Raw genomic sequence first — 56,278 nt, 5'->3', positions numbered from 1 at the left:
TCGTGTTGCCCACCCCGCGCTTTTTCGACGGCTCGCCCAGCGCCGTGATGGCGTCGGCCACCGGACGGCCCTTCATGTTCTTGGCCACGTTCACGCTGGGCGAGAACGACAGCCCCGACGAGAAGATATTGGTCAGCGACGGCAGCGTCGAACTGCCGCCCGTGGGCATCGGCGCGCAGCCGGCCAGGGCGGCCAGGGCCAGCGACACCGGCAGGGCGCGGCCCAGCAACCAGGTCGAACGGAGTCGCGATTTATTCATGCTGAGCCCTAGCTCCCTCAAAGATCCGGCGTGCCGCAACATAATTCAGCGGTCGCAAGATTTTGTCTTGTTTTGGTTTCGGTTCGTGACGAGTCGTATCGTGGCGTCGGGCATCTTGAAGGGGCGACGGATGCGTCCGCGCGCCCGCATGACCCTGCGCCGTGAGGCGCCGATGTTACCGAAAAAATAGTGGCGCATCATCTTCGGGCCGCTGCAAAATTGGTTACGTTATGCCCGGAAACGCGTTCACACAGGGGATAGAAGACAAACTGTAACGTGCTACGATCCGCGCGTTCTGCGCCCGGGGCGCCTTGGCGATCAGGCATCGCGGGGCGCGCGGCGCTACAACTACTGGATATTGCACACCCATGATGCTCGCGCGATTGCTGGTTCAGTTCCGTTCCACCGTGGCCGCACTGGCCGGCGCAGGCGCGCTGGCCCTGGGCCTTGCCGCCGCGCCCGCGGCGCATGCCGACACGCTGTACGGCGCCGTGGCCACTGACGAAGCTCACGCCAAGCTGTATTGGGTCATGCCCGAAACCTCCACCAAGGAAGCGCAGGACGCCGCGCTGGCCAAGTGCAACAAGGCGGGCGGCAAGGGTTGCAAGAACGTCACCTCGTTTTCGGACAGCTGCGTGGCGTTCTCGCGCAATTCGCGTAGCGACCTGTTCTGGGGCACCAGCGTGTCGTCCGAGGTCGCCGCGAAGAAGGCCATCCGCACCTGCACCAACGACAGCGCCGACGGCAAGTGCAAGCTTGCCGTCATGCCCTTGTGCGTCGGTCCCGGCTACAGCGAGGCCGAACTGAAGGCGCCCGACACCGCCACGCCCGCCCAGCTCGAAGCCCTGTCGGCCAAGCTGGACTCGCGCGGCTACTGGGGCTCGGTGGCCGAGAAGGAGTCGGGCCAACTGACCTACGCCGACGGCTATCCGAGCGAGAAGGATGCGGTCGAGGCCTTGCTCAAGTGGGAAGACTGCGTCGGCTGCCGCACGGTGCTCACCTACACCGACACCTGCGTCGGCATGGCCTGGGGCAAGGGCAGCAAGGGCCGCGGCACCAGCTTTACCGCGAAGAACACCGATCCCGTGGCGGCGCGCGACGAGGCACGGGCCACCTGCGACGCCAAGAGCGGTGGCTTGACCTGCGTGGCCTTCGTGCGCTGCTCGGGACGGGCTTACATCAGCGGCTACAAGGGCGAGGACGAGAAGGCAAATTGATCGCGGCCTTCAGGCCACGATCCGCACGGGAACCTCCGCCGGCACCAGCGCACGGGTCAGCTTGACCCAGTCCTCGTGTGCCAGGTGGGGCCGCACTACGTCGAGCACGGCGGCGTAGACAGGGGCGGGAGCGGCCGCCTGTACGCCCGCCAGCAATTCGGCGCGTTCGGCGGGCGTCATGGCCGGAACCATCCAGCGCATGATGCAGAGGTTCTCGACCGGCGGCAGAGATGCCACGATGGCGCCCTCCAGCGCGCGCAGTTCCTCGTCGCTGTAACAGGACCACAGCACCTGGTTGTGCTGCGTTTCCTCGACGTGCATGTGGGCAAAGTTCTCGCCGACGAACAGCGCCAATTGCCGGTACAGCCGCAGCGCGGCCTGCGCCTGCGTGGCGCCGCAGCCGATGGCCAGCAGGGCGGATGCCGCGGCGCGCAACCCGGCGATTGCCGCGAGGTGTTCGACATGCTCCGCGGCGATGCGCTCGCTGGAACCGGGGCGGCGCGCTTCCATCGCCGTATGCACAAAATCGTTTTCATGCCCGAGATGGCTGGCGCAGATGTCGGCCAGCTCCTGCACGCGCTCGCATGCCGCCCGTGTTTCGGCGGGGTCGTCGACGTCGATGCGGCCCACGGCCTGCAAGGTATCCAGCATCATGGCGCGCAAGGCCTTGTGGATGCCGACATAGATGTCCATGCGCGGCGGCGTGCCGGCGCTGGACGAAGGGGAGTACTGGGCTTCGGTATTGCGGTTCATGGTGCTGGCCTTGAAAAGGGGAGTCGCGAGGCGTTTGCCGGCTTCCCGGCAATGGCCGGATTCGGTCCGGAAACCGGGCAAGGAAAGTGTAGGAACGTCGCGGCGCGCGCGTTGCTAAGAGTTTGTTAAGCAAGCGCTAAAAAATCGCTAAACGGCATGCGATCCGGGCGGGGGCCTTGGGCTATGATTTCTGGCACCGTCGAGCTTCAATAGCCCAGAGGTTTCCTGCCGTGCCGATACTGCCCGCCGAATGGAGCCTGTGCCTGCCCATGCTGCCTTCGCTGCGGCTGGGCAGTTGCGATCGGGACGGCAACCCCCACGTCTGCCGGGCCCTGGCCGCGGACATGCTGCCGGACGGCCGCATGCTGGTGCTGTTGGCCGAACATGCCGCGCCCCTGGTCGTGGCCGCCATCCGCGAGACCGCCCAGGTCGCCATGCTGGCCACCTCGCCGCGCACGAACCGCACGCTGCATCTGAAAGGCCGTGACGCTTGCGTTGAACCCGCCTTGCCCGTCCATGCTGAACTGGTGGCGTCGCGGCGCAACACGCTGACACGGGAACTGGCCGAAGTCGACGGCTTTGCCGGCGCCCCTTTCCTGGATCACTGGTACGGGGTAGCGGTGCATGAATTGGTGGCGGTGCGCTATACCGTGGCGGGAGCCTGGAACCAGACGCCGGGCCCGCATGCCGGTCAGGCCGTGGAACTGGAGCCAGGCCCATGAGCGTATTGACCCTGCTGGCAGTCCGCCGCGTCCTGGATGGCGGCATTCCGCCCACCTTGTGCAGCGTCTCGGCCGACGGCATCCCCCATGTCAACCTGCTGTCGCACGTGGAGTACGTGGATGGCGGCCATGTGGCCTTGACCTTCCAGTTCTTCAACCGCAGCCGGGAGAACATTCTCGCCACGGGGCGCGCCAGTCTGATGGTGGAAGACCCGTGCACCGGAGGCAGCCTGGCCTTGCAATTGCGCTACCTGCGCACCGAAACCGAAGGCCCGGTGTTCGAGCGCCTGCGCGCGAAGCTGGCCGGCATTGCCGCGCATACCGGCATGGAGCAGGTGTTCCGCCTGCGCGGCGCCGACATCTACGAGGTGCTGGATATCCGGCCCATGCACAGCGGCGCGCCGCTCTCCACGCTGCAGCCGCGCTGCGACCTGGCTACCGGCGCGCGGGCGGTGTCGGCGCGGCTTGCCGAGTGCGACGAGCTGAGCCTATTGCCTCAGGTCGCCATGGACGGCTTGCGCCGCGACCTGGTCGTGAACCACGCCATCCTCTGGCTGCTGGATGAGCAGCGCCAGACCCTGTATGCCCTGGCCAGCATGGGTTATGCCCAGCAGGGCGTGGGTGCCGAAGTGCCGCTGGCCGAAGCCGGCCTGGCGGGCGTGGCCGCGCGCGAAGGCGTGGCGCTGCGCATAGGCCATATGGCGCGCATGTACCGGTATGGCCGCACCCTGCATCAGATGGCCAGCGGCCAGGGCCCGATCGAAGGCGAGCCCATCGTGCTGCCTGGCTTGGCCACGCCTTGCAGCCAGTTGGCCGTGCCGCTGCGCGCGCGCGGGCGCACCGTGGGCGCGCTGCTGGTCGAAAGCGAGAGCGACCAGTTCTTCGGGTATGACGACGAGGACGCATTGGCGGTGTTGTGCGCACAGCTGGCGCAGGCGCTGTTGACGCTGCAAGGCGCGGAACTGGACGTGGGGGCGCCGTCGCCGGACGAGGCTCGGAGCGGCCCGGCCGCGCAGGGGGCGCCTCTCAAGCTGCGCTACTTCCCACGCGATGGCTCGGTCTTCATCGACGGGCAGTACTTGATCAAGGGCGTGGCGGGAGCAATCTTGTGGAAGCTCGCGCGCGACGCGCAGTGCCATGGGCGTTGGGGTTTTTCCACACGGGAGCTGCGGCTTGCCGGCAGCTCCCTGGGCTTGCCCGACGTGCAGGACAACCTAGGCGTGCGCCTGCTGCTGTTGCAGCGTCGCCTGGCTGACTGGGGCGGGCCCTTGCAGATCCGCAAGCTGCGCCGGGGCTGTTATGAACTGGTGCCGGGCAGGGCGCTGTTGCTGGAGTCCGCGGGCGGACTTGCGGCTTGACTCCCGGCGGGGAGGCATCAGCCTTTTGGCTGGGAATCACAGGTGATCGGGGCCCGGAATGCGGCGCTACACTGAAAGATCCAGGGTTCCTCGACATCAATGGAGTTTTTCATGAAAAAGTCCATACGCCCCTGTACCGCGACGCTTCTTTCCCTGTTCTGCCTGTGCGCCACCGCACAGATGGTAACGCCGCTCAAAGGGCAGTCGCCCCAAACCACCCAGCAAGACATCAGCGCATGCCAGGCTCTGGCAGGCAGCGGCGCTAGCGCCAGCACCAGCACGGACGATCCTAAGTCCGGCGGGCGCGTCCGTGGCGCCGCTGCGGGCGCGGCAGCGGGTGCGGCAGTAGCCGGCGCGCGCGGCAATCAGCACGAGGAGGTCTACGACCGGATGAGCGATGACGCCAAACAGCAGTACCGGCAGAACCAGGCGAAAGACGCGGCGGCGGCAGGGATGGTCGTGGGCGGTTCGCGGCAACGCCAGGACCGCCGCCAGGATCGCGCCGAGGCGTCGCAGCAAAATGCCGCAGCCACCTCCGCTTACAGCACTTGCATGCAGCAGCGCGGGTATCAAGTGGCGCCGTGAGCCGCGAGGGTTGCATGATTGATTGTTGAACGGCGCGGTCCTGCTTTGGATTGCGAGTGAGAATAAATCTCAGTACAATCCGGCGACTTTCAAACGACCCGCGCCGCATGAGCCGCAACCCTTTGCTGGCGTCCAACACGACGCCCGCATCCGCCGACGACACGAACGGAAATTCCAGCGCGATCGCCAAAGCCTACGCGCGCTGGCGTTTGCCGCTCATGCGCGGCCTGGCCAGGTTCAAAGGCAGCATCGGCAGCGCCGAAGACGCGCTGCATGATGGGGTCGTCAAATGGGTAGCGGCCAACCCGGCGCTGGATTCCCCTGACGAGCAGGGCGCCTACTTGCGCAGGACGGTGTTGAACGGCGTGGCCGACGAGTTCCGCGAACGCAAGGCGGGCCGGCGGCTGCAGACGGTGTCGTTCAATGAGGCCGAAGAGGGCGTGCAGGCCCTGGCGGCGGGCGATGCGTCGTGTCCCATGCGCGCGGCGGCGCATCAACAGCGTCTGGAGCGGCTGGGCGCTGCCTTGCAGGAACTCCCCGAGCGCCAGCGCGAAGCTTTTGTGCTGTGCCGTTTCGACGGGCTGACACAGGACGAAGTCGCCGCCCGCATGCAGATATCGCGGCGCATGGTCGTCAAGCATCTGGCGCGCGCCATCGCCTACTGCGAGGTCCGGGTGCACTATGCTACGGTTGCGCAGATGCAGCAATTGCATCGGCCCGCCGGCGATGACGCCGGCCTGGACAATAACAACAATAGCGACTCCGCCTCGCCATGACCGACCCGTCTTCCTCAGCTTCGCCGGATACGCTCGCCTTGCACGAGGCCGCGGCCGAATGGCTGGTGCGCCGCCAGGATGCCAGCTGGTCGTCCGCGGACGAACAGGAACTGCATGCCTGGCTGGCTGCCCGTCCCGCGCACCGGCAAGCGTACTCGCGGGTGGCGCGCACCTGGGAGGACCTGTCGCAGGCGCCCCGGCCCGCGCTGGCTTCCGACGGGCAGGCGGCCAGCCGTCCATCCCGGCCCTTGCCGCGACGCGCCTCGCGGGAAGCATCTGGCCGCCGCGCGGTCCAGCCCGGTTTCTGGGGGGTGCTGCTGGGGCAACCCGTCTTTTCAAAGACCTTCGCCGCCGCCTGTGCGGCGCTGGTCGTGGGCGGCGGTTTTGGCTGGTATCGCTGGGACAATACGCCCGGCTATGTGTTGAGCGTGAGAACTGCGGCGGCAGAGGTACGTCAGCTGGACCTGCCCGACGGCTCGCATGTCGCGTTGAATTTCGGCAGTACGCTGGAGGTGCGTTACTACCCGCGGCGCCGCGAGCTGGTGCTGAACCAGGGCGAAGGATTTTTCGACGTGGCGCCGGATACCGGCCGTCCGTTCACCGTTGATGCGCAACAAAGCCGGATCACCGTGGTGGGCACGGCCTTCAATGTGCGAAACACGCCGGATGACGTCATCGTCAAGGTGTCGCATGGCCGCGTGCGTGTGCAGCCCGACCGCGACAAGGCCAGGCCGGAGCTGTCTCTGGGCGCCGAGCAAGGCGTGACCGTGGATGCGCGAAACTCCACCTATCAGGCGGTGGCGGCGGTCCCGGACGGCGTGGGCGGATGGCGCAACGGCCGTCTGGTGTACCGGCGCACGCCGCTGGGCGAGGTGGCCCAGGAAGTCGCGCAGTACCTGGGCAAGCCGGTGGCGCTGGGCAGCCCGGGCCTGAAGTCGCTGCCGGTCTCGGGCTTTGCCGCGACCAATGCGCCCGCCGCGTTCCTGGAAGCCTTGCCGGATCTGCTGCCGGTGCAGGTCAAGCGCGCGCCCGACGGCGGCTATCTCATCCTGGACCGCTGAGCGTCCAGGAGGCCTGCCTGAAAATTATTTTTGTTCGCATGCGGTACGCGGGTTCCCAATCCCGTCCTGGAATCCGTTTACTCCTGCAAGGCCGGTAGCGGCCAACAACGATGGAGTGGGAATGGGACGGGGATTGTTGAAGGACGCGCTTGCTGGCGGCGCGTTGACGGCGGGCATGCAGCTCAGGGCCATGCCGGGAATGGTGGCGTGCGCGCTGGCCGCCCTGGCGTCGCCCGCCGCGGTGCAGGCGCAGCAGCAGGCGGCGCAGGTCGATTTCAGCATTCCGGCTCAGCCGCTGGAACATGCCCTGAGGCTGTTCTCCGAGCAGTCCCGGCATCAGGTGCTGTTCGATGAAAGCGTGGTGGCGGGCAAGCGCGCGCCGGCGGTCAATGGCCGCTATGCGCCGCGCGAAGCGCTGGATCAGTTGCTGGCCGGCGCCAACGTGCGCGTGAACAGCGCCAGGCCGAACGTGTACACCTTGACGGCCATCGGGCAATCCTCGGGCGATGCGGTGACGCTGCAGTCGGTGACGGTCAGCGGCAGCGGCGTGGGCAATCCGACCACCGAAGGAACCGGCTCGTACACGAGCGATGCCATCACGATCAGCAAGATGACGCAGTCGGTCAGGGAAACGCCGCAGTCGGTCAGCGTGCTCACGCGTCAGCTGCTGGACGACAAGAACCTGACCACGCTGGACGAGGCGCTGGCGCAGACCACGGGCGTGACGAAGACGGCAAGAAACTTCGGCAATCACAAGTTCTCGATACGTGGCTTCACGGTAGACGACAACAACTATCTGGTCGACGGCGTGGCTGGCGTGGTCTATGCCCCGGTGGGCTGGCTGCCCATCGACACCGCCGTGTTTGACCGGGTCGAAGTGCTGCGCGGCGCGGCGGGCTTGATGCTGGGCTCGGCGGATCCCAGCGGCGCGATCAACATGGTGCGCAAGCGTCCGCGCGGCGAAGGCCATTTCGAGGGCTCCACGACGGTGGGATCCTGGGACAACTACCGCATGGAGCTCGACGGCGGCGGCCCGCTCAACGAGTCCGGCACGGTGCGCGGCCGCCTGGTAACCGCTTATCAGGACCGCCATTACTTCTACGATGGCACGAAGTCGAAATCGCCCCTGGTCTACGGCGTGATCGACGCCGATCTCGGGCGCGACACGACGTTGACCTTCGGCGCGCGCCACCAAGCCACCAATACGGACGGCTACTGGATTTTCGGCCTGCCGCGTTATACCGACGGCGGCGCGCTGGACGTTTCGCGCTCGACCTCCTTGCTTCAGGACTGGAACCGGCAGAAGGGCCAGGTGAACGAAGTGTTCGCCGAGGCCGAGCACCGGTTCAACCAGGACTGGAAGGCGCGCCTGTCGCTCAACCATACCGAGGTCGACCTGGACCAGCGCGTGGCCATTCCGATCGGCGGCGTGGATCGGGCGACCGGCGTGGGCTCGCGCTTCTACACCATCTATTTCAACAATGCGCACGTGAAGAGCGACGGCGTCGACCTGAACACCACCGGCAGTTTCCAGGCGCTGGGCGGCACGCACCAGGTCCTGCTCGGCACCAGCTGGTCGCGCCAGCGCGTCAACCAGAAATGGGCGAATCTGGACACCGACACGCCCATCAACGTGTATGACCCTGACCATTCCTCCATCCCGGAACCGGCGCGTCCGGCCTGGGACAGCGGGGAAACGTCGCGGCTGGAGCAGACCAGCGTCTACGGCAGCATGCGGCTGCAACTGGCGGACCCGCTGCACTTGCTGCTGGGCGGTAAGTTCAGCTGGCTGAAGTACCGGTCCAACGATGGGCTGACGGGCAGGATGACCCGGGACTATGAACAGAAGCATGAATTCACGCCCTACGCCGGACTGGTCTACGACCTGGACCAGCAATGGTCCGTCTACACCAGCTATGCGGACACCTACCAGCCGCAGAGCACCTACGTAACGTCTTCGGGCAAGCCGCTGGACCCGTCCATCGGCGCCAACTACGAGGCGGGCGTGAAGGGCGAACTCTACGACGGACGCCTGAACGTATCCGCGGCGGTGTTCGCAGTGAAGAAGTCCGGCATCGCAGTAGAGGACATGGCGGCCACGGGAAGCTGCCCGGGCTCGCTGGCTTCGCCCAATTGCTATCGCAACGGCGGCACCCTGCGCAGCAAGGGCTTTGAACTGGAAGCCAGCGGCGAACTGTCGCCGGGCTGGCAGGTGATGGCCGGCTACACCTACGTCACCAGCCGCGACGACGAAGGCGAAACCATCAGCGCGGAGACCCCGCGCCATCTGTTCCGCCTGTCCACCACGTACCAGTTGCCGGGCCGCTGGAATGCCTTCAGCGTCGGCGGCGGCGTGTCGGCGCAAAGCGGCTACTCGTACAAGGCCTACGACGACATGTCGGTGCGGATGGGCGCGCCCGGCCGCGCGGTGTGGGATCTGCGCGCGGGCTATCGCATCAACAAGCACTGGTCCGCCAGCCTGAACGTGGCGAACGCGTTCGACAAGGACTATTACGGCATGGTCAGCCAGATCCGGCGCGGCAACCACTATGGCGAGCCTCGCAACGTGATGCTGACCTTGCGGGGAACGCTGTGACCGGCCTTGCTGGCGGCGGGGCTGGCGGCCGCGCGCGGACGCGGTCGTGAAGGGGGGATTCCGCCAGAGCATGTCCTGGCTGCACACCTGGTGCGGCCTGACCTGCGGCTGGCTGCTGTGCGCCATCTTCCTGACCGGCACGCTCAGCGTCTTCCGGGAGCCCATTACGCGCTGGATGGAAGCGGGGCCGCCGGCCAGTTCAGCCGCCGACGCCGCGGATGCCCGGCAGTGGCTGTCGCGCGCCACGCAGGAGCTGTCGTCCCGCGCGGCGGCAGCGTCCGCTTGGGACATTTCCTTGCCGGCCCGGCCCGGCTGGCCCGCGCAACTGTCGTGGCGCACCGACGACGGCACACGCCATGAGGTCTGGCTGGACTCGCGCACAGGTGCGGTGCAGCCGCCGCCCCAGATACGCGAGACAGAGGGCGGCCGGCATTTCATGTCCTTCCACTACACCTTGCACGGCGGCCTGCCGGGCTACTGGCTGGTGGGCTGGATATCCATGTGCATGCTGGTCGCGCTGGTGTCGGGCGTGGTGGTGCACAAGCGCATCTTCAAGGACTTCTTCACTTTTCGCCCGGGCAAGGGACTGCGCAGCTGGCTGGACGCGCACAATGCCACGGCGGTGCTGACGCTGCCGTTCCTGTTCATGATCGGCTACACCGGCCTGGCGTTCTTCTACACCAGCTACATGCCGTGGCCGCTGCACGCGGCGTATGGCGACGACACAGGCGCCTACCGCCGCTATCAGGCCGAGCTTGCGCCTGCGCTGTCTGTGCCTCGCATCGCCGAGCCGGGTTTGGGCGGAGTCCCGGATCTGTACCCCTTGCTGTCGCGGGCGCGCGAGCTGACCGGGCAGGAAGCGGCGCGCATCACGATCGAACGTCCGGGCGACGCGCGCAGCATCGTCCTGGTGTCCGGCCGCAAGCCGTTGGCCGGCGCGGCCCCGCAGCTGCTCACCGAAGCCAGCCACGTTGCGTTCGATGCGGCAAGCGCAGCGGTCTTGCAGGTTGTGCCCGCCCAGCACGACGGGTTTGAACCAAAGCAGGTCCACGAGACGATCGAAGCCCTGCACAAGGCGGACTTCGGCGGATGGACCATCAAGTGGCTGTACTTCTTCAGCGGCCTGATGGGCACCGCCATGATCGCCATCGGCACGCTGCTGTTCTCCCTCAAGCGGCGCAAGAAGAGCGAGCATGAGTTCGGCGCGGCCACCGCGCGGGTCTATCGCTGCGTCGAAGCCTTGAACGTGGCGGCGCTGGCGGGCATCGCCGTGGCAAGCGTCGCCTACTTTTATGGCAACCGGCTGATCCCGGCTGCCTGGCCGGACCGCAACGCCTGGGAGATCCGCTTTTTCTTCGCCGTGTGGGCCGCGACTCTGGCCCATGCATTGTGGCGCCCGCCACGCAGCGCATGGATCGAGCAATTGGCTGCGGCAGCGGTGCTCTGCCTCGGGCTGCCGATGTTGAACTGGGCGACGACGGGCCGGCACGCGTGGGCCTATGCCGCCCGCGGAGAATGGCTGCAGGCGGCAGTGGAAATCACCGCGCTGGCATTTGGCCTGCTGCTGGCCTGCATGGTCCATGCGCTGCGGCGCCACTGGAAGGCTGCGCCGACGGTCGCCGCGCCGCCGTCGCGCAAGGCGCCGCCCGCCAGCCACGACGCCGCAGCGCATTGTTGGGGGATCGCCAGCCGCTTGATCGCCGCGGCTGCGGGCGGCTACCTGCTCTCCGCTTTGGCGATGTCGGCCCTGGCGCTGGCGTGGCCTGTCTTGGCCGGCGCATCGCCGGCAGTCGGCGTGCTGGCCGGAACGCTTTTGAGCTTTGTCGTGTACACGGCGATCGGCTTGGCCGTGTTCGGCGTCCGCAGCGCGGAACGGGCTTGGGCGCTGATCGCGCTGGCTAGCCTGGCGTCTGGCGTGGTGGTGCTCGGCCTGCGCGCATAGCGGCAAGTCGCTCTAGCGGCCGCCGACGGGAAACGTCAGGAACGCTCGCCCATTGCTCCCAGCCGCGCCTGCATCAACTCCAGCAAGGCCCGAACCCGCGCCGTGACCGAATGCCGATGGCTGTATGCCCCCAACAATTGCAGCGGCGCGGGCCGCAGATCCAGCGGCACCTCCACCAGGCGGCCGGCTGCCAGGTCTTCCTGGCAGCCAAAGGCCGCCAGTATCGCGAAACCTATGCCTTGCCGCGCGCCCGCGCCTGCCAGTTCGCCACTGTTGACGCGGTAGCGGCTGCGGACCGGCACCTTGACGATTTCGCCGGCGGCATCGATGAATTGCCAGGGTTGGCCTTTCAGCGCGCTCAAGGTGGTGATGCAGGGCAGGGACCTGAGCTCCCGCACGTGACGGGGCGTTCCGGTCTGGGCCAGCAAGCTGGGCGCCGCGACCACGATGCTGGGCAGGGTGGCCAGTTCACGCGTGATGAAGGCGCTGTCGTCCTGGCGGCCGCGATGGAAGACGATGGCCAGGTCCATGTCCTCTTCGCGCAGTGATTCAAGCCCGGTCATGCGCGTGTCGCATTCCAGTTCCACGCCGGGATGCAGGCTGCAGAACTCGGCAAGAATGGGCGCCAGCAGTCTTGGGGCTTCGCCGGGCATGCACATTCGCAGCGGGCCGCGCAGCTCGCGTTGCACCGCGCCCAGTTCTTCCTCGGTGGCGAGCAAGGTGTCGAGCAGGGGTTTGGCGCGTTCGTACAAGAGCCTGCCGGCTTCCGTCATGCGCAGATGGCGGGTGCTGCGCTCCAGCAGGCGCACGCCCAGCCTGCGTTCCAGCGAGGCGACGTGGCGGCTGACATTGGATGAGGGCAGGGCCAGCAGGCGGGCGGCGCCGGCGAAGCTCTGTTCATCGACGACCGCCACGTAGACGCGGACGGTATTCAGGTCCAGCACATCTCGCATGATTATCCCGATTAAGGTATTAAACCAACCTATTTTTACATGCTAGTTCTCATCATTGGCGGAATCTAAGATGCCGTCATCGTCCGATGAACCGCCGCCGGCGAGGCGTCAGGACGGTTCTTACAGGAGAGTTTCAGCGTGGAAATTGGAATACTGGGCGGCGGTATTGCGGGGTTGAGCGTGACGCTGGCCTTGCGTAAGCAGGGGCATATGCCTCGGGTGTACGAGCGCCGGGCGGGGCCGGCGACCATGGGGGCCGGCGTGACGCTCTGGCCCAATGCCGGCTTCGTGCTGGAGGAACTGGGATTGCTGCAAGACATCGCGGCAGTGGGTGGCCGGCCAGTGGCGATGCAGCGTCAGGATGCAGCGGGCAATCCGCTGGGAGGCCTGGATATCGCGCTGCTGGACCGGATGATGGGATATCCGACCCACACGATATTGCGCCGGGATCTGCTGGCGGTGCTACTGGAAGCCGCGGCGGTGGCCGGAATCCCAGTGGAGTACGGACATCGGGCAGTGGCGATCGATCCGGATGGAGACGGCCGGGCCGTGGCGCGGTTCGAGAACGGGCTGCGCATCCGCCCGGACCTGCTCATCGGCGCCGACGGCCGCATGGATTCGGTGGCGCGCCGTTACGTCGCGGGCGATAACGCGCCGGTCTATCAGGGCTTCGTGAACTGGATAGGCGTAGCGCAGGCGGATGACGCGCTGGTCGATGAAATCACCATCCGGGACTATTGGGGCGCGGGCGAGCGCTTTGGCGCCGTGGCGCTGCGGCCGGGGCTGGTCTATTGGGCGGGGGCGCAGGCGCGGCCCTTGCGCGCGGCGGCGCCTGCCGCGGACCTGCGCAACGAGGTCGAGACCTTGTTCGGAGGGTGGCCCGAGCCTGTCGCCCGCATCATCCGCGCGACGCCGACCCATGCGATCCATCTGATCGCCGTGCATGACCTCGAGCCCCTGACAACCTGGAACCGGGGCAACGTGCTGTTGGTGGGCGACGCGGCGCACGCGCCCTTGCCGACCTCGGGGCAGGGCGCGTGTCAGGCCATGGAGGATGCCTGGCATCTGGCCCGATGCCTGGACGGCGCGGACGAGGGGCTGGACGCGGCCTTGCTGCGCTTCGCGCAGATCCGCGCGCCCAAGACCGGGCAGTTCATCGAGCAGGCACGTGTGTTCGCGCGCGGCCTGTTTGCCACCGATCCCGCCACCTGCCGCATGCGGGACGAACGCGCCAAGGCCGCCGATCCCGTGCGTGACGCGCAGGTCTTGGCGGCAGGGTGGGCGCAGGGCTTGCCAATGGCGGGCGATACACAGGAGGTTGCCGCTGACGGAGTCGGTTTCGGCAGCTTGTACCGGGTCTGAATAAACCGCAGTAGCATGAAGGCAGGAAACGACAGGAGGCCCTATGGAACACGCCAGATGGGATTTCCAGCTCGAGCGTCCGATCGAGGACCAGGGCAGTTGGAGCATAGGATACGTGCTGGTTCCGCCGGTCGCGGGGGAGCCCGAGGAACGCATCGCCATCGAGGAACGCTTCTCCTCGGCCCAGGTCGCGATCGACGAGGCAACGCGGCTGGCCCAGATCCACGTGGCGGACCTGAACGGCGATACGGCATCGTTCGAGAAACCGTCGGATGCGGAAGTGCCGTTCGGCAAGAATCCGCGCTTCTGAGGCCTCTTGCACTGGCTTGCGGGCATGGCGCTTGCTGATACCAGGCTGCGGCGGATTTCGCCGTGCTTCCTGATAGGTGCCGCGATGCTCCAGATCCAATTTGAATTGGCCTTGCATCCGATAGCGATGGCGTCCGCGCCGCCGCCCGGCACGGCGGCCCATCGCCCGCCGCCGGTGAACCCGGACGATGCCAGCGACAGCGCCCAAGGCGACGAGGTGCCCGACGAGGACATCGAGCCCGCCGACACGACGGCTGAGGACAACGCCGCCGAGGGTCCGGCTGACAGATAGCCTCGAAGCCTGGATTGCGCGCGGCGTGCCGGCGGGCAGGGCGGGTGTCAGCGCCTGGGCGCATGCCCGGGTCAGGGCTTCGAGGCATCGACAGGCGCCGCCGCGTCTAAAATGACGCTCCGATCATTTCACGGCGCCCGTTGCGCCGCCTGTCCAGGTTCCCTCCATGCAAGCAAACACGCCCGCCGCGCAACCGGCATCCGGAAAGCCACAACGCCAGAGATTCGAGTCGCTAGTGGGAACGCTGCAAGCGCAGCGCGCCCGCCTGCGCGGCTGGCACGCCGTGCTGCCGGAATATCAGAAGAAATACGAGGACGTGCTGGCGCCGCAGGAGACCGTCGAGGTCGAGCTGAAGGCCAAGCTGGTGGCCTGCTTCGACCACGCCTGCAAGCAGAAGGAGCTGACCAAGGCGGAACGCGCCCTGGCGTCCGAGATCGCCGCGCAGCTGGCGCAGGAGACGCTGGACGCCATCGTGCTGGACGGCACGCCGGCCGAGTGCGACACGGACAGGTTGAAGGCCCTGTATCTCAAGCATGCCGGCTCGGACTACGACGGCGGCCCGGAAGACGAACAGGACGAGGACGGCGCCGCAGCGCCGCTGGCCAAGCCGGCGGACGGCGGGGCCGCGCCGGCTCCCGAGGTTCTGGCGGAAATCGAAGCCTTGGCTGCTGCCGGTCCCGATCAGTGGGCAGGCGTCGATGAGCAACGCTACGCGCAGTACAACCAGGCGCTGGACGCGCAGCTCGCCATTCTGGCCGGCGAAATCACGGCCGAGGAAGACGGCTTCAAGGCCAAGTACCACTTCGACCCCGCGCAATCCATAGATCCTTCCGAGCTGATCGAAGACCTGGACGCGGAGATTGCCGACGCCGAGGAATACATAGGCGAACTCGAATTCGAGCTCTCGCAGTTCGCCGACATTCAGCAGGTCAGGGCGTGGCTCAAGGCCATGAAGCAGCAGCTGGCGGCCACGCGCCGGCGCGAAGGGCGGGGCTGAGGCTCAGGCGGCCGGACGCCGCGCGACCGGCACCACCTTCATCACCGGCGCGGCCGTCTTGCCCGCATCGGCTCGCGGCCTGATCATCATCGGGAAGAAGCGCCACAGGTACAGCGCGAAGGCCAGCGCCCAGGCGGTCGCCGAGGCGTGCAGAAAACCAATGGTGGCGGCGGTCGGGAGTAGGGCGGCCAGGCGCAGCAGGGCCGCCAGGATCATCAGCGCATAGCTCAGCACCATGCTGCGGTCGGTCTGCAGCGGCCGGCCCAGGTGGCCGAGCGCGGTGCGCGTGACCATGCCCAGGATCAGCACCGAGAATCCGGCCACGCCGATCACGTGGGCGGGCCAGGCTGGCCGCAGCACATAGCCGGCCAGTTGTGCCGCGCCCACCAGCAGGCCTATGCCCAGGCCGCCGTAGCCCGCGTACAGAATCCATAGCAGCGGCACCTTGCGGACCGCCCAGGGCTTCCAAGATATCCATTGCGCCAGGGCGATCAGCCCGGTCGCGGCCAAGGCCAGCGCGGCAGCCTGCGGCTGGCCGGCAAGCAGGCAGGCGATGGCGACGATGCCCGTGCCCAGCTGCCAGTGGCCGCTGCGGGTGTGCGGCGGGATGTCCAGCCCCGCCACGGCGCGCTTGGCGAAGAAGGGGATGACGCGGCGCGCGATCAGCAGGGTCAGCACCGCCATGCACAACAGGCCCGCGTTGAAGTAGCGCATCAGCGCAAAGTAGTCGCCCTGGACCGAGGCCCAGAGGTAGAGCGCGTTGGTGGCGGCCAGGCCCAGCAGCAGGAAGGGAATGCCGTAATTGCGCTGGTTGCGCGTGACGGCGACGGCGCGGCCCAGCGCGCCCGCGGCCCAGACGAAAAATAGCAAGTCCGCCGCGGCGGCCATTACGAAGGCCGGCCGTCCGGGCAGCAGATAGCCCACGCGCGCCACGATCCATACCGCGCACAGGACCGCCAGGGGCGTGCCGCGCAAGGGGTTCTTGCCGGTCCAATTGGCGCCCGCCGTCAGCAGGAAACCCACGGCGATGGTGGCGACGAAGCCCCACAGCATCTCGTGCGCGTGCCAGGGCATGCCGTTCAACACGCCCGTCAGGCGGGCAGGGGCATGCACCCACAGCAGCACGGACGCCAGCGCCCAGAAGCAGCCGGCCAGGTACAGCGGCCGGAAGCCCATTTCCGTGAAGGCGCTCCATTGGGGCCGCGGACGGGGCGGGGCAGCGGCGGGTTCTTCGATGCTAAGCAGCGTGCTCATGAGGGTAGCCGCGGCGCCGTTTCGGCTTCGCGTTTAAAGGTGTATTTGAAATGCATATTAATGCGTCCCGCGCTTTGCCGCCAGCGCGGCCGCTTGATCCAGCGCAAGCCGGGCCGGCAAGAAGGGGGTGACTAGTCACATCGGCAAGGGGCTTCTGGTCGGCTGGCGAATGGTCCTGGAGGCGCGCCGTCCCTAGGCTAGCCACATGTCTTCGTGAGTAAAGCGAGAGTAACCATGGCAGCAAGTCATTCCTCGGCCGGCGCGCCGATGCGGGTCCTGATTTCAAGCACGTTCGCCTTCACCATCTGTTTCGCGGTGTGGATGATCTTCGCGGTGCTGGGCATTCCCATCAAGGCGCAGCTAGGTCTGTCCGAAACCGAGTTTGGCCTGTTGGCCGCCATGCCGGTGCTGACCGGTTCGCTGGTGCGGGTGCCGCTGGGCATCTGGACGGACCGCTACGGTGGCCGGCCGGTGTTCTTCATCCTGATGCTGCTGGCGGTGGTGCCGATCTGGCTGCTGTCCTATGCCACCGAATATTGGCAGTTCCTGGTGCTGGCGCTGTTCGTCGGCCTGACGGGCGGCTCGTTCTCGGTGGGCACGCCCTATGTGGCGCGCTGGTTCCCGCGCAACAAGCAGGGCCTGGCGATGGGCGTGTTCGGGGCCGGTAACTCAGGTTCCGCCATCACCAAGTTCGTGGCCCCCGCCCTGATCGCGGCGGCGGGCGGCGCCTGGGTCATCGTGCCCCAGGTCTACGCCGTGGCGCTCCTGGTCACCGCCATCCTGTTCTGGATGTTCTCTTCTTCCGATCCAGCGCACCGTGTGAAGAGCGGCGCCAGCCTGTCGGCCCAGATGGCCATGCTGAAGGATCCCCGCGTCTGGCGGTATTGCCAGTACTACTCGGTGGTGTTCGGCGGCTACGTGGCACTGGCGCTGTGGATGACCAAGTACTACATCGGCGAATACGGCTTCGACATGAAGCTGGCGGCGCTGCTGGCCGCGTGCTTCTCCCTGCCCGGCGGTGTGCTGCGCGCCCTGGGCGGCTGGATCTCGGACCGCTACGGCGCCTACAAGACCACCTGGTGGGTGATGTGGGTGTGCTGGGTGGCGTTCTTCCTGCTGAGCTATCCGCAGACGGAATTCACCATCGTGACGGCCAATGGCCCGCGCAGCTTCGGCATCGCGTTGGGACCGGTCACTTTCACCGTGCTGCTGTTCGTGGTCGGCATCGCCATGGCCATCGGCAAGGCCTCGGTCTTCAAGTTCATCTCGGACGAGTTCGGCGAAAACATCGGCGCAGTCTCGGGCATCGTCGGATTGGCCGGCGGCTTGGGCGGCTTCGTGCTGCCGATCATGTTCGGGGTGCTGCTGGACCTGACGGGCGTTCGCTCCAGCGCCTTCATGCTGCTGTACGGCACCGTCTGCGTCTCCCTCATCTTCATGCACTTCAGTTTCCGGCCGGAAAGCGCGGCCATTGCCCGGCAACACGCCGTCTCTCCCACCACCACATCCTGAGAGTATCCCTATGTCTTCCACCCAAGTCCTTGCGCGCTGGGAGCCGGATAATCCCGGCTTCTGGAAGCAGACCGGCGCCCGCGTCGCCAACCGTAATCTCTGGATCTCCATTCCGGCGCTGATGCTGGCGTTCAGCATCTGGATGCTGTGGAGCGTGGTTGTCGTCAACCTGGACCGCGCCGGCTTCATGCTGTCCAAGAACCAGATGTTCTGGCTGACGGCGCTGCCCGCGTTGTCGGGCGCGACCCTGCGCATCTTCTATTCCTTCCTGGTGCCGGTCTTCGGCGGACGCAAGTGGACCGCCATTTCCACGGCCTCGCTGCTGATTCCGGCGCTGGGCATGGGCTTCGCGCTGCGCGACCCGACCACCACCTTTCCGACCCTGCTGATCCTGGCGCTGCTGTGCGGCCTGGGCGGCGGCAACTTCAGCTCCAGCATGGCCAACATCAGCTTCTTCTTCCCCAAGGAGAAGAAGGGTCTGGCCACCGGGCTGAACGCCGGCATCGGCAACCTGGGCGTGTCCCTGGTGCAGTTCGTGGTGCCGGTGGTCATTTCCATCGGCGTGTTCGGCGTGGCCGGCGGCGAGCCGCAGGTGATCACCGCCAATGGCGCGCAGCAGAACCTGTGGCTGCAGAACGCCGGCTTCATCTGGGTGATCCCGATCGCGCTGGCTTCCATTGCCGCCTGGTTCGGCATGAACGACATCGCCGACGCCCGCGCCTCGTTCGCGGACCAGGCCGTCATCTTCAAGCGCAAGCACAACTGGCTGATGTGCTGGTTGTACGTGGGCACTTTCGGTTCCTTCATCGGCTTCTCGGCGGGCTTCGCCATGCTGACCAAGACGCTGTTCCCGCAGGTCGATCCCATGGCCTATGCCTTCCTCGGCCCGCTGGTGGGTTCGCTGACGCGGCCTTTCGGCGGCTGGGTGTCGGACAAGCTGGGCGGTGCGCGGGTCACGCTGTTCACCTTTGCGGCCATGATCGTCGCGGTGCTGGGCGTGGTGACGTTCCTGCCGGTCGCCGGGCAGGCGGGCAACTTCAATGGCTTCCTGACCATGTTCATCGTGCTGTTCGCGCTGACCGGCGTGGGCAACGGCTCGACCTTTCGCATGATTCCCGTGATCTTCCTGCGCGAACGCACGCAGGCGGCCGAGGGTAAGGGCGCCGCGGCGCAGAAGCAGGCGCTGGCGGACGCCGCCAAGGAGTCCGCCGCGGTGCTGGGCTTCTCGGGCGCGATCGGCGCATATGGCGGCTTCTTCATTCCCCGCAGCTTCGGCACCTCGCTGGAGATGACCGGCAGCGTGCAGGCCGCCCTGTATTGCTTCATCGGCTTCTACGCCACCTGCATGGTCATCACCTGGTGGTACTACGCCCGCCGCAATGCGCCGGTGCCTTGCTAGAGCGAAACGGACGCGGCCGGAGTGACTAGTCATTCTGCCGCGCCCGGCCTGTGCCACCGGCGAATGGTCCGGCAGGCGGGCCGCGCCCACAATGGATTCAACAGCATTGATCGCAGTACGCGCCGGCCGGACCGGCGCTCTTGGAGAATAGAGAATGAGCCATTTTCTGGACCGCTTGAAGTTCATGTCGCGGGTGAAGTCCACCTTCGCGGACGGTCACGGCGAAACGGTCAACGAGGACCGCAAGTGGGAAAACGCCTACCGCGCCCGCTGGCAGCATGACAAGGTGGTGCGTTCGACGCACGGCGTGAACTGCACGGGATCCTGCTCCTGGAAGGTCTACGTCAAGAACGGCCTGATCACCTGGGAAACCCAGCAGACCGACTATCCGCGCACGCGGCCGGACCTGCCCAACCACGAGCCCCGCGGCTGTCCGCGAGGCGCCTCCTACAGCTGGTACGTCTACTCGGCGCAGCGCGTGAAGTACCCGATGATCCGCGGCCGTCTCATGGAAATGTGGCGCGAGGCCCGCAAGACCATGGACCCGATCGCGGCCTGGGAATGGATCAGCCAGGATCCCAAGCGCGCCAAACGCTACAAGGCCGTGCGCGGCCTGGGCGGCTTCGTGCGGGCCGATTGGGACACGGCAATGGAGATCGTCGCCGCCGCCAACGCATTCACGATCAAGAAGTTCGGCCCTGACCGCGTGATCGGCTTCTCGCCGATTCCCGCCATGTCCATGGTCAGCTATGCCGCCGGCGCGCGCTATCTGAGCCTGCTGGGCGGCGCCTGCCTGAGCTTCTACGATTGGTATTGCGACCTGCCGCCCGCCAGCCCCCAGATCTGGGGCGAACAGACCGACGTGCCGGAATCGGCCGACTGGTACAACTCGACCTACCTGATGGTGTGGGGCTCCAACGTGCCCCAGACCCGCACGCCGGACGCGCACTTCTACACCGAGGTCCGCTACAAGGGCACCAAGACGGTGGCCGTGTCCAGCGACTTCGGCGAAATGGTCAAGTTCGGCGACATCTGGCTGGCGCCCAAGCAGGGCACCGACGCCGCGCTCGCCATGGCCATGGGCCATGTGATCCTGAAGGAATTCCACCTGTCGGGCTCGTCGGCGTACTTCCGCGATTACGTGCGGCGCTACACCGACATGCCGATGCTGGTCCTGCTGAAGGAACGCGACGGCTTTCTTGCGCCCGACCACTTCCTGCGCGCCTCGCATCTGGACGGCGCATTGGGCGAGCAGAACAACCCCGACTGGAAGACGCTGGTGCTGGACGCCAAGAGCGGCGACCTGGTCGCGCCCAACGGCAGCATCGGCTTCCGCTGGGGCGAGGGCGCGGTCAACGGCGGCGAGAAGGTCGGCCGCTGGAACCTGGAATCCCGGGACGGCGGCAGCGGCCGCGAGATCGAGGCCACGCTGAGCCTGGTCGACCAGGCCGACGCGGTGGTGGGCGTGGGCTTCCCGTATTTCGGCAGCGAGCATGGCGAACTGCAGGTGCGCAATGTGCCCGCGCGCCGCATCCGCCTGGCCGACGGCAGCGAGGCCCTGGTGGCCACGGTGTACGACCTGCAGATGGCCAACTACGGCCTGGACCGCGGCCTGGGCGGCGGCAATGTCGCCAGCTCCTATGACGACGACGTGCCTTACACGCCCGCCTGGCAGGAAAAACACACCGGCGTGCCGCGCGCGCAGGTGATCCAGGTGGCGCGCGAATTCGCGCAGAACGCCCACGATACCGAAGGCAAGTCCATGGTGATCGTCGGCGCCGGCCTGAACCACTGGTACCACATGGACATGATCTACCGCGGCATCATCAACATGCTGATGATGTGCGGCTGCGTGGGCAAGAGCGGCGGCGGCTGGGCGCACTACGTGGGCCAGGAAAAGCTGCGTCCGCAGTTCGGCTGGGCCCCGCTGGCCTTCGCTTCGGACTGGGTCCGCCCGCCGCGCCAGATGAACGGCACGTCCTTCTTCTACGCGCACACCAGCCAGTGGCGCCATGAAAAGCTGAACGTCCAGGAAATCCTGGGACCGACGGCGGACCGCGGCCGCTACGGCGATCTCAGCATGATCGACCTGAACGCCCGCGCCGAGCGCATGGGCTGGCTGCCGTCGGCGCCGCAATTGCGCACCAACCCGCTGGACGTGGTGGCGCAGGCGGAAAGCCTGGGCAAGGATCCCGCAGCCTATGTGGCCGAACAGCTCAAGTCGGGCGAACTGCGCATGTCCTGCGAGGACCCGGACGATCCGGCCAACTTCCCGCGCAACATGTTCGTGTGGCGCTCCAACATCCTGGGTTCCAGCGGCAAGGGCCACGAGTACTTCCTGAAGTACCTGCTGGGCACGCAGAATGCGGTGTTCGGCGACGAAGCCGAAGCGATCAAGCCGACTGAAGTGACCTATCAGGACGACGCGGCTGAAGGCAAGCTGGACCTGCTGACGGTGCTGGACTTCCGCATGAGCACCACCTGCCTGTACGGCGACATCGTGTTGCCCACGGCCACCTGGTACGAAAAGGACGACCTCAACACCTCGGACATGCACCCGTTCATCCACCCGCTGAGCGAAGCCGTGCAGCCCTTGTGGGAAAGCAAGACCGACTGGGAAATCTACAAGCTGCTGGCCAAGAAGTTCAGCGACATCGGCGGCCCCTACCTGGGCAAGCGCCGCGACGTGGTGTTGACCCCGCTGATGCACGACACCCCGGGAGAACTGGGCCAGGCCTTCGAGCCCAAGGACTGGAAGCTGGGCGAATGCGACCTGATTCCGGGCAAGACCGCGCCCAACATGACCGTGGTCGAGCGCGACTACAACGACATCTACCGCAAGTTCACTTCGGTAGGCCCGTTGCTGGACAAGCTGGGCAACGGCGGCAAGGGCATCAACTGGAACACCGAGCACGAAGTGCACGAGCTGGCCGGCATCAACGAGGCCGTGACCGAGCCGGGCGTGAGCCAGGGCCGGCCCAAGCTGGACACGGCCATCGATGCGGCCGAAATGATCCTGACCTTTGCCCCCGAGACCAACGGCCACGTGTCGGTCAAGGCCTGGGAAGCCCTGAGCAAGATCACCGGACGCGAGCACGCCCACCTGGCCATCGGCCGCGAGCACGACAAGATCCGCTTCCGCGACATCCAGGCGCAGCCGCGCAAGATCATTTCCGCGCCCACCTGGTCGGGCCTGGAGAGCGAAGAGGTCAGCTACAACGCCGGCTATACCAACGTGCACGAACTGATCCCATGGCGCACGCTGACGGGCCGCCAGCAGTTCTATCAGGACCACCGCTGGATGCTGGACTTCGGCGAAGGCTCCTGCGTGTACAAGCCCGCCATCGACACCAAGACGGTCGCGCCGATGCTGGGCCGCTACCCGAACGGCGAGAAGGAACTGGTCCTGAACTGGCTGACGCCGCACCAGAAGTGGGGCATCCACAGCACGTACTCGGACAACCTGCGCATGCTCACGCTCAGCCGCGGCGGTCCCCACGTGTGGATCTCGGAAGCCGAGGCCAAGCAGGCCGGGCTGGTCGACAACGACTGGGTCGAAGTCTTCAACGTCAACGGCACCCTGACGGCGCGGGTGGTGGTGAGCCAGCGCGTGCCGGTGGGCATGTGCCTGATGTACCACGCGCAGGAAAAGATCGTGAACGTGCCTGGCGCGGAAACCAGCGGCAAGCGCGGCGGCATCCATAACTCGGTCACGCGCACGGTGCTCAAGCCCACGCACATGATCGGCGGCTATGCCCAGCAGGCCTACGGCTTCAACTACTACGGCACGGTGGGCGCCAACCGCGATGAGTTCGTGGTGCTGCGCAAGATGAAGAAGGTGGACTGGCTGGAAGGTCCGCTGGTCGAAACGCAACAAGAAGAGAAGCAATCATGAGGATACGCGCCCAAATCGGCATGGTGCTGAACCTGGACAAGTGCATCGGCTGCCACACTTGCTCGGTCACCTGCAAAAACGTCTGGACCAGCCGCGACGGCGTCGAGTACGCCTGGTTCAACAACGTGGAAACCAAGCCCGGCATCGGCTACCCCAAGGAATGGGAGAACCAGGAAAAGTGGAAGGGCGGCTGGAAGCGCACCGCCGCCGGCAAGCTGGAACCGCGCCAGGGCGGCAAGCTGCGCATCCTGGCCAATCTGTTCGCCAACCCGAATCTGCCGCAGATCGACGACTACTACGAGCCGTTCACCTTCGACTACGAGCACCTGCAGAAGGCGCCCTTGTTGCAGACGCCGCCGACCGCGCGTCCGGTGTCGGTGCTGACCGGCAAGAAGATGGACAAGATCCATTGGGGCCCGAACTGGGAAGACGACCTGGGCGGCGAATTCAGCTCGCGCAGCCGCGACGCGTTGTTCGAGGGCGTGCAGAAGGAGATGTACTCGACCTTCGAGAACACCTTCATGATGTACCTGCCGCGCCTGTGCGAACACTGCCTGAACCCGGCCTGTGTCGCCAGTTGCCCGTCCGGTTCCATCTACAAGCGCGAAGACGACGGCATCGTGCTGGTCGACCAGGATAAGTGCCGCGGCTGGCGCATGTGCATCTCCGGCTGCCCGTACAAGAAGATCTATTACAACTGGAGCAGCGGCAAGGCCGAGAAGTGCACCTTCTGCTATCCGCGCATCGAAGCCGGCCAGCCCACGGTGTGCTCGGAAACCTGCGTGGGCCGCATCCGCTACCTGGGCGTGATGCTGTATGACGCCGACCAGATCGAGCATGCCGCATCCACCGCCAACGAACAGGACCTGTACCAGTCGCAGCTCGACCTGTTCCTGGATCCGCATTCACCGGAGGTAATCGCCGCCGCGCGCGAGCAGGGCATTCCGGAATCCTGGCTCGAAGCCGCCCGCAAGTCGCCGGTCTACAAGATGGCGGTGGAGTGGCGCGTCGCTTTCCCGCTGCATCCGGAATACCGCACCTTGCCCATGGTCTGGTACATCCCGCCGCTGTCGCCGATCCAGACGGCCGCCGAGTCCGGCCAGATGCCGAGCCGCACGGTGGGCAAGAGCGCCATGATCCCCGATGTGTCCAGCCTGCGCATTCCGGTGCGCTACCTGGCCAACCTGCTGACGGCAGGCAAGGAAGCGCCGGTGTTGCAGGCGCTGGAACGCATGCTGGCCATGCGCGCCTACAAGCGCTCCGAGACCGTGCACGGCGAACGCGACACCGCCTTGCTGGATCAGGTGGGCCTGACCGAGGCGACGGTGCAGGACATGTACAAGATCATGGCCATCGCCGACTACGAGGACCGCTTCGTGGTGCCCAGCAGCCACAAGGAAGTGGTCGAGGACAGCTTCAACGAGAAGGGCAGCTGCGGCTTCACCTTCGGCAACGGCTGCTCCGGCGGGGTGTCGGAAGGCACCTTGTTCGGACGCAAGCCCCAAGGCAGCGAGATATTCATCGAGATGCCGAAATCCCGCAAGAAGGCCGCTTCGGTCTAGGAAAGGAGAAAACCATGAGTCTGTACCGTCTGCTTTCCGCCTTGCTGTGCTACCCCGAGCCCGAGCTGCTGGACGCCCTGGGCGAGGTCGAAACCGCGCTGGCCGACCATCCGGATGCGGAGGAAACCCTGCAGCCGCTGATCGGCTACCTGGCCACCAACGACCTGATCGCGCTGCAAGAGAACTACGTGGCCACCTTCGACCGCAACCGCTCGCATTCGCTGCACCTGTTCGAGCACGTGCACGGCGAAAGCCGCGACCGCGGCCAGGCCATGGTGGACCTGCTGGACACCTACCGCGAACACGGCTTCGAACCGGTGGTGTCCGAGCTGCCCGACCACGTGCCGCTGTTCCTGGAGTTCCTGGGCGTGATCGACCCGGCCCAGGCGCAGGACCTGTTGGACGAGGCCATCCACGTGCTGGCCGCCATCGGCGCGCGCCTGGCCAAGGGCGAAAGCCCCTACGCCTGCGTCTTCGCGGTGCTGCGCGCGCAGTCCCGCGTGATTCCGCGCGAACAGACCGAAGCGCCCGTGCGCGACATGGACGAAGCGATGGAAACGTTCGGCATAGGCGCGGACGGCGTGGAACCGCTGCTGCGGCCGTTCTCGGGCGATGGCGCGCAGACCGTGCGCTTCTATCCCCGCGCGCCCGCGGCTCATTAATCTTCAGGACGACGCATCATGAACTCCCTGAATCAGTTCTTCTTCGGTATCTATCCCTACATCGCGCTGACGATCTTCCTGCTGGGCAGCCTCGTGCGCTTCGAGCGCGAGCAGTACACCTGGAAGACGGACAGCTCGCAGCTGCTGCATCGCGGGCAACTGCGCCTGGGCAACATCCTGTTCCACATCGGCATCCTGGGCCTGTTCTTCGGGCACTTGGCGGGCTTGCTGACGCCGGTGGTGGTGTGGGACACGCTGGGCGTGTCGCACACGCTGAAGCAGACGGTGGCCATGGTGGCCGGCGGCGTGATGGGCGGGCTGTGCCTGATCGGCCTCCTGATCCTGATCCATCGCCGCCTGAGCGACCCGCGCATCCGCGCCACCACACGGCCTGGCGACAAGCTGCTGCTGCTGTGGATCCTGGTCACCTTGCTGCTCGGCCTGTCCACCATCGTGCTGTCCGCCGGCCACATGGACGGCGAAATGATGGTACGCCTGATGACCTGGGCGCAGCACATCGTCACCTTCCAGGGCGACGCCGCCAGCCACATCGCCGACGTGCCGCTGCTGTTCAAGGCGCACCTGTTCATGGGCCTGACGCTGTTCGTGATCTTCCCGTTCACGCGCCTGGTCCACGTCTGGAGCGGCTTCGCCTCGGTGGGGTATCTGGGCCGCGCCTGGCAACTGGTCCGTCCGCGCTGATTCCCTGTCCTAGGAGCCGACCATGCCTGTCATCGTCAATGGCGTCGAACTGAACGACGCGGATCTGGAACATGAACTGCCACTGCACGCCGAGGCCGGTAATCCCATGCGCGAGGCGATCACCGCCCTGGTGCTGCGGCGGGTGCTGCTGGACGAGGCCAGCCGGCTGGGCCTGGACGCCGCGGACGAGGAGGGCGCCATTGGCGCCTTGCTGGCCCGCGAGGCGTCCGCGCCCGAGGCCGACGAGGCCGCCTGCCGCCGCTTCTACCAGATGCACCCGCAACGCTTCATGGTGGGCGAGCTGATCGAGGCGGACCACATCCTGTTCCAGGTCACGCCCGGCGTGAACCTGGACATGCTGCGGGCGCATGCCAATGTGGTATTGGCGGAACTGATGGAAGATCCCTCGCGCTTCGCCGAAGTCGCGCGGGAACAATCGAACTGCCCGTCCGCGGCCTTGGGCGGCAGCCTGGGCCAGTTGGGCCGGGGCGACACGGTGCCGGAATTCGAGCGCGCGGTGTTCGCGCTGCCCGCTGGCGGCCTGCTGCCGCAATTGCTGGAAACCCGCCACGGCCTGCACATCGTGCGGGTGACGCGGCGCATCGAGGGCCGCATGCAGCCGTTCGAACATGTCGACAAGCAGATCGCGGCGGCGCTGTCGTCCATGAGCCGCGATACCGCCTGGCGGCAGTACGCCAAGCTGCTGGTCGAACGCGCCGATATCCAGGGCATAGACCTGCAGGGCGAGGAACCCGAGCGCGTCTATGGCGGGAGCGCCGCATGATGGACGAGCCGGCTGCGGGACCTCTCAAAGACGGCTACGACCGCCGCATCGATTACCTGCGTGTGTCGGTCACGGACCGCTGCGATCTGCGTTGCAGCTACTGCCTGCCCAAGGATTTCAAAGGGTTTGAAACTCCCGCCAACTGGCTGCGCCACGAGGAAATGGCGCGGCTGGTGGGGCTGTTCGTCGGCCTGGGCATCAGCAAGGTCCGGCTGACCGGCGGCGAGCCCCTGTTGCGTCGTGGCGTGGCCGGCCTGGCGGGCGTCATCGCCGCGATGCCCGGATTGAAGGATTTGTCCGTGTCCACCAACGGCACCCAGCTGGCGCGCCATGCGCGGGGCCTGCGCGCCGCGGGCGTGGACCGTCTGAACATCAGCCTGGATACGCTGGACGCCGCCGCCTTCAGCCAGATCACCGGCCGGGACTGCCTGGAATCGGTGCTGGCGGGGTTGGCAGCGGCCAAGGACGCGGGCTTTGCGCCCATCAAGCTCAACAGCGTGGTGCACGCGGCCACGCCCGAGGCCGAAGTGCGCAGGTTGCTGGATTACGCGGTGGCGCAGGGTTTCGTGCTGCGCCTGATCGAGCCCATGCCCATGGGCAGCTGCGGCCAGGGCTATGCGCACACCGATTTGAACGCCATGGGCGCGCGGCTGGCTGCCGACGCGGGTCTGGTGTCCGCCCTGGGCGGGACGGGCGCGGGCCCGGCCCGCTACTGGACCACGGGCCATGGAACGCCGGTGCTGGGCGTGATCACGCCCATGTCGCGCCATTTCTGCGCCGGCTGCAATCGCGTCCGGCTGGGCGTGGACGGCACCCTGTACCTGTGCCTGGGCCAGGAAGATCAAGTGCCGCTGGGTCGCATGCTGCGAGATGGCGCCAGCGACGCCGAGCTGATCCAGGCGATCCAGGGCGGCATCGCCGCCAAGCCGGAGCGCCACGATTTTGTCGCTCGGCCGGAACGCATCGTGCGCTTCATGGCGCAGACGGGAGGCTGATATGCGCGATATTGAAAGACTGGTTGACGGTTTTCAGCGCTTCCAGCAGCAATACTACGAGGACGCGCCCACGCTTTACCGCAGTCTCCGTGAGGGCCAGCACCCCAGCACGCTGCTGATCGGCTGCTGCGATTCGCGGGTGGATCCGGCCATGCTGCTGGGTTGCGACCCCGGCGACATTTTCACCGTGCGCAATGTGGCCAACCTGGTGCCGCCGTCCAGCACGGACCGGGGCCTGCAGGGCGTGCTGGCCGCGATACAGTTCGCGGTCGAGCAGTTGCAGGTCAGCCGCATCATCGTGCTGGGCCACGCGCACTGCGGCGGCATACGCGCGCTGATGGACCGACGCACCCGCGGCGACGGCGAGACGGACTACCTGGAGCGCTGGATGGACATCGCCGAACCGGCGCGCAAGCAGGTGTTGCAGCAGATGCCGCAGGCGACCGCCGCCGAACGCCGTCGCGCCTGCGAGCAGGCCTCCATTCTGATCTCGCTGCGTAACCTGGAAGATCTGCCCTTCGTCCGGCGCGGCGTGGAGGCGGGCAACCTGACGCTGCACGGCTGGTATTTCGACCTGGTGGCGGGCGCTTTGCTGGCATACTCGGCGCGGGCGGACGCGTTCCTTCCCATCGTATGCCCATTGTTCACGGAGCTTGCATGACCCCAGTTTTCGGCATCGCCGGCCGTTCCGGCAGCGGCAAGACCACCCTGATCGAGGCGATGCTGCCGCTGCTGGCCGCGCGCGGCTTGCGGGTCAGCGTCATCAAGCACAGCCACCACGATTTCCAGATGGAGCCACCCGGCAAGGACAGCGCCCGCTTCCGCCAGGCGGGCGCCCTGGAGGTGATGGTGGCCTCGCCGTTCCGCTACGCCATCGTCCACGAACTGCGTGACGCGCCCGAACCCACGCTGGAGGATCAGCTGGCGCGCCTGTCGCCGGCCGACCTGGTGCTGGTCGAAGGCTTCAAGCAGGCGGCGATCCCGCGCATCGAGGTGTACCGGCCCGCGCTGGGCAAGCCGCCCCTGCATGCGGAAGACAGCAGTTTCCTGGCGGTGGCCACCGATGCGCCGCTGGATACCGGTTTGCCCGGCCTGCCTATCAATGAACCGGCGCAAATCGCCGATTTCATCTGCCGCGCCGTGGGACTGGCTTGAAGGTCCGCGGCCGGAGCAGGGCGCGCAGCGGCTACACTGGAACCCGCAGCATTCCTCAAGCAAGACCGCGTTGAAAGCCATGAAGCCTACCGATACCGCCGCCGCACCCGACGGCCTGCCTTCGCCCCGGCATCGCCTATCCACGCGCATCGTCATCAGTTCCCTGGTGGCGCTGGTGGTGGTGCTGTCCATGGTCAGCTGGACGCTGTGGCTGTCCTGGCAGCTGGAAGGCGCGGGCGCCGCCATCAATGACACAGGCAGCCTGCGCATGCGGGCCAACCGCGTGGCGGTGGAGCTGATGCGTCCGCAGGCCGGGCGCGAGTTCCGCACCAACGAGCAGGTCCAGCTGATGGACGACACGATCGCGCGGCTGGCGCGCGGCAATCCGGCGCGCCCGTTGTTCATCCCCAACGATCAGGCCATCCGCAAGCAATGGCAGGACGTGGCCGCCTACTGGCAAGACATCATGAAGCCCGCGGCCAAGCGAGCCCTGGAGCGGCCCGACGCCGCCACCTATCTGGAAACCTTGCCGGAATTCGTGGCGCGGGCCGACACGCTGGTGCGCATGATCGAACAGGACAACGCCGGCAAGACCACCTCGCTGCGCCTGTCGCAAGGCGTGCTGGCGGCTATTGCCAGCGCCGGCACGCTGGCGATGATCTACCTGCTGTACCTCTGGATCATTTCGCCGGTGCTGCGCCTGCGCGACGGCCTGCAACGCATGGCGGCCAGGGAGTTCAGCACCCGGCTGCCGGTGGAAAGCCAGGACGAATTCGGCGTGCTGGCGCGCGGCTACAACCGCATGGCCGATGAATTGCAGGACCTGTACACCGGCCTGGAGCGGCGCGTCGAGGAGAAGACGGCCCAGTTGGCCGCGCAGAACCGCGACATCGGCGCGCTCTACGACATGGCTGCCTTCCTGAACCAGCCCAACGAGATCGAGGCGTTGTGCGACGGTTTCCTGCGGCGCGTGATGTTGCAGTTCGACGCCGAGGGCGGCAGCATCCGCGCACTCGATCCCAACAATGAGAAGCTCAACCTGATGGTGTCGGTGGGGCTGTCCGACGAACTGGTCGAATCCGAGCATTGCATGCGGGTGAACGACTGCTATTGCGGCGTCGCCACGCGGCAGGCCGGGGTCATCGTCATCCAGGATTTCCGCGAGTCGCCGCCGTCGATGGAGTTGAACTGCCAGCGCGACGGCTTTGCCAGCGTGGCCGTGTTCCGCATCGTCACGCGCGACGAGGTGCTGGGTTCGTATTCCTTGCATTTCCGCCAGCAGCGCCGCCTGTCGCCGGCCGAATCGCAATTGCTGGAAACGCTGGGCCAGCATCTGGGCGTGGCGCTGGACAACCGTCGCCTGAGCGCCCAGGCGCGCCAGTTGGCGGTGGTGCGCGAGCGCGGGCTGGTGGCGCAGGGCCTGCACGACAGCCTGGCCCAGGGCCTGAACTTCCTGAACCTGCAGTTGCAGATGCTGGACGCCGCGGTCAAGCGCGGCGACCAGGCGGAGATCGACGAGATCCTGCCGCTCTTGCGTACCGGCGTGGACGAAAGCTACCAGGACGTGCGCGAGCTGTTGACCAACTTCCGCACCAAGCTGTCGCAGGGCGATCTGCAGGCCGGCATCGAAGATACCGTGGCCCGCTTCCGGCGCCAGACCGGCATCGAGACCGAATTGCGCTTCGGCTCCGGCGAAGGCGCGCCGCTGTCGCCCGATGAGCAGCTGCAGGTGCTGTTCATCCTGCAAGAAGCCTTGTCCAACGTACGTAAGCACTCCGAAGCCAGCCATGTGCGCATCGAAGTCGCCAATGACCGCGATTTCAGCCTGGCCATCGCCGACGACGGCCAGGGCTACGACCCCGCCGAGGTGGCCGAGCGCGGCGAATCGCACGTGGGCCTGCACATCATGCGCGAGCGCGCCGCCCGCATGCGCGCCGTGATAAAACTCGAATCGCAGCCCGGCGCCGGCACCCGCGTCGCGCTGACCCTGCCCGGCAGCGAACGCCAGGCCGCTTGAACATTCCTACCATGCCCATCCGTATCCTCCTCGTCGACGACCACACCCTGTTCCGCTCGGGGGTGCGCCTGCTGTTGCAACGCCAGCCCGACTTCGAGGTCGTGGCCGAGGCCGGCGACGGCGTCGAAGGCCTGAAGCGCGCCAAGGAACTCAAGCCGGACGTGGTCCTGCTGGACCTCAACCTGCCGGGCCTGTCCGGACTGGAAACGCTGCAGCTCCTGACGCAGGAACTGCCATCCTGCGCGGTCATCATCCTGACGGTGTCGGAAGAGGCCGACGAGCTGGGGCAGGCCCTGCGCGACGGCGCCCGCGGCTACCTGGTCAAGAACATCGACGCCGATGCGCTGACCGCCGCGATCCGCCGCGCCGCGGGCGGCGAGCCGGTCATCGCCGAGAGCATGACCGCCAAGCTGGTGGAGCAGTTCCGCGGGCAGGCCAGCCTGGCGGCGCAGGCGCCGCAGCCGGCGGGCAGCGGCGAGCGCCACCGCCTGACCGCGCGCGAGACCCAGATCGTGCAATGGCTGGCGCGCGGCGCCAGCAACAAGGTCATCGCGCGCGAACTGGACGTAAGCGAAAGCACGGTCAAGATCCACGTGCAGAACGTGCTCAAGAAACTGAACCTCACCAGCCGCGTGCAGGTCGCGGTGTATGCGGTCGAACACGGCCTGTACACGGAAGAATAGGCCGGCATGCCGCGTTCGGCATGGACCGTTTGATCTGCGACAAGGCCAGGGGCGTGGCGGCCCCATAGACTGGCCGGCATGGAAACTCGAACCTCTCCCCTGGAGCTCGTGGCCCCCGCCGGCAGCCTGGCCGCGCTGAAGGCCGCCATCGATGCCGGCGCCGACACCGTCTACCTCGGGCTCAAGAACGCCACCAACGCCCGCAACTTCGCCGGGCTCAATTTCACCGAAAGCGACATCCGCGCGGGCGTCGAACTGGCCCACAGCCGCGGACGGCAGGTGCTGTTCGCGATCAACACCTTCGTGCAGGCGGGCAGGGCGCCGGAGTGGCGCGCCGCCGTGGATGCCGCCCATGGCCTGGGCGCGGACGCGGTCATCATGGCCGACGCGGGGCTGCTGGCCTATGCCAGCGACCGCTATCCCGACCTGCGCCTGCACCTGTCGGTGCAAGGTTCCGCCACCCACACCGACGCCATCGAGCTGATGAAGGAACAGTTCGGCATCCGCCGCGTGGTGCTGCCGCGCGTGTTGACGCTGGCCGAGATCGCGCGCATCTGCGCCAACGTCAGCGTCGAGGTCGAGGTGTTCGGCTTCGGCAGCCTGTGCGTCATGGCCGAAGGCCGCTGCCTGCTGTCGTCCTACGCGACTGGCGATTCCCCCAACAACAAGGGCGTCTGTTCGCCCGCGCATGCGGTGCGTTGGTCGGAGGAAAACGGCCGCATGGACGCTCGCTTGAACGGCATCCTGATCGACCGCTACGAACCGGGCGAACCGGCCGCCTATCCCACCCTGTGCAAGGGCCGCTTCGACGTGGACGGGCAGGCCGACCACGCGTTGGAGGAACCCACCAGCCTGAATGCCATCGGCCTGTTGCCGCGGCTGGCGGAAATGGGCGTTTCCGCCATCAAGATCGAAGGGCGGCAACGCAGCCCGGCCTATGTCACCCAGGTGGTGTCGACCCTGCGCGCGGCGTTGGATAGCGCGCATGCGGACGCTTCCCGCTTCTCACCCCGTCCCGAGTGGAACGCCATGCTGGCGCGCCATTCCGAGGGTTCCCAAGTCACGCAAGGCGCATTCGAACGTCCATGGAAATGACATCTAGCACTTACCGGATATCGGTCGCACCGCTGCAGTACTACTGGTCGCGCCAGCACACGCTGGATTTCTACGCGGCGCTGGCCGACAGCCCCGCGGACATCCTCTACGTGGGCGAAACCGTCTGTAGCCGCAGGCACGAGCTGCGCGCCGAGGACTGGATGGATCTCGCACGCGACCTGCGCGCCGTGGGCAAGACGGTGGTGCTGTCGGGCCGCACGCTGATCGAGACCGGCGCCGAGGCCAGCGCGCTGAAGAAGCTCTGCGGGCAGGACGACTTCATGGTCGAAGCGGGCGAACTGGGGGCGGTGCGGCACCTGAACGGCCGCGCCTTCGTGGCGGGCCCTCACGTCAACGCCTATCACGGCGGCACCCTGGAATGGCTGGCCGGACGCGGCGCCGCGCGCTTCGTCGCGCCGCTGGAAATGGACAGCAAGACCTTGGCCCTCCTGATGGCCGAGAAGCCCGCGGGCCTGGAGGCGGAAGTCATGGTCTGGGGCCGCATGGCGCTGGCGTTTTCCGCGCGCTGCTTCACCGCGCGGCATTTCCGCCTGAAGAAGGACGACTGCGGTTTTCGCTGCATCGAGCATCCGGACGGGCTGGACATGCGCACGCGGGAAGCTAGCGATTTCCTGGCGATCAACGGCATCCAGGTGCAGTCGGGGGCCTGTCTGGACCTGCTGTCACAGGCGCCGGCCCTGGCGGCCATGGGCGTCGAGGTGCTGCGCGTGAGTCCGCAATCGGCCGGCACGCTGGAGGCGATCGCCGCGCTGGATGCCACGCGGCGCGGCCTGGCGCCGGCGGAGGCGCAGCCTCCGGCGGGCATGGTCCGCTGCAATGGCTACTTCCATGGCAAGCCGGGCATCGACCTGTTGGAGGCGGCGGCATGAGCGCAGCGATCCAGGTGCCCGGCGTGTTTGCCAGACTGGGCCGGCGTTTGCCCGCGCCATTCGTCTCGCTACACTTCACGGCCGGGCTGGAACTGGCGCGGCGGCTGAAATGGCTCACGCCGCCGTCTGAGCTGGAAGGCCGCAGCTTCGCCATCACGGTCGAGGACCTGGGCCTGCGCAGCAGTTTCGCCGTGCGGCAAGGGGCCTTTCGCCCGGTATGGAGCGGCGCCGCCGCCGAACTGGAGTTGGGCGCGAAGCTGGCCGATCTGCTGGCCTTGATGCGCTCGGAGACGGACGCCGATACCTTGTTCTTCCAGCGCCGGCTGCGGATCTCGGGCGATACGGAACTGGGGCTGATCGTCAAGAACTGGCTGGACGCGACGCCACGGCCGGCGTGGCTGCAGGGCGCGACGCGTTAACGGCGCAATGCCCGCCGTCGCTTGCGGGCATTGCGGGAATCCGCCAGGGATCGTGCTATACCGGGCGTCGTTGCCGCGGGGGAGCTTGGCGCTTTTCCGGGCGTGATCGGACGGAGGCGGCAATGCGGATCATGGTGGTGGGCGCCAGCAAGGGACTGGGCAGGGCATTCGTGGAGGGACTGGGCAAGGATGCCGCGCTGATCGTGGGCGTGGCCCGCCGCGCGCCGCTGGACGTCGCCGTCGCGCCTGGCTGCGAACTGCGCTGGATCGAGGCCGACCTGTCACGGCCCGAGGCCGCCGTCGAGCAGATCGCCGCGCAGGCTCCGGATGAGCTCGATGCCATTCTCTACAACCTGGGCGTGTGGGAAGAGCATGCATTCAGCGAGGACTACGACTTCCTGGCGGACTCGCCCAAGGCAATCGCGCGCATGGTCGACATCAATGTCACCGCCACCATCCTGTTGCTGCAACGGCTGATTCCCCGCGTCCTCGGCGTGCGCAAGCCGCAGCTCATCCTGACCGGCTCCACCTCGGGACTGGCCGGCAGCGGCCGCCCCGAAGTGACGTTCGGCGCGTCCAAGTACGCGCTGCGGGGCATCGCCGACGCCTTGCGCGAGAGTTTCAGGGCGCGGCGGCTGGCGGTGACCTGCCTGCAATTGGGCTACCTGAACACGCAAGACGGCATCGACGCGTCGCGTGACGCTGCTAGCCAGAGAGGAGAGGGCGGCTTGATACCCGTGCACGACGTGGTGGCGATGACGCGCGCGCTGCTGAATCTGTCCGATGCGTCGTTCGTGCGGGAAATCGTGATGCCAGCGCTGATGGACGAGCGTTTCTGAGCCGCGCGGGCGCTGGCGGCGCAAGGTGGTCTCATAATATAATAATGGTTCTCAATATCAATTGAACCGCAGCCTCCGCGCGCCCGGGCCATGTCGTCCTCCGAGCATCTCAATCTTTTCCAACGGCTTTATAGCGGCCACCATCCCTGGTTGCGTGCCTGGCTTGAGCGCAAGTTGCGCTGCCGCTTCAACGCCGAGGACATCGCCCAGGAGACTTTCCTGCGGCTGTTCCGCCGCGGCGCGCTGGACCAGGTGCAGGAGCCGCGCGCGCTACTGACGCGAACCGCCTCCCGGCTGATCATCGACGATTTCCGCCACCGCGAGATCGAGCGCGCCTATACCGAGATGTACCTGGCCCAGCACGGCGGCGATAGCGCGCCGTCGGCCGAGTCCGTCGCCGCGGCGGTGGAGGCTATCAGGAATCTGGCGGATGTGATCGAACGCTTGCCGGCCAAGGCCGGTCAGGCCTTTCTGATGAGCACCTTCGACGGTATGACCCACCCCGAGATCGCGGCGGCGCTGCGAGTGTCGTGCAGCGCGGTCACGCAGTACATCGCGCGCGCCCTGATGGCCTGCCATGATGTGCTGGTCGATGCCAAGGCAGGCGGGGCCTGCGCATGACGCCACGAGGGCAGGAGTCTGCGGATCGCCGCGTGCTCGAGCAGGCCGCGCATTGGCTGAGCGTGATGTCTTCCGGGGCGCCTACGCCCGATGAGGAGGATGCGTGCCGCCGCTGGCGCGCACAGGCGCCGGCGCACGAAAGGGCGTGGCAGCATCTGCATGGCGTGTGGCGCACACTGGCCGGGCCGGCCGTCGCCTTGCCGGGGGCGCAGGCGCGTGGGCTGGTTCATCAGGCGGCGGCGATTGGCGCCAAGCCGGCCCGGGCACGCCGTTCCCAGGCGATCAAGTCGGCGTTGATGGTCGCGGCGGCTGTTCCAGTGCTCTGGATGCTGTGGAGCGTGGCGGCTCCCGATTGGCTGTTGGCGGACTATGCCAGCGGTGTCGGCGAGCAACGCGTAGTGGTGCTGGATGACGACAGCCGGGTGGTGCTTAACACTGGCAGCGCCATCGACGTGCGCTATTCCCGTACCGAGCGCCGTATCGTGTTGCGGCAGGGCGAGATCCTGGCAGTGGTGGCAAAGGAGGCTGGCAACCGGCCTTTCGTCGTGGCGACGCGCGACGGCACCGTGACGGCGCGCGGCACGCGCTATGTCGTGCGCGTGCTGCCGGCGTCCACGCGGGTTGGCGTTACCGAGTCGATGGTGTCCGCGTGCCCGCGGGACGAGTCGCCCGCGCAATGCCGCGATGTGCCGGAGGGCGCCTCGGTTTACCTGTCGCGCCGCGATGTGGCTGCGGGACCGCAGGTGGACCCCTCAGCCGAGGAGGCGTGGACCCGCCATCGCCTGAGCGTGCGCAATGCGGCGTTGCCGGACGTACTGTCCGAACTGGCGCGCTACCGCCGGTCGTTGCTCTGGTATGACAGGGCCGCCTTGGAGGACCTGCGCGTCTCGGGCGTGTTTCCGCTGGACGGTGACGAGGCGTTGGCTGCGCTGGCTGACAGCCTGCCCATCGTGGTGAATACGGACATTCCCGGCATCGTCCGCATCGGGCGTCGCCTGTCCACGCCATGAATATGTAACAGGAACTGGCCTTATGGCGTGGTGGCCCGTCATGCATGGGTACACACGACATAGGGGCAGGGAACATGAACAAGACGCAACGCCGGCATTGCCTGAGGCTGGCGGCGATCCATCTGGCCTTGGCTGCGGCGCCATGGCAGGCGCGAGCACAGACTGAGCCCCCGGCGGCGGCGCAGTCAGCCATTGCCGCCGGACCGCTGGATTCGGTGCTTAACCAGTATGCGGAGCAGGCAGGGCTGGCCTTGTCCTACGACCCGGCCGCCACGCGCGGCCGGAACAGCCATGGCGTACCGGGCGGCTTGACGGTAGAGGCCTCGTTTGGCCGGATACTGGCCGGCAGCGGCTTGCAGGCCGTGCGTACCGGCGACAAACGCTACGCCTTGCAGCGCGTGGCGGCGCAGGGCGGCGCGGTGCAACTGGAAGCCGTGACCGTCACCGGTTCGGGCGTGCCCATGCCCACCGAAGGGTCGGGCTCCTATACCACGGGCGCGAGCAACACAGCCACGGCCTTGAATCTGTCGCTACGCGAGACGCCGCAGTCGATCAGCATCATGACCCACCAGCGCATCGAGGACCAATCGCTCAACAGCATCAACGCGGTGCTGCAGCAGACGCCAGGCATCTCGGTGCAGAACATGGGCAGCGAGCGCTTCAACGTGCTCTCGCGCGGCTACGCCATCGAAAGCTATCAGATTGACGGCGTACCGACCATCGTGGAAGTGGGCACGCAAGACGTCTCGCCCAGCCTGGCCGACATGGCTGTGTATGACCGCGTCGAGGTGTTGCGCGGCGCGGCAGGCCTGATGACCGGTGCGGGCGAGCCTTCAGGCACGCTGAACATGATACGCAAACGCCCCACATCCGAGTTCCAGGGCCATGTGGACGCCGGCGTGGGTTCGTGGGACTTGTACCGGGCGCAAGCGGACCTGGGCGGCCCCCTGAACGCATCGGGCAGCGTGCGCGGCCGCGCCGTCGCGGCCTACCAGCAGAACCGCAGCTTTATCGACTACTACCAGCAGCAGCGCCAGGTGTTCTACGGCATCATCGAGGCGGACCTGACCGATAGCACCTTGCTGACAGCGGGCGTGGACTACCAACGCAACCGTCCGCGCGGCAGCATGGGTGGTTTGGGGCTTCCGCTCTTCTACAGCAACGGCAAGCAGGTGGATTTGGCGCGGTCGCGGAACGTCGCGGCCCGCAACAACACGTTCGACGTGGACGCGACCAACCTGTTCCTGTCGCTGGAGCAGAAGTTTGCCCGTGACTGGTCGGTGAAGTTCTCGGCCAACCGCCTGGAAAGCCAGCGCGACTTCCAGACTGCGATGGCCAGCGTGTCCTCGGGCTTCGCCAACGAGCAGACCGGGAAGGGGATGCCGCTGTGGATCCAGGGAGGCAAGAGCCGGCAGGTGCAAACGGGCCTGGACCTGCACATTGAAGGGCCATACGAGCTGTTCGGCCGCCGGCACGACTTCGTGATGGGGCTGGCGTTTTCGGAATCCGACACCCGTTCGGACGTGTATCGCGACACCAGCGGGTACGCGGCCGCACACCCCTTCAATCTCTACACATGGGGCAATGAAGCTGTCTGGCCCAGCTTCGTCAAGAACTACGACAACGATACCTATGTGCGCGAGACCGGCGGCTACGCGGTGACGCGCTTTCGCGCGACCGACGCGCTGTCCTTTATCGGCGGCGCGCGGATCAGCAGCTACAAATGGGATTACCAGCAGAAATTCGCCAATCCCGCGAGCGCGGTATTCAACCAGTCGCAGCAGGCCACGTCGAACGACGTCGTCACGCCCTACGCGGCAGTGGTCTACGACCTCAACGACGCACACACCGTCTATGCCAGCTACACCAGCATCTACAAGCCGCAGTACTACCGGGATCGCAACGGCCGGGCGCTGGACCCGCGCGACGGCGTCAACTATGAGACCGGCCTGAAGAGCGAGTGGTTCGGCGGCGCGCTCAACAGCAGTGCCGCCTTGTTCATCACGCGCCAGGACAATCTTGCCGTGGCGGACGACGGTTATCTGGTTCCAGGCACGGACAACATCGCCGCCTACCGCGCCGTGCCGGGAGCCAAGACCAAAGGCATCGACGTGGAGCTGACCGGCGAAGTCATGCCGGGCTGGAACCTGGCCGCGTCCTACACGTACAGCCGCACGCAGGACAGCGAAGGCGTACGCATCAAGACCGTCATGCCCGAACATATGGTCAAGGTATGGACCACCTATCGTCTGCCCGGCGCATGGCAGCGCCTTACCGTGGGCGGAGGGGTGAACTGGCAAAGCGCCATCTATTACTCCACCACGCCGTGGCAGTTGAACAAGACGGTGACGGCGCGCCAGGACGCATATGCAGTGGTGAACCTGATGGCGCGCTACGACTTCAGCCGGCAGCTATCGGCCACGCTGAACCTGAACAACCTGTTCGACAAGAAGTATCTGAGTTCTCTGGATACGACGTTCAATACCGGTTATTACGGAGCGCCAAGGAACGCGATGCTGAACCTGCGGTACTCCTTCTAGCGCAAAGCCGCGCTGCGCGGTGATATGGTTATGAGCACCCGGCGGTATCCATATCCCGCCCGCCTAACTACAATCCGGCCTGGACTGCACACCTCGCCATCCGCATAAACAAGGAGACACGCGTGACCCAACCGAACAAGCCGTGGCGGCTAGAGACCATTGCCGTGCATGGCGGCTATCGCCCCGATCCGACCACGCGCGCCGTGGCCGTGCCCATCTACCAGACCGTGGCCTATGCGTTCGACGACACGCAGCACGGCGCCGACCTGTTCGACCTCAAGGTGCCGGGCAACATCTACACCCGCATCATGAACCCGACCACCGACGTGCTGGAGCAGCGCGTGGCGGCCCTGGAGGGCGGCATCGCCGCGCTGGCGCTGGCTTCGGGCCAGGCCGCGGTGACCTACGCCATCCTGACCATCGCCGAAGCGGGCGACAACATCGTGTCGTCCAGCACGCTGTACGGCGGCACCTACAACCTGTTCGCGCACACGCTGCCGCAGTACGGCATCACCACGCGTTTCGCCAATCCTTCCGACCTGGCGGCCTTCGAGGCCCAGATCGATGACCGCACCAAGGCCATCTTTGCGGAATCCGTGGGCAATCCGCTGGGCAACATCACCGACATCGCCGCATTGGCCGACCTGGCGCACCGCCACGGCCTGCCGCTGATCGTCGACAACACTGTGCCGTCGCCGTACCTGCTGCGTCCCATCGAGCACGGCGCCGACATCGTGGTGCAGTCGCTGACCAAGTACCTCGGCGGCCACGGCACCAGCCTGGGCGGCGCCATCATCGACTCGGGCAAGTTCCCTTGGGGCGAACACAAGGAGCGCTTCAAGCGCCTGAATACGCCGGACGTCAGCTACCACGGCGTGGTCTACACCGAAGCCTTCGGCGCGGCTGCCTACATCGGCCGTGCCCGCGTGGTGCCGCTGCGCAATACCGGCGCGGCGATCTCGCCCTTCAACTCGTTCCAGATCCTGCAAGGCATCGAGACCCTGGCGCTGCGCGTGGACCGCATCGTCGAGAACACCGTCAAGATCGCCAAGTATCTGCGCGAGCATCCGAAGGTGGAGTGGGTCAACTATGCCGGCCTGCCGGACCATCCGGACCACGCGCTGGCGCAGAAGTACCTGGGCGGTAAGGCGCCGGGGCTCTTCACTTTCGGCGTAAAGGGCGGCCGCGAGGCCGGTGCGCGCTTCCAGGATGCGCTGCAGCTGTTCACGCGCCTGGTCAACATCGGCGACTCCAAGTCGCTGGCCACGCACCCGGCGTCCACCACGCACCGCCAGCTCAATCCCGAAGAGCTGCAGAAGGCCGGCGTGCGCGAGGAAACCGTGCGCCTGTCCATCGGCATCGAGCACATCGACGACCTGCTGGCGGATCTGGATCAGGCGTTGGCGCAGGTGTAAGCCATGACGATGCTTCCCCGCCGAACTTTGTTGAAGCTGGCCGCGGGCTTGCCCGCGCTGGCAGCCGCGGGAGCGGCCGGGGCGGCAGCCCCGGCTGCCCCGGCCACGAAGGCCAGGAACTACGTCCTGGCCCACGGCTCCTGGCATGGCGGCTGGTGCTGGCGTCCGGTGGCGGACCGCCTGCTGGCCGCCGGCCACCGCGTGTACGCGCCCAGCTATACCGGCATGGGCGACCGCGCCCACCTGCTGAGCAAGAACATCACCATCGATACCTTCGTCGAGGACCTGGTCCAGGTCATCGAGACCCAGGAACTGAAGGACGTGATCCTGGTGGGCCACAGCTTCGGCGGCATTCCCATCACGGGCGTGGCCGACCGGATTCCGCAGCGGCTGGCGCATCTGGTGTACTTTGACGCCATCGTGCTGCAAAGCGGCCAGAATGCGTTCTCGGTGTATCCGAAGGCGGATGCCGAGGCGCGCATCGCAGCGGCCTCCAAGGCCACCGGCGGGCTGGCCGTGCCGATTCCCGATCCGCTGCCTGCGCCCTGGGGCTTCACGCCCGGAAGCGCGGACTACGATTGGGTCAAGCGCCGCCTGACGGCCCATCCGCTGGCCAGTTACACCACGCCGCTGACCCTGAAACATCCCATCGGCAACGGCGTCGCGCGCACCTACATCCATTGCACCCAGCCCGAACTGGCGGTGCTGGACGAGTCGCGCAAGCTGGTGAAATCGCAAGCCGGCTGGAACTGGGTCGATATCGCCGCCCCGCACGAAGCGCACATCACGCATCCGGCCTTGCTGGCCGATCTGTTGCTGGGCCTGGGCTGAGGCTCATGCGCCGCTGGTGAGCGCAGTGAGGCGCTTGCGCAAGGCAGATGGCGCAACGCCTTCGGTGCGCTGGAATGCTCGGCTGAAGGCAGCCTGCGATTGGTAGCCGACCCGTTCGGCGGCGTCCTGGATGCCCATGCCATGTTCCAGGTGGCGCCGCGCCACCCGCATGCGCAGCAATTGCAGCAGCTGCGCGGGCGTGGTGCCGCTTTGCAGGGTGAAGCGGCGGTGGAAGGTGGCCTTGGACATATGCACGCGGTCGGCCATGTCCTGCATGCTCCAGGTTTTGGCGGGCTCGGCCAGGATGGCTTGCAGCAGTCCGGCCATGGCGGGGTCGCGGGCCAGCACGAACAAGCCGTAAGCCTGGCGGTCATGGATGGCCAGATGGCGCAACATGAAGAAAATCAGCAGGTCGGTCAGCCGTTCCAGCACCACGGACGAAGCGCCCGGCTCGCGGGCCGTTTCTCCCAGGATCAACTCGAATACGCCGCGCGCCGTGCGGAAGCGTTCGTCGCCGGCACGCAGGACCAGGTAGTCGGGCAAGGTGTCGGCCAGCAGGTCCGCCAGTCCGGGCCGGAACTGGAAGAAGCCGCAGGCCAGGCCCGTGCTGTCGGCCCGGCGCGGCAACAGAGGTTCCATCGCCGTGCGCTGCACGCTTTCCACGGCCGGTTCCAGCGGCGTCAGCGCATGCGCAATGTCGCGAAGGAAGAAGATGCCATCGCCCGCGCCCAGCGTGAGCCTGTCGCGGCCGTCGTCCACGTCGACCTGGCAGCGGCCGTGCAGGATCAGGTGGAAGCTCGCGCGTGCGCGTCCACTGGTGCTGGCGGACCAATTGCCGCAGTATTGGCCCAGGTGGTACAGGCTGGATTGGACCTCCAGGCTGGACAGCAGCAGGGCGTCGACGGCGGCTTGGTCGGTGGCTGATATGGTCAATGGACCGGCGCAGTTTGCGGGCATCATCGGGGCATACGTTTGGTTATAAGCGCATAGCTGAAAGTCGATAAGATCGAGCATCAAGTTGCGATCTTCGCGCATTGTCGCTTGCCATCCGACGCGAGCACAATCATGTCTTCAACGATAACCCGCAGGAGATCTTCATGTCCCGTCTGCCCGTCCATACCGCGCAAAGCGCTCCCGAACCGACGCGCGCCGCGCTGGCTGCAGCGGAGCAGGGCGCGGGTTACCTGTCCAACCTGCTGGGCGTGCTGGCGAATGCGCCCGTGGCGTTGGAGGCTTATCAGACACTCTCGCAGATCAATGCGCGCGCCGGCCTGACCTTGCAAGAGCGCGAGGTGGTGCAATTGGTGGCAGGCACGCGCCACGGCTGCACATTTTGCGTGGCGGGGCACACGGCGCTGGCGCGCAACAAGGCCAGGCTGTCGCCTGAAGTAGTGGAAGCCCTGCGGGCGCAGGGCGTGCTGCCGGATGAACGCCTGCAAGCCCTGGCCGCCTTCACCGAAGCCGTGATCCAGACACGCGGCCGGGTCGGCGACGAGGCCCTGCAGGCCTTGCGCGACGCCGGCTATACGGATGGCAACGCGCTGGAAGTCATCGTGGGGGTGGGGCTGGCCACCATTTGCAACTTCGGCAACAACCTGGCGCAGACGCCGTTGAACGACCAGTTGCGCGACTACGCCTGGAGCGGCGCGCAATGACGGCGCGATCCGCAGGGCCGGTGCTGCCGGCCGATCTGAGGGCGTGGCTGGAGCAGCACGCCGACGCGCTGGACGACGGCAGCCTGGATGCCGCCACGGTGCTGCCGCGACTGGCCGCGGCCGGCGTGTTCCGGCATGGCGTGCCCCCGGCGCAGGGCGGCCTGGCGGGCACGGACATCGGCGACGCCATCGAGGCGGTGTCGCAAGTGGCGGAACTGTCGGTTGCCAGCGCCTTCGTGGCCTGGGGGCAGCGCGTCTTCATCGAATACCTGTTGCGCAGCCCGAACAAGGCCCTGACCGGCGCGTGGCTGGCGCCCTTGCTCAGCGGCGAACAGGCGGGCGCGACCGCGTTGTCGAACGCCATGAAATTCCTGAGCGGGATCGAATCGCTGCAGATCTCCGCGCGCGCGGAGGACGGCCAGTGGGTGCTGGATGGCCGCATGCCCTGGGTGACGAATCTGCGGGTGCAGGGTTTTCTGGTGGCCGCCGCCGTGACCGCGCCCGACGGCACGCCCGCCGTGGTGGCGCTGCCGCACGATATCGCCGGGCTGACGCGCAGTCCGGATCTGTCCTTGCTGGCCCTGCAATCGAGCAATACCGCGGCCCTGGATGTGCGCGGCGTGCGCATCGGCCCCGAGTGGCTGATCCATCCCGACGCGCGCCAGTATCTGCCGCAGGCCAGGCCGGCGTTCGCGGGCCTGCAATGCGGGCTGTCCATTGGCCTCGCGCGGCGCGCCTTGCAGGCCGCGGAGCAGGCGGGGCAGGGGCAGGCGTCGCGCGGCATCCTGGGGCAGCCGCTGGCGGCCTTGCGGGCGCAGGTCGAGACACTGGCTGCGCGCCTGATAGACGGGGTGCGCAGCGAGCGCTTCGTGGCCGAGCCCTGGAGCCTGTTCGAAATCCGCATCGCGCTGGCCGATGCCGCCCATCAGGCTGTGCAGCTGGAGTTGCAGGCCAGCGGGGGCGCGGCCTATCTGAAGCCCGCGGGCGCGGGCTTTGCGCGGCGCTGGCGCGAGGCGGCGTTCCTGCCCATCGTGACGCCCAGCCTGGTGCAGCTGAAGACCGAACTGGCCAAGCGCCAGGCGCGGCTGGCGGCGGGTGCCGCCGCATGAGAGCCGGTCCGCCAGCCGTGTTGCAGGCCCAGGGTTTGGCGCTCAGCTATCCCGGCGCTATCGACGCGGTGTTTCAGGATGTGGACCTGACGCTGGCGCGGGGCGAGGTGGTGGCGGTGCTGGGCGCCAGCGGCGCGGGCAAGTCCAGCCTGCTGCGGGTGCTGGCGGGCCTGCAACCCGCAAGCAGCGGGTCGCTGCTGATGGAAGGCGCGCCGCTCACGGGCGTGCACCCCCGCGTCGCGGTGGCATTTCAGGACCCGAGCTTGCTGCCCTGGCTGTCGCTGGAGCGCAATGTGGCCTTCGGCCTGGATTTCAAGCATCAGCCGGCGCTGTCCGATGCGCAACGCCGGACCAGGGTGGACCAGGCGATCGATGAGGTGGGTTTGGCGCACGCCAGGCATTTGCGCCCGGCGCAGCTGTCTGGCGGCATGGCGCAGCGCACGGCCCTGGCCCGCTGCCTGGCGCGCCGGCCGGCGGTGCTGTTGCTCGACGAGCCCTTCGGCGCGCTGGACGAAGTCACCCGGGGCGAGATGCAGGCGCTGCTGCGCAAGGTGGTGGCCGACTTCGATACCGCCGCGGTGCTGATCACGCACGATATCGACGAGGCGCTGGTGCTGGCCGACCGCATCGTGCTGCTGGGCGGCGCGCCCGGGCGCATTCTGGGGGTGTGGCGGGTGGACCTGCCGCAGCCGCGCGCCGATCTGTTGCCGGAAATGGGCGCCTTGCGCCTGGAAATTCTTACCCGCCTGCGCAGCTCGCTGCGGGCCGCCCGCGGCGTGGCCGCGTCTGTCTGAACCGGAGGGCCAGTCACTGGCTCTTCATGCGTGAACTGATCCTGCTAGGAGTGCTTAGATGTGCCTTGAACACATGTCGCGTCGCGACTGGTTGAAACTCTCGGCCCTGCTGACGGCAGGCGGCGCGGCATCCTTGCTGTCCGCGTTCAACGCCCGCGCGCAAAGCGATCCGGACGCGCCGGTGCGCATCGGCTACCTGCCCATCACCGATGCCGCGCCGCTGCTGGTGGCGCATAACAACGGCCTGTTCGAGCAGGCTGGCGTCAAGGCGGAAAAGCCCACGCTGCTGCGCAGCTGGGCTCAGGTGATCGAGGCTTTCATTTCAGGCCAGGTCAATGTGGTGCATCTGCTGTCGCCGATGACCGTGTGGGCGCGGTTTGGCAGCAAGGTGCCGGCCAAGGTGGTGGCCTGGAATCACGTGGGCGGTTCGGGCCTGACGGTGGCGCCTTCCATAGACAGCGTCAAGCAACTGGGCGGCAAGACCGTCGCGATTCCGTTCTGGTATTCCATCCATAACGTCGTGCTGCAGCATCTGCTGCGCGAAAACGGCTTGGCGCCGGTGGCGCGCAAGGATGGGGCTGTGGCGGCCAATGAAGTGAACCTGGTGGTGATGGCGCCCGCCGACATGCCTCCGGCGCTGGCGCAGAACCGCATTGCAGGCTACATCGTGGCCGAGCCCTTCAACGCGGTGGCCGAGACGCTGGGCGTGGGCAAGGTGCTGCGGTTCACGGGCGACGTCTGGCGCAATCACGCGTGCTGCGTGGTGTTCATGCACGAGCGCGACCTGGAGCAGCGTCCCCAGTGGTCGCAAAAGGTCGTGGACGCCATCGTTCAGGCGCAGCTGTGGATCCGCGACAACCGGGCCGAGACCGCGCAACTCCTGTCCAAGGAAGGCATCAACCGCTACACGCCGCATACCGTGCCGGCACTGTCCAAGGTGCTGGCGCCGCCGCCGGCCGACCGCGAGCAGTACCTGGCCAGCGGTGCCATCCGGCATGCGGATTGGGATGAGCGCCGCATCGACTTCCAGCCCTATCCGTTTCCCAGCTACACCGAAGAGCTGGTGCGCCGCTTGCGCGATACGCTGATCGAGGCGGACCGCGGTTTTCTGGCCGACCTGGACCCGGCCCGCGCGGCCTCCGAACTGGTGGATGACCGTTACGTCAAGCGCGCCATCGAAACCGCCGGCGGCTTGAGCCGCTTCGGTTTTCCGGACCAGTACAGCCGGACCGAGACGGTGCAGGCGTGACGGCTCCCGAGTCTGTCGCCGAAGCGTCGGCCGGCCTGACGGCTGCCCCAGCGGCAGTGCCGGGCCGCGGGGGCGGCGGTCCAGGCCTGGCCACGCGTTGCGCGCTAGGCGCAGGGGGGCTCGCCGCGCTGCTGGCGCTGTGGTGGCTGGGCACGGACGTGCTGTCGCCCGCGGGCGGCATGGCGCGGCGCTTTTCGCCAGGTGCTACCTTCGCCAGCCTGGCCTCGCTGCTGACGGGGTCGGACTTGCCCCTACACATCCTGGTCAGCCTGCGGCGCATCGCCGTCGGCCTGGGCTTCGCGCTGGCCATAGGCGTGCCGCTGGGACTGGCTATCGGCAGCTACCGGCGGCTGGAAGCGACGGTGTCTCCGGCCATGCAGTTCTTGCGCATGATTTCGCCTTTGTCCTGGATGCCGATCGCGGTGATGGCATTTGGGGTGGGCGACGATCCGGTCTATTTCTTGCTGGCCTTTGCGGCCGTCTGGCCCATCGTGCTGAACACGGCCGCCGGCGTGCAGCAGCTGGACCCGCGCTGGCTGCAGCTGGCGCAAAGCGTCGCGGCCACCCGCTGGGAGACGCTGCGCAGCGTGATCCTGCCTGGCGTGCTGGGCCATATTCTGACCGGTGTGCGCCTGGCCATCGGTATCCTGTGGATCGTGCTCGTGCCCTGCGAGATGCTGGGGGTGTCGGCGGGGATGGGCTATTTCATCCTGGATACGCGCGACCGGCTGGCGTACTCGGAGCTGATGGCGATGGTCCTGATGATAGGCGTGCTGGGCTTTCTGCTGGACGCCGCGGCGCGCGCGCTGTACCGCTACTGGAAAGGATAGGACGGCTTACTTGCGCGAACTTTTGCCGTTGGCGGGACACATCACCTCGCGCAGCTTGCGCTGCACGGGATCCTGCGCGATCGGGGCATTGCGGATGCCAGGCGGAGGCAGGGACTCCACGATGGGGCCGGTGGCGTTCTCGCCGGCGTAATGCACGACCTGGCTTACGGTATAGGTGTTGGCGGTGCAGTTCATGGTGACCGGCTGGGCCACGGAGCGGTAGGGTTGCCCATTGGCCGCGGAAATCTTGGGCTGGGCATAGAACCAGGCCACGTTCACTGCCATGACGGCAGGGCGCTCAGACACCACTTTGATCGATGCGCTGTCGTAGAACACGCCAGGCATGGCCTGCGGATCCACCGGTACCCAGTCTGGTCCGCCGGACAGCATGCCGCCGGGCCCAGGGTCGCGCGGCACGATGTTCACGGCGCAGGCGTCGGCGGGCACCGGATCGCCTTCGCGGACCGTGATGGTTTCGCAGGCGCCGGGCGGCGCGGCCTGCGCGGGGTGGACCCAGGCGGTCACGGCCAGGGCGATCAAGTATGCGTGCCTTGCGGTCATTGGTGTTTTCCGGTGGTGGCGCGGCGCGCCGGCGCCAGGCTCGTGACCATGGCGTGTACCCGATCATACCGGGCAGGGCGCGTCCGCGCGGGGCGAATACGCCTTAGGGGCAACGGCGCCTAGGCCGTCAGCACATAGTCCGGATAGCGCTTGCAGATCTCGGCCACCTGGCTGAGGGTGCCGGAAAGGTGTTCACGCAGCACCAGTTGGGCGCGCTGCGGATCCTGCGCGACGATGGCGTCCAGCAGGCGCTGGTGATCGTCCAGGATGCGCTCGGCCTTGCCAGTTTCGGGCAGATGCAGGCGGCGCAGGCGGTCCAGGTGGCCGCTATAGCGCTGCGCCAGTTCCCACAGCCGGATCACGCCCGCGGCCTCGTGCATGTCGCGGTGGAAGGCCTGGTCGGCGTCGATGAAACGCTGGTACTGGCCGCTGGCATGGCTGGCGCGCTGCAGGTCGATGCTGGCTTGCAGGCGCTGGAAGAGCAGGGGGTCGGGGCGCTGCGCCAGCATCCGCACGATTTCGAGCTCCAGCGAGCGGCGCAGGAAATGCGCTTCGCGGGCGGCGGCCACGTCGATGCGGCTGACCACCGTGGTGTGCTGCGGATAGATCTCGACCAGCGCTTCCTCGGCCAGCCGCATGAGCGCGTCGCGGATCGGGGTCTGGCTCAGGCCGTAGGTTTCCGCCAGCGTGATGCGCGACAGAGGAGCGCCCGGGGCCAGTTCCAGGGACAGGATCTGTTCGCGTAGGTGTTCGAAGACCTGCGGCGCGGCGTGGCGCGAGCGGTCCAGTCTGAGCTTGGTGCTTTGCATCGGGTCGCGTGCGGAGTGGGGCCTGAAGAGTAACGGAGTTTAGCGGGTTTTTACCTAGCTGACGCACTAATGTATTAGTGTTTAAATAGCCTCGTCGCCAATACGAAAAACCGCCTCGCCCCTATGAAACGCTCCTACGAAAGCCTGCGCAGCGCCGCCTGGATGGCCCGGGACGATCTACGCTCCTTCGGCCACCGTTCCCGCATGATGCAGATGGGCTATGGCCCCGACGACTGGGCGGGCCGTCCCATCATCGCCATCATCAACACCTGGTCGGATCTCAATCCCTGCCACAGCCACTTCAAGCAGCGCGTCGAGGACGTCAAGCGCGGCGTGCTCCAGGCGGGCGGCTTTCCGGTGGAGCTGCCCGCGATCTCGGTGTCGGAATCCTTCGTCAAGCCGACCACCATGCTGTACCGCAACTTCCTGGCCATGGAGACCGAGGAATTGCTGCGCAGCCATCCGGTCGACGGCGCCGTGCTCATGGGCGGCTGCGACAAGACCACGCCGGGTCTCATCATGGGCGCGGTCAGCGCCGGGCTGCCCTGTGTCTACGTGCCCGCCGGCCCGATGCTGCGCGGCAACTGGAAAGGCAAGATCCTGGGTTCCGGCTCCGACGCCTGGAAGCTCTGGGACGAGCGCCGCGCGGGCAAGATCACGCAGGAGCAATGGACCGAGGTCGAGGGCGGCATCGCCCGCAGCTACGGCACCTGCATGACCATGGGCACGGCCAGCACCATGACCGCCATCGCCGAAGCCATAGGCATGACGCTGCCGGGCGCGTCCTCGATCCCCGCGGCGGATGTCAACCACATGCGCATGTCGGCCGAATGCGGCCGGCGCGTGGTGGAGATGGTCTGGGAAGACCTGACGCCGCAGCGCATCCTGAGCCTGGCGTCCTTCAAGAACGCCATCAACGTGGCCATGGCCATGGGCTGCTCCACCAACGCCATCGTGCACCTGGTCGCCATGTCGCGCCGCGCCGGCTGCGCGGTGGGACTGGACGACTTCGACGCCGCCAGCCGCAAGGTGCCGGTGATCGCCAACATCCGGCCCAGCGGCGACACCTATCTCATGGAAGACTTCTTCTACGCGGGCGGGCTGCCGGCGCTGATGTCGCGGCTGCGGGACCACCTGGATCCGTCCGCCATGACCGTCACCGGCAAGACGCTGGGCGAGAACATCGCCGGCGCCGAGGTCTACAACGACGACGTGATCCGCCCGCTGGAGCAGGCCATCTACGACGAAGGCGCGCTGGCCGTGCTGCGCGGCAATATCGCGCCGGACGGCTGTGTCATCAAGCCCAGCGCCTGCGCGCCGCAGTACCTGCGCCACACCGGCCCGGCCCTGGTGTTCGACGACTACCCCAGCATGAAGGCCGCGGTGGACGACGAGAACCTGGACGTCACCGCCGACCACATCATGATCCTGCGCAATGCCGGCCCGCAGGGCGGCCCCGGCATGCCGGAATGGGGGATGCTGCCGATCCCGACCAAGCTGGTGAAGCAGGGCGTGCGCGACATGCTGCGGCTGTCCGACGCCCGCATGAGCGGCACCAGCTACGGCGCCTGCATCCTGCACGTGGCGCCGGAAAGCTATATCGGCGGCCCGCTGGCCCTGGTGCGCACGGGCGACCTGATTACTGTCGACGTGCCCGCGCGCAGCATCCACCTGAACGTCAGCGACGAAGAACTGGCCGCGCGCCGCGCCGCCTGGACGCCGCCGCCCAGGCGCTACGAGCGCGGCTACGGCTGGATGTATTCGAAGCACATTCTGCAGGCCAACGACGGCTGCGATTTCGACTTCCTGGAAACCGGTTTCGGCGCGCCCGTGCCCGAACCCGAGATTTTCTAGGCGCCGTCCGCGTCTTACCCCAACAGTCTTCAGCCCCCGGAGCCATCGTGTCCCAAATGAAACCCGAAACCCGCGCCCGCCTGGCCGGCGTCAGCACCGCCACCCTGTGCACGGCCTTGTTCAAGCGCGGCCTGCGCAACCAGTTCATCCAGGACGTGCGTCCGCTGAACGCCGCGCTGCCCAATATGGTCGGCCCCGCTTTCACCCTGCGCTACATCCCGGCGCGCGAGGACCTGAACACCATCAAGGTGTTCGAGGACCGCGCCCATCCGCAGCGCGTCGCCGTCGAGACCTGCCCGCAAGGCGCGGTGCTGGTGATGGACAGCCGCAAGGACGCGCGCGCCGCTTCCGCGGGCTCCATCCTGGTCACGCGGCTGATGAAGCGCGGCGTGGCCGGGGTAGTGACGGACGGCGGTTTCCGCGATTCGCCCGAGATTGCCGAGCTGGGCTTTGCCGCCTATCACCAACGGCCGTCGGCTCCCACCAACCTGACCCTGCACCAGGCCTTGGACATCAACGCGCCCATCGGCTGCGGCGACGTGGCGGTGTGGCCGGGCGACATCGTCGTGGGCGACCGCGAGGGCGTGGTGGTGATACCCGCCCACCTGGCCGACGAGATCGCCGTCGAGGCCGTGGAGATGACGGCTTTCGAGGACTTCGTGACCAGCGAGGTGCAGGAGGGCGCGTCCATCCTGGGGCTGTATCCGCCCACCGACCCCGGCACCAGGGACAAGTTCGCCGCGTGGCGCAAGCAACAGGGCCGCTGAGCCTTGCCGCCGGCGCCGCCGGCAACCCCACAAGCCAAAAAACAGGCAGGAGACAACCATGAATATGCAACGACGCAGCGCGCTGGCCGCGCTGCTGGCCGCCGCCACGCTGGGCACGCTGGCGGCGCCCGCCCAGGCCGCCGATTGGCCGGCGCAGAAGCCGATTTCCTATGTGGTCCCGTTCACCGTGGGCGGCTCGACCGACGTGGTGGGCCGGGTGCTGGCCCAGAAGCTGGGCGACCGCCTGCACCAGAACGTCATCGTCGAGAACAAGCCAGGAGCCGCGGGCGGCATCGGCGCGACCTATGTGGCCAAGGCCGCGCCGGATGGCTACACGCTGTTCGGCGGCACCATCAGCACGCACGCCATCAACGCCAGCCTGTACAAGAACCTGAAGTACGACCCGGTCAAGGATTTCGAGCCGGTTTCGCTGATCGCCTACCTGCCCAATGTGCTGCTGGTGGATCCCAACCTGGGCGTGAATTCCGTGGCCGACCTGATCGCGCTGTTGAAGCGTGATCCGACCAAGCGCACCTTCGCGTCCTCGGGCGCGGGCACTTCCACGCACCTGGCCGGCGAGCTGTTCTCCAGCATGATAGGCGTGCCGCTCACGCACGTGCCGTACAAGGGCACGCCGCCCGCCATGGTGGACGTGTCCTCGGGCGCGGTGACCTTCATGTTCGACCAGATGACGGCGGCCTTGCCCCTGCTGCAGACCGGCAAGCTCAAGCTCCTGGCCGTGACCACCAAGGACCGCATCGCGCTGGCGCCCGAGGTGCCGACCATGCAGGAAGCCGGCGTGCCGGGCTTCCAGATGGCGTCGTGGCAGGCGGTGTACGCGCCCAAGGGCACGCCCAAACCCATCCTCGACAAGCTGGCCCAGGAAATCGCCTTGATCGTGAAAGAGCCGGACGTGCAGGAGAAGCTGGGCAAGACCATGGGGATGGAACTGGTCGGCAGCACGCCCGAGCAGTTGCGCGACCTGATGGCGACGGAAATCCCGCGCTGGGCGGAGGTCGTGAAGAAGTCAGGGGCGACGGTGGAATAAGCGGATCAGGCCAGCGGGCGCGCCGCGCCCGCTGCCGTTCAGGGTTTTGCGCTCAAGGCTGGATGCTCAGGGTTTCAGATTGAGCTTCGGCACCAAGGCCTTGAACGCTTCCTCCTGGCGCGCCACGTCGGCCGTGAACTGCGGCAGATCGGCGTAGGAGGGCGTCAGGTTCTGCTTGCGCATCAGCGTTTGGAAGTCCTGCGATTGCGCTACCTGGCGGGCCGCGGCCCGCCATTTTTCGACCGCGTCCGCGGGGGTGGCCTTGGGCAGGCCGATGCCGCGCCAGACGCTGAATTGCAGGTCCGCGCCTTTCTCCTTCATGGTCGGCACGGCGGGCAGGTTGTCCAGGCGCTTGGGCGCCATGACGGCCAGGGTGCGCAACTTGCCGGTCTCGACATGCTGCTGCAGTTCGGCGTAGGCGACCGTCGTGGCCTGCACGTCGCCCGCCAGGAGGCCCATGATGGCCGGGGCCGAGCCTTGGTAGGGCACGTGCACGAATTTCACCCCGGCCTGTTCGCCCAGCGCTGCCGCCGCCATGTGCGGCACGGTGCCGATGCCGGCGTTGGACACGGCGACGCGCTCGGGATTCTTCTTGGCGTCCGCCAGGAATTCCTCCACCGTCTTCCAGGGCGCGTCGGCGCGCACCGTGACCGACGAGGGATCATCGGTGAAGCGGGCGATGGGCTGGAAGTCGCCGACCGTGGTCTTGCCTATGCCCATCAGCGGCACCACCAGCATTTCAGGCGTCATCAGCACCAGCCGGTAGCCGTCGGGCTGCGCATTGGCGACGTAGGCCCAGCCGATGGAGCCGCTGGCGCCGGGCTTGTTGATCACCACCGTAGGCTGCGCCAGCATGGGCGGGCGCACCGCCTCGGCGATGGCGCGCGCGGTATTGTCGCTGCCGCCGCCGGGCTGGTAGGCGACCACCAATTCCATCGAGCGGGCAGGGTAGTCCGCGGCATGCGCGGCGGACAGGACGGAAACTGCGGACAGGGCGCTGAAGACCAGCGCGGTCAGGCGGTAGGGGCGCATGGTGGCGGCTCCGGTATCAGTAGCCCAGGGCGGAAAGGTCCGCGAGCGTCTGTTTGGTGATGGCGATGGTGCGTTCGCGTTCGGCCCCGGCCAGGTCCAGGCGCGGCGGCTTGACGGTTTCGGCGCTGCCGGTGATCAGGTGCTCGGCCAGCTTGATGTGCTGCACCAGCTTGACCACCGTGTCCAGGTGGAACAGTGGCGTCAATGCGGCATAAAGCTTGCGGGCCCGCACGAAATCGCCTTCGACGGCCAGTTTCAGCAGATCCACCGAGGCCTTGGGCACCGCGTTGGCCATGCCCGATACCCAGGCCGTCACGCCCAGCGCGGCGCTTTCCAGGATCAGGTCGTCGACGCCGCAGACCACGGCCAGCCGGCCGCCAAAGCGCGTGATCAGGTCGGTCACGCGGGTGGTGTCGTAGGACTCCTCCTTGATGGCGACGATGGTCGGCTCTTCCAGCAGTTCGGCCACCAGGTCCGGCGTCAGGTCCACGCCGTAGCCGCGCGGGTTGTTGTAGAGCAGGATCGGCAGGGCGCTGGCGCGCGCCACGGCGCGGTAGAAGGCCACGGTCTCGCGGCCGTCGGACTTGTAGGTCAGGCCGGGGAACACCATCAGGCCGTTCACGCCGATGCGCGCGGCTTCCTGGGCGAAGGCCGCAGCGCGCGCGGTGCCGGTTTCGGCCACGCCCGAGATCACCGGCACCCGTCCGCGCACGGTGTCCACGGCGGTGCGCAGCACCTGCAGTTTTTCCTCGGGCGAGAGCTGGGCGTTTTCGCCCACCATGCCCATCATCACCACGCCGCCCACGCCATTCTCGATCAGGCGTTCCAGTCCCTGGCGGATGGCCTCCAGATCCAGCGAAAAATCGGGTTTCAGCTTGGTGGTGACGGCGGGGAATACGCCTTGCCATTGAATGCTCATGCTGCGGCTCCTGATGCGCGGTCCGTCCGGTTTGGTCCGGTTGGATACTGGTTATTGGATATTGGATCCAAAAATATGGGGCTTAAAAAAACGAGGCACAGGCCTCGGACCGGCGCCTGGGGAGCGCTGGCTTGAACTGGATCATGGATCCAATATACTCACATTAAAAGGGCTGCGGGCACCGGCTGTCTCTCGGGGTTTTCCTGGGCATGGCGGCCCTGGTTCCCGCCAGACCCTCCCGTGCCGCCTCCGCCGCACGGCGCAACCAGGCAGGTTTCATGTCCCAGAATTCGCCGTTATCCGCTCCCAGCCCGTCCCGTCCCCAGGCCGCCACCCCCGGCCGCCTCGTGCGCAAGACCGCCGTCGAACTGGTGGTCGACGAACTACGCGACCGCATCCTGTCCGGCGCGATTCCTCCCGGCTCGGCGCTGCGCCAGGAACTGTTCGCCGAGGAACTGGGCGTGAGCCGGCTGCCGGTGCGCGAGGCCATCCGCCAGCTTAGCGCCGAAGGGCTGATAGACATGATTCCGCACCGCGGCGCCTACGTCTCCATGCTGTCGCGCGCCGAGGTGCAGGAGTTCTTCGACATCCGCCTGCGGCTGGAGCCGTGGCTGTTGCGCTTGGCCGTGCAGCAGCGCGAGACCCAGGATCTGGAGCTGGCGAGCCAGGTGGTGGCGCAGATGGACACGGCCGAGCCCGAGCAATGGGGGCGCCTGAACTGGCAGCTGCACGAACTGCTGTACCGTTCGGCGCAACGTCCCGCCGCGCTGGCCATGGTGCGCGCGCTGCACGAAAAATCCGAACGCTACTTCCGCTTCCAGGTCGTCAACGCGCCGATCCGCCAGCAGGCCCACGACGAGCATAGCGCGCTGATCGCGCTGGCGCGGCAGGGCCGAGCCGAAGAAGCCGAGGCCGCGCTGGAGCGGCACATCGCCGAAGCCGCCGAGCAGATACTCGCCATCGTCGACCATCTGCTGGATGCGTCGGCCTTGCAGGAACCCGCCTAGACGTCCAGCTCCAGCGTGCCGCGGCCGCGCGACACGCAGACCATCATGCTGCGGTTGGCGGCGCGTTCCTCGTCGCTGAGCACGTAGTCGCGGTGATCCACCTCGCCGGACAGCACGCCCGCTTCGCAGCTGCGGCACAGGCCTTCGCGGCAGGAGTATGGCCAGGCGACGCCGGCCGCTTCCAGCACATCCAGCACCGACTTGTCCGCGGGCACTTCGTGGCAGCCGCCGCTGCGCGCGAGCCGCAGCGTAAAGCTTGAGCCGGGTTCGGCCGTGGCGGGCGCGCTGGCGGCAAAGCGCTCGAAATGCACGCGCGCCGAGGCGATTGCGCCGCGTGCACAGGCCGCGGCCACCGCATCCATCAACGGCCCGGGTCCGCAGCAATAGACATGCTGGCCCGGTTCCCCCAGCGCGCCCAGATAGGCATCGAGGTCGCAGCGCGCGCCGCCCTGTTCGCTGTCGACATGCAGCGCCACGCGCTCGCCGTGGACGGCCAGTTCAGGCAGGTAGGCGGCCGCGTCGCGGTCGCGCACGCAGTACAGCAGCCGCCAGGGCTCGCCGCGCCTGACGCATGCATGGATCATGCTGAGGATGGGCGTGATGCCTATGCCGCCCGCGATGAAGACATGGCCGGCGGCCTGCGCATGCAGCCCGAACAATTGCCTGGGCTCCCCGATGTCCACCAGGTCGCCCTGGCGCAGCTGTTCATGGACGTAGCGCGAGCCGCCGCGTGTATCGGCCGCCAGGCCGATACCCAGCCGGTATACCGCCAGCTCCGCCGGGTCGCCGCACAGGGAATACTGCCTGACCAGGCCATTGCCCAGCGCCATATCCACATGCGCGCCGGCCTCGAAGGCTGGCAGCATGGCGCCGTCGGGACTGCGCAGATGCAGGCCGAGCACGCCGCGCGCCTCGCGCACGATGCGGCTGACGACTAGCCGCCGCATCTCAGGCTACCGCCTGCGCGGCCCGCACGCCGGACGCGCCCGCCGTTGCCTGCTGCTGCTCTTCCTCGACGCGGCGCGCCACCACCCAGCGGAACTGGGACAGCGCGGCGTCGATGGACAGCGGCACCATCTTGAAGTCCGGCGACAGGGACAGTGAGCGCTGCTGCGCGGTGATGATGTCGCGGTCTTCGTCGAAGGCATCCACCACGCTCTGGTGGATCGACGCGGTGATCTC

53 protein-coding genes (2 of these 53 only partly in view) are annotated in these 56,278 nt (G+C 67.1%); 42 read left to right on the top strand and 11 right to left on the bottom strand.

Going from position 1 to position 56,278, the window contains the following annotated elements; genetic code table 11:
* Nucleotides 1-259: the beginning of a hypothetical protein gene (locus FOC84_RS31015; RefSeq protein WP_173149108.1), read on the bottom strand. Its footprint begins 305 nt before the window's first position; the window shows 259 of its 564 coding nt (coding positions 1-259); its start codon is at nt 257-259; its stop codon lies off the left edge, out of view.
* Between the two features lie 368 nt (nt 260-627).
* On the opposite strand from FOC84_RS31015, the gene FOC84_RS31010 reads away from it, so the two are divergent.
* A complete protein-coding gene (locus FOC84_RS31010) occupies nt 628-1,476 on the top strand; it encodes a DUF4189 domain-containing protein (protein WP_173149107.1) in 849 nt (282 codons plus the stop codon).
* A gap of 9 nt (nt 1,477-1,485) precedes the next feature.
* On the opposite strand, the gene FOC84_RS31005 is transcribed toward FOC84_RS31010, so the two are convergent.
* A complete protein-coding gene (locus FOC84_RS31005) occupies nt 1,486-2,229 on the bottom strand; it encodes a hemerythrin domain-containing protein (protein WP_173149105.1) in 744 nt (247 codons plus the stop codon).
* Between the two features lie 230 nt (nt 2,230-2,459).
* On the opposite strand from FOC84_RS31005, the gene FOC84_RS31000 reads away from it, so the two are divergent.
* The 7 genes from FOC84_RS31000 to FOC84_RS30970 all read left to right on the top strand — a co-directional run bounded on the left by FOC84_RS31000 (nt 2,460) and on the right by FOC84_RS30970 (nt 11,269).
* Nucleotides 2,460-2,951 carry a hypothetical protein gene (locus tag FOC84_RS31000; protein ID WP_173149103.1) on the top strand — a complete coding sequence of 164 codons (492 nt, stop codon included), beginning with the start codon at nt 2,460-2,462 and terminating at the stop codon, nt 2,949-2,951.
* Entirely contained in the window at nt 2,948-4,309 is a 1,362-nt protein-coding gene (locus FOC84_RS30995) for a GAF domain-containing protein (RefSeq protein ID WP_173149101.1), read from the top strand. The genes FOC84_RS31000 and FOC84_RS30995 overlap by 4 nt, the downstream gene beginning before the upstream one ends.
* A gap of 99 nt (nt 4,310-4,408) precedes the next feature.
* Nucleotides 4,409-4,894, top strand: coding sequence for a YMGG-like glycine zipper-containing protein (locus tag FOC84_RS30990; protein WP_254241837.1), 486 nt, complete (start codon nt 4,409-4,411; stop codon nt 4,892-4,894).
* Between the two features lie 107 nt (nt 4,895-5,001).
* On the top strand, nt 5,002-5,670 hold the full coding sequence (locus tag FOC84_RS30985) for an RNA polymerase sigma factor (protein WP_173149099.1): 669 nt from the start codon (nt 5,002-5,004) through the stop codon (nt 5,668-5,670).
* Nucleotides 5,667-6,731, top strand: coding sequence for a FecR family protein (locus tag FOC84_RS30980; RefSeq protein ID WP_173149097.1), 1,065 nt, complete (start codon nt 5,667-5,669; stop codon nt 6,729-6,731). The genes FOC84_RS30985 and FOC84_RS30980 overlap by 4 nt, the downstream gene beginning before the upstream one ends.
* 121 nt (nt 6,732-6,852) lie before the next feature.
* Nucleotides 6,853-9,327 (top strand): TonB-dependent siderophore receptor, encoded by a 2,475-nt coding sequence (locus FOC84_RS30975; protein ID WP_173149096.1) that lies wholly within the window; start codon nt 6,853-6,855, stop codon nt 9,325-9,327.
* A gap of 70 nt (nt 9,328-9,397) precedes the next feature.
* On the top strand, nt 9,398-11,269 hold the full coding sequence (locus tag FOC84_RS30970) for a PepSY-associated TM helix domain-containing protein (RefSeq protein ID WP_173149094.1): 1,872 nt from the start codon (nt 9,398-9,400) through the stop codon (nt 11,267-11,269).
* Between the two features lie 35 nt (nt 11,270-11,304).
* Here FOC84_RS30970 and FOC84_RS30965 read toward each other — a convergent pair whose 3' ends face one another.
* A complete protein-coding gene (locus tag FOC84_RS30965) occupies nt 11,305-12,222 on the bottom strand; it encodes a LysR family transcriptional regulator (RefSeq protein ID WP_173149092.1) in 918 nt (305 codons plus the stop codon).
* Nucleotides 12,223-12,360: 138 nt separating this feature from the next.
* On the opposite strand from FOC84_RS30965, the gene FOC84_RS30960 reads away from it, so the two are divergent.
* From FOC84_RS30960 to FOC84_RS30945, 4 genes are all read left to right on the top strand, one after another.
* Nucleotides 12,361-13,584, top strand: a complete 1,224-nt coding sequence (locus FOC84_RS30960; protein WP_173149090.1) for an FAD-dependent monooxygenase — start codon at nt 12,361-12,363, stop codon at nt 13,582-13,584.
* Nucleotides 13,585-13,627: 43 nt separating this feature from the next.
* Nucleotides 13,628-13,894, top strand: a complete 267-nt coding sequence (locus tag FOC84_RS30955) for a hypothetical protein (protein WP_173149088.1) — start codon at nt 13,628-13,630, stop codon at nt 13,892-13,894.
* Between the two features lie 84 nt (nt 13,895-13,978).
* Complete coding sequence (locus tag FOC84_RS30950; RefSeq protein ID WP_173149086.1) at nt 13,979-14,185, top strand: hypothetical protein; 207 nt, start codon at nt 13,979-13,981, stop codon at nt 14,183-14,185.
* Between the two features lie 235 nt (nt 14,186-14,420).
* A complete protein-coding gene (locus FOC84_RS30945) occupies nt 14,421-15,182 on the top strand; it encodes a hypothetical protein (RefSeq protein WP_254241836.1) in 762 nt (253 codons plus the stop codon).
* A gap of 3 nt (nt 15,183-15,185) precedes the next feature.
* Here FOC84_RS30945 and FOC84_RS30940 read toward each other — a convergent pair whose 3' ends face one another.
* The gene (locus FOC84_RS30940; RefSeq protein WP_173149082.1) at nt 15,186-16,436 is read right to left on the bottom strand and encodes an NnrS family protein; all 1,251 of its coding nucleotides are present in this window, start codon (nt 16,434-16,436) and stop codon (nt 15,186-15,188) included.
* 234 nt (nt 16,437-16,670) lie between these two features.
* Here FOC84_RS30940 and FOC84_RS30935 point away from each other — a divergent pair, with 234 nt between their 5' ends.
* From FOC84_RS30935 to FOC84_RS30835, 21 genes are all read left to right on the top strand, one after another.
* Nucleotides 16,671-17,948: an MFS transporter gene (locus FOC84_RS30935; protein ID WP_254241835.1), complete on the top strand. Its 1,278-nt coding sequence runs from the start codon at nt 16,671-16,673 to the stop codon at nt 17,946-17,948.
* Nucleotides 17,949-17,958: 10 nt separating this feature from the next.
* Nucleotides 17,959-19,347, top strand: coding sequence for a NarK family nitrate/nitrite MFS transporter (locus FOC84_RS30930; protein ID WP_173149080.1), 1,389 nt, complete (start codon nt 17,959-17,961; stop codon nt 19,345-19,347).
* A gap of 154 nt (nt 19,348-19,501) precedes the next feature.
* Nucleotides 19,502-23,242, top strand: a complete 3,741-nt coding sequence (locus FOC84_RS30925; protein ID WP_173149078.1) for a nitrate reductase subunit alpha — start codon at nt 19,502-19,504, stop codon at nt 23,240-23,242.
* Nucleotides 23,239-24,804 (top strand): nitrate reductase subunit beta, encoded by a 1,566-nt coding sequence (gene narH / locus FOC84_RS30920; RefSeq protein ID WP_173149076.1) that lies wholly within the window; start codon nt 23,239-23,241, stop codon nt 24,802-24,804. The genes FOC84_RS30925 and narH overlap by 4 nt, the downstream gene beginning before the upstream one ends.
* Before the next feature lie 14 nt (nt 24,805-24,818).
* Complete coding sequence (gene narJ / locus FOC84_RS30915) at nt 24,819-25,466, top strand: nitrate reductase molybdenum cofactor assembly chaperone (RefSeq protein WP_173149074.1); 648 nt, start codon at nt 24,819-24,821, stop codon at nt 25,464-25,466.
* 18 nt (nt 25,467-25,484) lie between these two features.
* Nucleotides 25,485-26,168 (top strand): respiratory nitrate reductase subunit gamma, encoded by a 684-nt coding sequence (gene narI, locus FOC84_RS30910; protein WP_173149072.1) that lies wholly within the window; start codon nt 25,485-25,487, stop codon nt 26,166-26,168.
* 22 nt (nt 26,169-26,190) lie between these two features.
* The gene (locus FOC84_RS30905; protein ID WP_173149070.1) at nt 26,191-26,952 is read left to right on the top strand and encodes a peptidylprolyl isomerase; all 762 of its coding nucleotides are present in this window, start codon (nt 26,191-26,193) and stop codon (nt 26,950-26,952) included.
* Entirely contained in the window at nt 26,949-27,947 is a 999-nt protein-coding gene (gene moaA, locus FOC84_RS30900; protein ID WP_173149068.1) for a GTP 3',8-cyclase MoaA, read from the top strand. The genes FOC84_RS30905 and moaA overlap by 4 nt, the downstream gene beginning before the upstream one ends.
* Before the next feature lies 1 nt (nt 27,948).
* Nucleotides 27,949-28,608: a carbonic anhydrase gene (locus FOC84_RS30895; RefSeq protein WP_173149066.1), complete on the top strand. Its 660-nt coding sequence runs from the start codon at nt 27,949-27,951 to the stop codon at nt 28,606-28,608.
* A complete protein-coding gene (gene mobB, locus FOC84_RS30890; protein ID WP_173149064.1) occupies nt 28,605-29,102 on the top strand; it encodes a molybdopterin-guanine dinucleotide biosynthesis protein B in 498 nt (165 codons plus the stop codon). The genes FOC84_RS30895 and mobB overlap by 4 nt, the downstream gene beginning before the upstream one ends.
* A 79-nt stretch (nt 29,103-29,181) precedes the next feature.
* Nucleotides 29,182-31,119 carry a type IV pili methyl-accepting chemotaxis transducer N-terminal domain-containing protein gene (locus FOC84_RS30885; RefSeq protein ID WP_173149062.1) on the top strand — a complete coding sequence of 646 codons (1,938 nt, stop codon included), beginning with the start codon at nt 29,182-29,184 and terminating at the stop codon, nt 31,117-31,119.
* Between the two features lie 11 nt (nt 31,120-31,130).
* Nucleotides 31,131-31,802: a response regulator gene (locus FOC84_RS30880; RefSeq protein WP_173149060.1), complete on the top strand. Its 672-nt coding sequence runs from the start codon at nt 31,131-31,133 to the stop codon at nt 31,800-31,802.
* A 78-nt stretch (nt 31,803-31,880) separates the two neighbouring features.
* Complete coding sequence (gene ubiU / locus FOC84_RS30875) at nt 31,881-32,897, top strand: ubiquinone anaerobic biosynthesis protein UbiU (protein WP_173149058.1); 1,017 nt, start codon at nt 31,881-31,883, stop codon at nt 32,895-32,897.
* A complete protein-coding gene (locus FOC84_RS30870) occupies nt 32,894-33,787 on the top strand; it encodes a U32 family peptidase (protein ID WP_173150540.1) in 894 nt (297 codons plus the stop codon). Before ubiU ends, FOC84_RS30870 begins: the two co-directional genes overlap by 4 nt.
* Nucleotides 33,784-34,206: a ubiquinone anaerobic biosynthesis accessory factor UbiT gene (gene ubiT, locus FOC84_RS30865; RefSeq protein ID WP_173149056.1), complete on the top strand. Its 423-nt coding sequence runs from the start codon at nt 33,784-33,786 to the stop codon at nt 34,204-34,206. The genes FOC84_RS30870 and ubiT overlap by 4 nt, the downstream gene beginning before the upstream one ends.
* A gap of 122 nt (nt 34,207-34,328) precedes the next feature.
* Entirely contained in the window at nt 34,329-35,045 is a 717-nt protein-coding gene (locus FOC84_RS30860) for an SDR family NAD(P)-dependent oxidoreductase (RefSeq protein WP_173149054.1), read from the top strand.
* A gap of 90 nt (nt 35,046-35,135) precedes the next feature.
* Nucleotides 35,136-35,666 carry a sigma-70 family RNA polymerase sigma factor gene (locus FOC84_RS30855; RefSeq protein WP_173149052.1) on the top strand — a complete coding sequence of 177 codons (531 nt, stop codon included), beginning with the start codon at nt 35,136-35,138 and terminating at the stop codon, nt 35,664-35,666.
* Nucleotides 35,667-35,731: 65 nt separating this feature from the next.
* Complete coding sequence (locus FOC84_RS30850) at nt 35,732-36,676, top strand: FecR family protein (RefSeq protein ID WP_254242058.1); 945 nt, start codon at nt 35,732-35,734, stop codon at nt 36,674-36,676.
* Nucleotides 36,677-36,750: 74 nt separating this feature from the next.
* Complete coding sequence (locus tag FOC84_RS30845) at nt 36,751-39,216, top strand: TonB-dependent siderophore receptor (RefSeq protein WP_173149048.1); 2,466 nt, start codon at nt 36,751-36,753, stop codon at nt 39,214-39,216.
* A 122-nt stretch (nt 39,217-39,338) separates the two neighbouring features.
* A complete protein-coding gene (locus tag FOC84_RS30840; RefSeq protein WP_173149046.1) occupies nt 39,339-40,631 on the top strand; it encodes an O-acetylhomoserine aminocarboxypropyltransferase/cysteine synthase family protein in 1,293 nt (430 codons plus the stop codon).
* 3 nt (nt 40,632-40,634) lie between these two features.
* Entirely contained in the window at nt 40,635-41,462 is an 828-nt protein-coding gene (locus FOC84_RS30835; protein WP_254241834.1) for an alpha/beta fold hydrolase, read from the top strand.
* Between the two features lie 3 nt (nt 41,463-41,465).
* Here the strand turns inward: FOC84_RS30835 and FOC84_RS30830 are convergent, their stop codons facing one another.
* On the bottom strand, nt 41,466-42,395 hold the full coding sequence (locus tag FOC84_RS30830) for an AraC family transcriptional regulator (RefSeq protein WP_254241833.1): 930 nt from the start codon (nt 42,393-42,395) through the stop codon (nt 41,466-41,468).
* A gap of 164 nt (nt 42,396-42,559) precedes the next feature.
* Here FOC84_RS30830 and FOC84_RS30825 point away from each other — a divergent pair, with 164 nt between their 5' ends.
* Genes FOC84_RS30825 through FOC84_RS30805 form a run of 5 tightly spaced genes read left to right on the top strand, consistent with a single transcriptional unit; the run spans nt 42,560 to nt 47,099 of the window.
* A complete protein-coding gene (locus FOC84_RS30825; protein ID WP_173149044.1) occupies nt 42,560-43,117 on the top strand; it encodes a carboxymuconolactone decarboxylase family protein in 558 nt (185 codons plus the stop codon).
* Entirely contained in the window at nt 43,114-44,226 is a 1,113-nt protein-coding gene (locus tag FOC84_RS30820; protein ID WP_173149042.1) for an acyl-CoA dehydrogenase family protein, read from the top strand. Before FOC84_RS30825 ends, FOC84_RS30820 begins: the two co-directional genes overlap by 4 nt.
* Nucleotides 44,223-45,020: an ABC transporter ATP-binding protein gene (locus FOC84_RS30815; RefSeq protein ID WP_173149040.1), complete on the top strand. Its 798-nt coding sequence runs from the start codon at nt 44,223-44,225 to the stop codon at nt 45,018-45,020. The genes FOC84_RS30820 and FOC84_RS30815 overlap by 4 nt, the downstream gene beginning before the upstream one ends.
* Before the next feature lie 58 nt (nt 45,021-45,078).
* Entirely contained in the window at nt 45,079-46,269 is a 1,191-nt protein-coding gene (locus FOC84_RS30810; RefSeq protein ID WP_173149038.1) for an ABC transporter substrate-binding protein, read from the top strand.
* Nucleotides 46,266-47,099: an ABC transporter permease gene (locus FOC84_RS30805; RefSeq protein WP_438800854.1), complete on the top strand. Its 834-nt coding sequence runs from the start codon at nt 46,266-46,268 to the stop codon at nt 47,097-47,099. The genes FOC84_RS30810 and FOC84_RS30805 overlap by 4 nt, the downstream gene beginning before the upstream one ends.
* Before the next feature lie 6 nt (nt 47,100-47,105).
* On the opposite strand, the gene FOC84_RS30800 is transcribed toward FOC84_RS30805, so the two are convergent.
* Both FOC84_RS30800 and FOC84_RS30795 read right to left on the bottom strand, forming a co-directional pair.
* Nucleotides 47,106-47,660 (bottom strand): surface-adhesin E family protein, encoded by a 555-nt coding sequence (locus tag FOC84_RS30800; protein ID WP_173149036.1) that lies wholly within the window; start codon nt 47,658-47,660, stop codon nt 47,106-47,108.
* A gap of 119 nt (nt 47,661-47,779) precedes the next feature.
* On the bottom strand, nt 47,780-48,469 hold the full coding sequence (locus tag FOC84_RS30795; RefSeq protein WP_173149034.1) for a GntR family transcriptional regulator: 690 nt from the start codon (nt 48,467-48,469) through the stop codon (nt 47,780-47,782).
* 123 nt (nt 48,470-48,592) lie between these two features.
* Here FOC84_RS30795 and araD point away from each other — a divergent pair, with 123 nt between their 5' ends.
* Genes araD through FOC84_RS30780 form a run of 3 tightly spaced genes read left to right on the top strand, consistent with a single transcriptional unit; the run spans nt 48,593 to nt 52,138 of the window.
* Nucleotides 48,593-50,323 carry an L-arabinonate dehydratase gene (araD, locus tag FOC84_RS30790; protein WP_173149032.1) on the top strand — a complete coding sequence of 577 codons (1,731 nt, stop codon included), beginning with the start codon at nt 48,593-48,595 and terminating at the stop codon, nt 50,321-50,323.
* A 56-nt stretch (nt 50,324-50,379) separates the two neighbouring features.
* Nucleotides 50,380-51,090 carry a ribonuclease activity regulator RraA gene (locus FOC84_RS30785; RefSeq protein WP_173150532.1) on the top strand — a complete coding sequence of 237 codons (711 nt, stop codon included), beginning with the start codon at nt 50,380-50,382 and terminating at the stop codon, nt 51,088-51,090.
* A 58-nt stretch (nt 51,091-51,148) separates the two neighbouring features.
* Nucleotides 51,149-52,138 (top strand): Bug family tripartite tricarboxylate transporter substrate binding protein, encoded by a 990-nt coding sequence (locus FOC84_RS30780; protein WP_173149030.1) that lies wholly within the window; start codon nt 51,149-51,151, stop codon nt 52,136-52,138.
* Between the two features lie 66 nt (nt 52,139-52,204).
* Here the strand turns inward: FOC84_RS30780 and FOC84_RS30775 are convergent, their stop codons facing one another.
* Together FOC84_RS30775 and FOC84_RS30770 are read right to left on the bottom strand one after the other, a co-directional pair.
* Nucleotides 52,205-53,170: a Bug family tripartite tricarboxylate transporter substrate binding protein gene (locus FOC84_RS30775; RefSeq protein ID WP_173149027.1), complete on the bottom strand. Its 966-nt coding sequence runs from the start codon at nt 53,168-53,170 to the stop codon at nt 52,205-52,207.
* A gap of 16 nt (nt 53,171-53,186) precedes the next feature.
* A complete protein-coding gene (locus FOC84_RS30770) occupies nt 53,187-54,089 on the bottom strand; it encodes a dihydrodipicolinate synthase family protein (RefSeq protein WP_173149025.1) in 903 nt (300 codons plus the stop codon).
* A 278-nt stretch (nt 54,090-54,367) separates the two neighbouring features.
* Here FOC84_RS30770 and FOC84_RS30765 point away from each other — a divergent pair, with 278 nt between their 5' ends.
* Entirely contained in the window at nt 54,368-55,096 is a 729-nt protein-coding gene (locus tag FOC84_RS30765) for a GntR family transcriptional regulator (protein ID WP_254241832.1), read from the top strand.
* Here FOC84_RS30765 and FOC84_RS30760 read toward each other — a convergent pair.
* Entirely contained in the window at nt 55,093-56,043 is a 951-nt protein-coding gene (locus FOC84_RS30760) for a PDR/VanB family oxidoreductase (RefSeq protein WP_173149023.1), read from the bottom strand. The two genes, FOC84_RS30765 and FOC84_RS30760, sit on opposite strands and share 4 nt — an antisense overlap.
* A 1-nt stretch (nt 56,044) precedes the next feature.
* Nucleotides 56,045-56,278: the 3' portion of an aromatic ring-hydroxylating dioxygenase subunit alpha gene (locus tag FOC84_RS30755; protein WP_173149021.1), read on the bottom strand. 837 nt of this gene lie beyond the right edge of the window; 234 of the gene's 1,071 nt are visible here — the last part of the coding sequence; the start codon falls outside the window, past its right edge — the gene reads right to left on this strand; the stop codon is at nt 56,045-56,047.

Origin of the sequence: Achromobacter pestifer (assembly GCF_013267355.1) — a bacterium.
In the GTDB taxonomy this organism is placed as follows: domain Bacteria; phylum Pseudomonadota; class Gammaproteobacteria; order Burkholderiales; family Burkholderiaceae_B; genus Achromobacter; species Achromobacter pestifer_A.
This window is presented reverse-complemented; position numbering and strand designations above follow the sequence as displayed.

Coding starts and splice junctions, on each gene's coding strand:
- FOC84_RS31010 (WP_173149107.1), top strand. CDS start 628: ATGATGCTCGCGCGATTGCTGGTTCAGTTCCGTTCCACCGTGGCCGCA.
- FOC84_RS31005 (WP_173149105.1), bottom strand. CDS start 2,229: ATGAACCGCAATACCGAAGCCCAGTACTCCCCTTCGTCCAGCGCCGGC.
- FOC84_RS30995 (WP_173149101.1), top strand. CDS start 2,948: ATGAGCGTATTGACCCTGCTGGCAGTCCGCCGCGTCCTGGATGGCGGC.
- FOC84_RS30990 (WP_254241837.1), top strand. CDS start 4,409: ATGGAGTTTTTCATGAAAAAGTCCATACGCCCCTGTACCGCGACGCTT.
- FOC84_RS30985 (WP_173149099.1), top strand. CDS start 5,002: ATGAGCCGCAACCCTTTGCTGGCGTCCAACACGACGCCCGCATCCGCC.
- FOC84_RS30980 (WP_173149097.1), top strand. CDS start 5,667: ATGACCGACCCGTCTTCCTCAGCTTCGCCGGATACGCTCGCCTTGCAC.
- FOC84_RS30975 (WP_173149096.1), top strand. CDS start 6,853: ATGGGACGGGGATTGTTGAAGGACGCGCTTGCTGGCGGCGCGTTGACG.
- FOC84_RS30970 (WP_173149094.1), top strand. CDS start 9,398: ATGTCCTGGCTGCACACCTGGTGCGGCCTGACCTGCGGCTGGCTGCTG.
- FOC84_RS30965 (WP_173149092.1), bottom strand. CDS start 12,222: ATGCGAGATGTGCTGGACCTGAATACCGTCCGCGTCTACGTGGCGGTC.
- FOC84_RS30955 (WP_173149088.1), top strand. CDS start 13,628: ATGGAACACGCCAGATGGGATTTCCAGCTCGAGCGTCCGATCGAGGAC.
- FOC84_RS30950 (WP_173149086.1), top strand. CDS start 13,979: ATGCTCCAGATCCAATTTGAATTGGCCTTGCATCCGATAGCGATGGCG.
- FOC84_RS30940 (WP_173149082.1), bottom strand. CDS start 16,436: ATGAGCACGCTGCTTAGCATCGAAGAACCCGCCGCTGCCCCGCCCCGT.
- FOC84_RS30935 (WP_254241835.1), top strand. CDS start 16,671: ATGGCAGCAAGTCATTCCTCGGCCGGCGCGCCGATGCGGGTCCTGATT.
- FOC84_RS30930 (WP_173149080.1), top strand. CDS start 17,959: ATGTCTTCCACCCAAGTCCTTGCGCGCTGGGAGCCGGATAATCCCGGC.
- FOC84_RS30925 (WP_173149078.1), top strand. CDS start 19,502: ATGAGCCATTTTCTGGACCGCTTGAAGTTCATGTCGCGGGTGAAGTCC.
- narH (WP_173149076.1), top strand. CDS start 23,239: ATGAGGATACGCGCCCAAATCGGCATGGTGCTGAACCTGGACAAGTGC.
- narJ (WP_173149074.1), top strand. CDS start 24,819: ATGAGTCTGTACCGTCTGCTTTCCGCCTTGCTGTGCTACCCCGAGCCC.
- narI (WP_173149072.1), top strand. CDS start 25,485: ATGAACTCCCTGAATCAGTTCTTCTTCGGTATCTATCCCTACATCGCG.
- FOC84_RS30905 (WP_173149070.1), top strand. CDS start 26,191: ATGCCTGTCATCGTCAATGGCGTCGAACTGAACGACGCGGATCTGGAA.
- moaA (WP_173149068.1), top strand. CDS start 26,949: ATGATGGACGAGCCGGCTGCGGGACCTCTCAAAGACGGCTACGACCGC.
- FOC84_RS30895 (WP_173149066.1), top strand. CDS start 27,949: ATGCGCGATATTGAAAGACTGGTTGACGGTTTTCAGCGCTTCCAGCAG.
- mobB (WP_173149064.1), top strand. CDS start 28,605: ATGACCCCAGTTTTCGGCATCGCCGGCCGTTCCGGCAGCGGCAAGACC.
- FOC84_RS30885 (WP_173149062.1), top strand. CDS start 29,182: ATGAAGCCTACCGATACCGCCGCCGCACCCGACGGCCTGCCTTCGCCC.
- FOC84_RS30880 (WP_173149060.1), top strand. CDS start 31,131: ATGCCCATCCGTATCCTCCTCGTCGACGACCACACCCTGTTCCGCTCG.
- ubiU (WP_173149058.1), top strand. CDS start 31,881: ATGGAAACTCGAACCTCTCCCCTGGAGCTCGTGGCCCCCGCCGGCAGC.
- FOC84_RS30870 (WP_173150540.1), top strand. CDS start 32,894: ATGACATCTAGCACTTACCGGATATCGGTCGCACCGCTGCAGTACTAC.
- ubiT (WP_173149056.1), top strand. CDS start 33,784: ATGAGCGCAGCGATCCAGGTGCCCGGCGTGTTTGCCAGACTGGGCCGG.
- FOC84_RS30860 (WP_173149054.1), top strand. CDS start 34,329: ATGCGGATCATGGTGGTGGGCGCCAGCAAGGGACTGGGCAGGGCATTC.
- FOC84_RS30855 (WP_173149052.1), top strand. CDS start 35,136: ATGTCGTCCTCCGAGCATCTCAATCTTTTCCAACGGCTTTATAGCGGC.
- FOC84_RS30850 (WP_254242058.1), top strand. CDS start 35,732: ATGTCTTCCGGGGCGCCTACGCCCGATGAGGAGGATGCGTGCCGCCGC.
- FOC84_RS30845 (WP_173149048.1), top strand. CDS start 36,751: ATGAACAAGACGCAACGCCGGCATTGCCTGAGGCTGGCGGCGATCCAT.
- FOC84_RS30835 (WP_254241834.1), top strand. CDS start 40,635: ATGACGATGCTTCCCCGCCGAACTTTGTTGAAGCTGGCCGCGGGCTTG.
- FOC84_RS30825 (WP_173149044.1), top strand. CDS start 42,560: ATGTCCCGTCTGCCCGTCCATACCGCGCAAAGCGCTCCCGAACCGACG.
- FOC84_RS30820 (WP_173149042.1), top strand. CDS start 43,114: ATGACGGCGCGATCCGCAGGGCCGGTGCTGCCGGCCGATCTGAGGGCG.
- FOC84_RS30815 (WP_173149040.1), top strand. CDS start 44,223: ATGAGAGCCGGTCCGCCAGCCGTGTTGCAGGCCCAGGGTTTGGCGCTC.
- FOC84_RS30810 (WP_173149038.1), top strand. CDS start 45,079: ATGTGCCTTGAACACATGTCGCGTCGCGACTGGTTGAAACTCTCGGCC.
- FOC84_RS30800 (WP_173149036.1), bottom strand. CDS start 47,660: ATGACCGCAAGGCACGCATACTTGATCGCCCTGGCCGTGACCGCCTGG.
- FOC84_RS30795 (WP_173149034.1), bottom strand. CDS start 48,469: ATGCAAAGCACCAAGCTCAGACTGGACCGCTCGCGCCACGCCGCGCCG.
- araD (WP_173149032.1), top strand. CDS start 48,593: ATGAAACGCTCCTACGAAAGCCTGCGCAGCGCCGCCTGGATGGCCCGG.
- FOC84_RS30785 (WP_173150532.1), top strand. CDS start 50,380: ATGAAACCCGAAACCCGCGCCCGCCTGGCCGGCGTCAGCACCGCCACC.
- FOC84_RS30780 (WP_173149030.1), top strand. CDS start 51,149: ATGAATATGCAACGACGCAGCGCGCTGGCCGCGCTGCTGGCCGCCGCC.
- FOC84_RS30775 (WP_173149027.1), bottom strand. CDS start 53,170: ATGCGCCCCTACCGCCTGACCGCGCTGGTCTTCAGCGCCCTGTCCGCA.
- FOC84_RS30770 (WP_173149025.1), bottom strand. CDS start 54,089: ATGAGCATTCAATGGCAAGGCGTATTCCCCGCCGTCACCACCAAGCTG.
- FOC84_RS30765 (WP_254241832.1), top strand. CDS start 54,368: ATGTCCCAGAATTCGCCGTTATCCGCTCCCAGCCCGTCCCGTCCCCAG.
- FOC84_RS30760 (WP_173149023.1), bottom strand. CDS start 56,043: ATGCGGCGGCTAGTCGTCAGCCGCATCGTGCGCGAGGCGCGCGGCGTG.